The organism is Segetibacter sp. 3557_3, from assembly GCF_004354985.1.
Lineage (GTDB): Bacteria > Bacteroidota > Bacteroidia > Chitinophagales > Chitinophagaceae > Segetibacter.
In genome coordinates this window covers 230,686-281,808 of the sequence record NZ_SMSK01000006.1, presented here as the reverse complement: position 1 = coordinate 281,808, position 51,123 = coordinate 230,686, and the positions used below count along the sequence as shown (strand labels likewise).

Annotated in this window: 53 protein-coding genes (1 of these 53 only partly in view); 35 read left to right on the top strand and 18 right to left on the bottom strand. The window is 45.2% G+C overall.

Annotation, left to right across the window (positions count from 1 at the left end):
* Positions 1 to 321 precede the first annotated feature (321 nt).
* Together EXU57_RS12255 and carB are read left to right on the top strand one after the other, a co-directional pair.
* A complete protein-coding gene (locus EXU57_RS12255; RefSeq protein WP_133268497.1) occupies positions 322 to 1,095 on the top strand; it encodes an OBAP family protein in 774 nt (257 codons plus the stop codon).
* Between the two features lie 153 nt (positions 1,096 to 1,248).
* Entirely contained in the window at positions 1,249 to 2,889 is a 1,641-nt protein-coding gene (carB, locus tag EXU57_RS12250; RefSeq protein ID WP_133268496.1) for a carbamoyl-phosphate synthase large subunit, read from the top strand.
* A gap of 99 nt (positions 2,890 to 2,988) precedes the next feature.
* On the opposite strand, the gene EXU57_RS12245 is transcribed toward carB, so the two are convergent.
* The gene (locus tag EXU57_RS12245) at positions 2,989 to 3,240 is read right to left on the bottom strand and encodes a hypothetical protein (protein ID WP_133268495.1); all 252 of its coding nucleotides are present in this window, start codon (positions 3,238 to 3,240) and stop codon (positions 2,989 to 2,991) included.
* 167 nt (positions 3,241 to 3,407) lie between these two features.
* Here EXU57_RS12245 and recO point away from each other — a divergent pair, with 167 nt between their 5' ends.
* Positions 3,408 to 4,145, top strand: coding sequence for a DNA repair protein RecO (recO, locus tag EXU57_RS12240; protein WP_133268494.1), 738 nt, complete (start codon positions 3,408 to 3,410; stop codon positions 4,143 to 4,145).
* A 151-nt stretch (positions 4,146 to 4,296) separates the two neighbouring features.
* Here the strand turns inward: recO and EXU57_RS12235 are convergent, their stop codons facing one another.
* The gene (locus EXU57_RS12235; RefSeq protein ID WP_133268493.1) at positions 4,297 to 4,725 is read right to left on the bottom strand and encodes a DUF695 domain-containing protein; all 429 of its coding nucleotides are present in this window, start codon (positions 4,723 to 4,725) and stop codon (positions 4,297 to 4,299) included.
* A gap of 8 nt (positions 4,726 to 4,733) precedes the next feature.
* Positions 4,734 to 5,924: an amidohydrolase family protein gene (locus tag EXU57_RS12230; protein WP_133268492.1), complete on the bottom strand. Its 1,191-nt coding sequence runs from the start codon at positions 5,922 to 5,924 to the stop codon at positions 4,734 to 4,736.
* Positions 5,925 to 6,116: 192 nt separating this feature from the next.
* On the opposite strand from EXU57_RS12230, the gene prfA reads away from it, so the two are divergent.
* On the top strand, positions 6,117 to 7,184 hold the full coding sequence (gene prfA / locus EXU57_RS12225; protein WP_133268491.1) for a peptide chain release factor 1: 1,068 nt from the start codon (positions 6,117 to 6,119) through the stop codon (positions 7,182 to 7,184).
* Between the two features lie 69 nt (positions 7,185 to 7,253).
* The gene (locus tag EXU57_RS12220) at positions 7,254 to 7,745 is read left to right on the top strand and encodes a DUF937 domain-containing protein (protein ID WP_133268490.1); all 492 of its coding nucleotides are present in this window, start codon (positions 7,254 to 7,256) and stop codon (positions 7,743 to 7,745) included.
* Between the two features lie 66 nt (positions 7,746 to 7,811).
* Here the strand turns inward: EXU57_RS12220 and serS are convergent, their stop codons facing one another.
* Complete coding sequence (gene serS, locus EXU57_RS12215) at positions 7,812 to 9,086, bottom strand: serine--tRNA ligase (RefSeq protein ID WP_133268489.1); 1,275 nt, start codon at positions 9,084 to 9,086, stop codon at positions 7,812 to 7,814.
* A 222-nt stretch (positions 9,087 to 9,308) separates the two neighbouring features.
* A complete protein-coding gene (locus tag EXU57_RS12210; protein WP_133268488.1) occupies positions 9,309 to 9,713 on the bottom strand; it encodes a RidA family protein in 405 nt (134 codons plus the stop codon).
* 74 nt (positions 9,714 to 9,787) lie between these two features.
* Here EXU57_RS12210 and EXU57_RS12205 point away from each other — a divergent pair, with 74 nt between their 5' ends.
* From EXU57_RS12205 to EXU57_RS12190, 4 genes are all read left to right on the top strand, one after another.
* On the top strand, positions 9,788 to 10,399 hold the full coding sequence (locus tag EXU57_RS12205) for a 3-hydroxyacyl-CoA dehydrogenase family protein (RefSeq protein ID WP_133268487.1): 612 nt from the start codon (positions 9,788 to 9,790) through the stop codon (positions 10,397 to 10,399).
* 8 nt (positions 10,400 to 10,407) lie between these two features.
* The gene (gene tsaB, locus EXU57_RS12200) at positions 10,408 to 11,094 is read left to right on the top strand and encodes a tRNA (adenosine(37)-N6)-threonylcarbamoyltransferase complex dimerization subunit type 1 TsaB (protein WP_133268486.1); all 687 of its coding nucleotides are present in this window, start codon (positions 10,408 to 10,410) and stop codon (positions 11,092 to 11,094) included.
* Between the two features lie 101 nt (positions 11,095 to 11,195).
* Positions 11,196 to 11,537, top strand: coding sequence for an ArsR/SmtB family transcription factor (locus EXU57_RS12195; protein WP_133268485.1), 342 nt, complete (start codon positions 11,196 to 11,198; stop codon positions 11,535 to 11,537).
* A 128-nt stretch (positions 11,538 to 11,665) separates the two neighbouring features.
* Positions 11,666 to 13,069, top strand: coding sequence for an MBL fold metallo-hydrolase (locus EXU57_RS12190; RefSeq protein WP_133268484.1), 1,404 nt, complete (start codon positions 11,666 to 11,668; stop codon positions 13,067 to 13,069).
* Positions 13,070 to 13,145: 76 nt separating this feature from the next.
* On the opposite strand, the gene EXU57_RS12185 is transcribed toward EXU57_RS12190, so the two are convergent.
* A complete protein-coding gene (locus EXU57_RS12185) occupies positions 13,146 to 14,018 on the bottom strand; it encodes a lysophospholipid acyltransferase family protein (protein WP_133268483.1) in 873 nt (290 codons plus the stop codon).
* Positions 14,019 to 14,132: 114 nt separating this feature from the next.
* Positions 14,133 to 15,728: an L-aspartate oxidase gene (nadB, locus tag EXU57_RS12180; protein ID WP_133268482.1), complete on the bottom strand. Its 1,596-nt coding sequence runs from the start codon at positions 15,726 to 15,728 to the stop codon at positions 14,133 to 14,135.
* Positions 15,729 to 16,126: 398 nt separating this feature from the next.
* Between nadB and EXU57_RS12175 the strand changes: the two genes are divergently transcribed.
* A complete protein-coding gene (locus tag EXU57_RS12175) occupies positions 16,127 to 16,393 on the top strand; it encodes a hypothetical protein (RefSeq protein ID WP_133268481.1) in 267 nt (88 codons plus the stop codon).
* 53 nt (positions 16,394 to 16,446) lie between these two features.
* A complete protein-coding gene (locus tag EXU57_RS12170) occupies positions 16,447 to 18,297 on the top strand; it encodes a hypothetical protein (protein ID WP_133268480.1) in 1,851 nt (616 codons plus the stop codon).
* A gap of 131 nt (positions 18,298 to 18,428) precedes the next feature.
* Here the strand turns inward: EXU57_RS12170 and ispG are convergent, their stop codons facing one another.
* From ispG to kbl, 5 genes are all read right to left on the bottom strand, one after another.
* Positions 18,429 to 20,573, bottom strand: a complete 2,145-nt coding sequence (ispG, locus tag EXU57_RS12165; protein ID WP_207955470.1) for a (E)-4-hydroxy-3-methylbut-2-enyl-diphosphate synthase — start codon at positions 20,571 to 20,573, stop codon at positions 18,429 to 18,431.
* 257 nt (positions 20,574 to 20,830) lie between these two features.
* The gene (locus EXU57_RS12160) at positions 20,831 to 21,466 is read right to left on the bottom strand and encodes a tetratricopeptide repeat protein (RefSeq protein WP_133268478.1); all 636 of its coding nucleotides are present in this window, start codon (positions 21,464 to 21,466) and stop codon (positions 20,831 to 20,833) included.
* Positions 21,457 to 22,455, bottom strand: a complete 999-nt coding sequence (locus tag EXU57_RS12155; protein WP_133268477.1) for a VWA domain-containing protein — start codon at positions 22,453 to 22,455, stop codon at positions 21,457 to 21,459. Before EXU57_RS12155 ends, EXU57_RS12160 begins: the two co-directional genes overlap by 10 nt.
* Positions 22,456 to 22,561: 106 nt before the next feature.
* A complete protein-coding gene (locus EXU57_RS12150) occupies positions 22,562 to 23,383 on the bottom strand; it encodes a class D beta-lactamase (RefSeq protein WP_133268476.1) in 822 nt (273 codons plus the stop codon).
* A gap of 267 nt (positions 23,384 to 23,650) precedes the next feature.
* The gene (gene kbl, locus EXU57_RS12145; protein ID WP_133268475.1) at positions 23,651 to 24,868 is read right to left on the bottom strand and encodes a glycine C-acetyltransferase; all 1,218 of its coding nucleotides are present in this window, start codon (positions 24,866 to 24,868) and stop codon (positions 23,651 to 23,653) included.
* 191 nt (positions 24,869 to 25,059) lie between these two features.
* On the opposite strand from kbl, the gene EXU57_RS12140 reads away from it, so the two are divergent.
* The 4 genes from EXU57_RS12140 to EXU57_RS12125 all read left to right on the top strand — a co-directional run bounded on the left by EXU57_RS12140 (position 25,060) and on the right by EXU57_RS12125 (position 27,851).
* Complete coding sequence (locus tag EXU57_RS12140; RefSeq protein ID WP_133268474.1) at positions 25,060 to 25,266, top strand: hypothetical protein; 207 nt, start codon at positions 25,060 to 25,062, stop codon at positions 25,264 to 25,266.
* A gap of 85 nt (positions 25,267 to 25,351) precedes the next feature.
* On the top strand, positions 25,352 to 25,837 hold the full coding sequence (locus tag EXU57_RS12135) for an RNA polymerase sigma factor (RefSeq protein ID WP_133268473.1): 486 nt from the start codon (positions 25,352 to 25,354) through the stop codon (positions 25,835 to 25,837).
* Between the two features lie 55 nt (positions 25,838 to 25,892).
* Entirely contained in the window at positions 25,893 to 26,981 is a 1,089-nt protein-coding gene (locus EXU57_RS12130; RefSeq protein ID WP_133268472.1) for an anti-sigma factor family protein, read from the top strand.
* A 24-nt stretch (positions 26,982 to 27,005) separates the two neighbouring features.
* Complete coding sequence (locus EXU57_RS12125; protein WP_133268471.1) at positions 27,006 to 27,851, top strand: outer membrane beta-barrel protein; 846 nt, start codon at positions 27,006 to 27,008, stop codon at positions 27,849 to 27,851.
* Between the two features lie 15 nt (positions 27,852 to 27,866).
* On the opposite strand, the gene EXU57_RS25105 is transcribed toward EXU57_RS12125, so the two are convergent.
* Positions 27,867 to 28,028 (bottom strand): hypothetical protein, encoded by a 162-nt coding sequence (locus tag EXU57_RS25105; protein WP_165958120.1) that lies wholly within the window; start codon positions 28,026 to 28,028, stop codon positions 27,867 to 27,869.
* A 133-nt stretch (positions 28,029 to 28,161) separates the two neighbouring features.
* On the opposite strand from EXU57_RS25105, the gene EXU57_RS12120 reads away from it, so the two are divergent.
* From EXU57_RS12120 to EXU57_RS25375, 5 genes are all read left to right on the top strand, one after another.
* Positions 28,162 to 28,677, top strand: a complete 516-nt coding sequence (locus EXU57_RS12120; RefSeq protein WP_133268470.1) for a murein L,D-transpeptidase family protein — start codon at positions 28,162 to 28,164, stop codon at positions 28,675 to 28,677.
* Positions 28,678 to 28,868: 191 nt separating this feature from the next.
* The gene (locus EXU57_RS12115) at positions 28,869 to 29,777 is read left to right on the top strand and encodes an LD-carboxypeptidase (RefSeq protein ID WP_133268469.1); all 909 of its coding nucleotides are present in this window, start codon (positions 28,869 to 28,871) and stop codon (positions 29,775 to 29,777) included.
* A gap of 118 nt (positions 29,778 to 29,895) precedes the next feature.
* Entirely contained in the window at positions 29,896 to 30,609 is a 714-nt protein-coding gene (locus EXU57_RS12110; protein WP_133268468.1) for a class I SAM-dependent methyltransferase, read from the top strand.
* Positions 30,610 to 30,991: 382 nt separating this feature from the next.
* Positions 30,992 to 31,534 (top strand): YMGG-like glycine zipper-containing protein, encoded by a 543-nt coding sequence (locus EXU57_RS12105; protein ID WP_207955469.1) that lies wholly within the window; start codon positions 30,992 to 30,994, stop codon positions 31,532 to 31,534.
* Positions 31,535 to 31,741: 207 nt separating this feature from the next.
* Complete coding sequence (locus EXU57_RS25375; protein ID WP_207955468.1) at positions 31,742 to 33,022, top strand: hypothetical protein; 1,281 nt, start codon at positions 31,742 to 31,744, stop codon at positions 33,020 to 33,022.
* 107 nt (positions 33,023 to 33,129) lie between these two features.
* On the opposite strand, the gene EXU57_RS12095 is transcribed toward EXU57_RS25375, so the two are convergent.
* The 4 genes from EXU57_RS12095 to EXU57_RS12080 form a co-directional block, all read right to left on the bottom strand.
* On the bottom strand, positions 33,130 to 33,345 hold the full coding sequence (locus EXU57_RS12095) for a hypothetical protein (RefSeq protein ID WP_133268466.1): 216 nt from the start codon (positions 33,343 to 33,345) through the stop codon (positions 33,130 to 33,132).
* A 64-nt stretch (positions 33,346 to 33,409) separates the two neighbouring features.
* Positions 33,410 to 33,778, bottom strand: a complete 369-nt coding sequence (locus tag EXU57_RS12090) for a hypothetical protein (RefSeq protein ID WP_133268465.1) — start codon at positions 33,776 to 33,778, stop codon at positions 33,410 to 33,412.
* Positions 33,779 to 33,788: 10 nt separating this feature from the next.
* Positions 33,789 to 34,364, bottom strand: coding sequence for an RNA polymerase sigma factor (locus EXU57_RS12085; RefSeq protein WP_133268464.1), 576 nt, complete (start codon positions 34,362 to 34,364; stop codon positions 33,789 to 33,791).
* Between the two features lie 271 nt (positions 34,365 to 34,635).
* Positions 34,636 to 35,748, bottom strand: a complete 1,113-nt coding sequence (locus tag EXU57_RS12080) for a metallophosphoesterase (RefSeq protein ID WP_133268463.1) — start codon at positions 35,746 to 35,748, stop codon at positions 34,636 to 34,638.
* 305 nt (positions 35,749 to 36,053) lie between these two features.
* Here EXU57_RS12080 and atpB point away from each other — a divergent pair, with 305 nt between their 5' ends.
* The 14 genes from atpB (at position 36,054) to EXU57_RS12010 (ending at position 49,301) form a co-directional block, all read left to right on the top strand.
* Positions 36,054 to 37,157 (top strand): F0F1 ATP synthase subunit A, encoded by a 1,104-nt coding sequence (gene atpB, locus EXU57_RS12075; RefSeq protein WP_243745583.1) that lies wholly within the window; start codon positions 36,054 to 36,056, stop codon positions 37,155 to 37,157.
* 29 nt (positions 37,158 to 37,186) lie between these two features.
* Positions 37,187 to 37,456: an ATP synthase F0 subunit C gene (atpE, locus tag EXU57_RS12070; RefSeq protein WP_165958119.1), complete on the top strand. Its 270-nt coding sequence runs from the start codon at positions 37,187 to 37,189 to the stop codon at positions 37,454 to 37,456.
* A 137-nt stretch (positions 37,457 to 37,593) separates the two neighbouring features.
* Complete coding sequence (gene atpF, locus EXU57_RS12065; protein WP_133268461.1) at positions 37,594 to 38,088, top strand: F0F1 ATP synthase subunit B; 495 nt, start codon at positions 37,594 to 37,596, stop codon at positions 38,086 to 38,088.
* Between the two features lie 43 nt (positions 38,089 to 38,131).
* The gene (atpH, locus tag EXU57_RS12060) at positions 38,132 to 38,695 is read left to right on the top strand and encodes an ATP synthase F1 subunit delta (protein WP_133268460.1); all 564 of its coding nucleotides are present in this window, start codon (positions 38,132 to 38,134) and stop codon (positions 38,693 to 38,695) included.
* 230 nt (positions 38,696 to 38,925) lie between these two features.
* The gene (atpA, locus tag EXU57_RS12055; RefSeq protein WP_133268459.1) at positions 38,926 to 40,503 is read left to right on the top strand and encodes a F0F1 ATP synthase subunit alpha; all 1,578 of its coding nucleotides are present in this window, start codon (positions 38,926 to 38,928) and stop codon (positions 40,501 to 40,503) included.
* 188 nt (positions 40,504 to 40,691) lie between these two features.
* Positions 40,692 to 42,122 carry a sialate O-acetylesterase gene (locus EXU57_RS12050; RefSeq protein ID WP_133268458.1) on the top strand — a complete coding sequence of 477 codons (1,431 nt, stop codon included), beginning with the start codon at positions 40,692 to 40,694 and terminating at the stop codon, positions 42,120 to 42,122.
* A 222-nt stretch (positions 42,123 to 42,344) separates the two neighbouring features.
* Complete coding sequence (locus tag EXU57_RS12045) at positions 42,345 to 44,558, top strand: TonB-dependent receptor (protein ID WP_133268457.1); 2,214 nt, start codon at positions 42,345 to 42,347, stop codon at positions 44,556 to 44,558.
* A gap of 140 nt (positions 44,559 to 44,698) precedes the next feature.
* Entirely contained in the window at positions 44,699 to 45,016 is a 318-nt protein-coding gene (locus EXU57_RS12040) for a 2TM domain-containing protein (RefSeq protein WP_133268456.1), read from the top strand.
* A 201-nt stretch (positions 45,017 to 45,217) separates the two neighbouring features.
* A complete protein-coding gene (locus tag EXU57_RS12035; RefSeq protein ID WP_133268455.1) occupies positions 45,218 to 45,856 on the top strand; it encodes a hypothetical protein in 639 nt (212 codons plus the stop codon).
* 63 nt (positions 45,857 to 45,919) lie between these two features.
* Positions 45,920 to 46,528 carry a hypothetical protein gene (locus EXU57_RS12030; protein ID WP_133268454.1) on the top strand — a complete coding sequence of 203 codons (609 nt, stop codon included), beginning with the start codon at positions 45,920 to 45,922 and terminating at the stop codon, positions 46,526 to 46,528.
* Positions 46,512 to 47,132: a hypothetical protein gene (locus EXU57_RS12025; RefSeq protein WP_133268453.1), complete on the top strand. Its 621-nt coding sequence runs from the start codon at positions 46,512 to 46,514 to the stop codon at positions 47,130 to 47,132. The genes EXU57_RS12030 and EXU57_RS12025 overlap by 17 nt, the downstream gene beginning before the upstream one ends.
* Positions 47,132 to 47,422 carry a winged helix-turn-helix domain-containing protein gene (locus EXU57_RS12020; protein WP_133268452.1) on the top strand — a complete coding sequence of 97 codons (291 nt, stop codon included), beginning with the start codon at positions 47,132 to 47,134 and terminating at the stop codon, positions 47,420 to 47,422. Before EXU57_RS12025 ends, EXU57_RS12020 begins: the two co-directional genes overlap by 1 nt.
* Before the next feature lie 376 nt (positions 47,423 to 47,798).
* Positions 47,799 to 48,446 (top strand): porin family protein, encoded by a 648-nt coding sequence (locus EXU57_RS12015; RefSeq protein ID WP_133268451.1) that lies wholly within the window; start codon positions 47,799 to 47,801, stop codon positions 48,444 to 48,446.
* A 180-nt stretch (positions 48,447 to 48,626) separates the two neighbouring features.
* Positions 48,627 to 49,301, top strand: a complete 675-nt coding sequence (locus EXU57_RS12010) for an OmpA family protein (protein WP_133268450.1) — start codon at positions 48,627 to 48,629, stop codon at positions 49,299 to 49,301.
* 102 nt (positions 49,302 to 49,403) lie between these two features.
* On the opposite strand, the gene EXU57_RS12005 is transcribed toward EXU57_RS12010, so the two are convergent.
* Positions 49,404 to 49,568 carry a DUF1328 domain-containing protein gene (locus EXU57_RS12005; RefSeq protein ID WP_133268449.1) on the bottom strand — a complete coding sequence of 55 codons (165 nt, stop codon included), beginning with the start codon at positions 49,566 to 49,568 and terminating at the stop codon, positions 49,404 to 49,406.
* Between the two features lie 781 nt (positions 49,569 to 50,349).
* On the opposite strand from EXU57_RS12005, the gene rpoN reads away from it, so the two are divergent.
* A protein-coding gene (rpoN, locus tag EXU57_RS12000; RefSeq protein ID WP_133268448.1) for an RNA polymerase factor sigma-54 crosses the window boundary here: on the top strand, positions 50,350 to 51,123 show its 5' portion. 648 nt of this gene lie beyond the right edge of the window; the window shows 774 of its 1,422 coding nt (coding positions 1-774); its start codon is at positions 50,350 to 50,352; its stop codon lies beyond the right edge, outside the window.

The window sequence follows — 51,123 nt, the reverse complement described above, 5'->3', positions numbered from 1 at the left end:
TGGTTGGTTATCCACACAAAATTGTGGATTGTTAAAAGAAAAAAGTAGCAAAAAAGAAAATAGTAATAATAGTATTAATATGTCTGACGACATATCAATACAAATCTAAAGGACACAACGGCCGTCGCCATGGAAATATACTGTCGGCAGCAAAAAAAACGATAACACCAACAGGGATCTGGAGTGGGAAAAAAGCATCTGCAGCTTATACCTGCGGTACATATTGGCATTTCAATTTCTTGTAAAAAACACTTTAATCCTCGTAGTGGGGATTGACGGGATGGCCCTCTTTTTTAGTCTACCATGGTAAACCAATCGCTCATGAAACAGCAGCTCTTTTTGCTTACGCTTACTATAATTTTCACGGCCTGTGGCGGCAATAACACACCTTCTTATGTAGAAACACCGGGAGATGATAAATCGGGTAAAGACAAGATGTTGAACACCGGAGCTGATTTACTGCAGGATAAAACCCCGCTTAAAAAGTTCACCGCTTATCTTGATGGCTTTCACTTTTACAACGGTAACATCAATGCCCAAATGGAGGCACACCATTATGTAAACCAGCTGAGTGAAGATGTATACCAGGCAATCATTTTTGATGGCAATGGTGAAAGTGCAAAACTGATGGGGGTGGAATACATTATTACACCAAAGCTTTTTGCAGGGCTGTCGGAAGAAGAAAAGAAGCTGTGGCACTCACATCATTTTGAGGTTAAGTCGGGAACCCTGATTGCACCCGGCATTCCAAAAGTGGCGGAACACGAACTCATGGAAAAGTTGGTGACGACATATGGCAAAACGATCCACACCTGGCATACCGACCAGCAAAGGTCGCTGCCAATAGGCTCGCCTATGATCATGATGGGATCAACAAAAGATGGCCAGATTAAACCTGCACTTATAGCAGAGCGGGACAAGCGCTTTAAGGTTTCAACGGCCGAAAAGCGGAAGGAACGCGAAGACATTCCGATGCCGGCTGTTGACCCCCTGGCAAATGCCTGGGAGAAGGGCGAGTTGCGCCAATTTGTGGTTACCAATAAACCCGATAGCGCTATGCACAAACATATGGGCAGCCCGCCAAAAAAAGACTAGCAGGGTTGATAACGACTATGCGTAGGTGTGGCAATCCCGGGTTTTAAACGCAAAGGTATCCTGTTCAGGTTGCGGCATACCACGTTGTCTGAGCCAAAAAAAGGGCGCCAAATTCTGTAGTCCGCGTACATTTGCGAAAATCTTCAAAGACTAATGCCGAAAGACAATTCGATCAAATCCGTTCTGATTATCGGGTCCGGGCCCATCATCATTGGCCAGGCTTGTGAATTTGATTATTCCGGATCACAGGCTGCGCGCAGCCTTCGTGAAGAAGGAATAGAAGTGATCCTGATTAATAGCAATCCTGCCACCATTATGACTGACCCCATGATGGCCGATAAGGTGTACCTGTTACCGCTTAATGTAGACAGCATTGAAAAGATCCTTGAAGAAAATAATATTGATGCGGTATTGCCCACCATGGGTGGACAAACTGCTTTAAACCTTTGTAAAGAAGCTGATGAACTGGGTATTTGGGAAAAATACAACTGCAGGCTGATTGGCGTTGACGTAGCGGCAATTGATACCGCCGAGGATCGTGAGAAGTTCAGGCAACTTATGGTTCGCATTGGGATCAAAGTTGCTCCCAGCCGGGTTGCCAACAGCTTTCTTGAGGGTAAGGAATTTGCCCAGGAAATTGGCTTTCCACTGGTAATTCGCCCATCGTTTACGCTTGGCGGAACAGGCGGCGGTTTTGTACACAGCAAGGACCAGTTGGATGAGGCACTCGATCGCGGGCTTACTGCCTCACCCATGCATGAAGTTTTGGTGGAGAAGGCGGTATTAGGATGGAAAGAATATGAGCTTGAACTACTGCGCGATCAAAACGACAACGTTGTTATTATTTGTACCGTAGAGAACCTCGACCCGATGGGTATCCATACCGGGGATAGCATTACTGTTGCCCCTGCGATGACGCTTAGCGATACTGCTTTCCAGGATATGCGTAATAAGGCTATACTTATGATGCGCAGCCTGGGCAACTTCTCCGGTGGTTGTAACGTGCAGTTTGCCATGAACCCCGAAACAGAAGACCTGATAGCGGTCGAGATAAACCCAAGGGTGAGCCGTTCATCGGCGCTAGCAAGTAAGGCAACGGGTTATCCTATCGCAAAAGTTGCGGCCAAACTCGCAATTGGTTATTCGCTCGACGAGCTTAAAAATCAAATCACGCAAACCACATCGGCGTATTTCGAACCTGCGCTTGACTATGTGATTGTAAAGGTGCCGCGTTGGAACTTCGATAAATTTAAAGGCGCAAACGACACACTTGGATTACAAATGAAGAGTGTTGGAGAGGTAATGGCAATTGGCAGAAGTTTTACCGAAGCCATACAGAAGGCTTGCCAGAGCCTGGAGAATGAAGCCGTGGGACTAGGTTATTATGGCAAAAGCCTGATGAAAACCGACGAGTTGGTTGAATACATCAAGACACCTAAATGGGATCGGATTTTTAGAATAAAAGACGCCCTGATGCAGGGTGTTACCGTTAAAACCATTTCGCAGGCCACCGGTATCGATCGCTGGTTCCTCTACCAGATCCAAAAGATCTGCGATATTGAAAAAGACATCAATACTTACACCATTGAAACCTTACCTGCCGACTTGCTAAAGGAAGCAAAGAAAAATGGCTTTGGCGACGAGCAGATTGCACGCATAATGCGGAACTGTACACAGGACCAGGTTTATGAAAAGCGCAAGGCTCTTGGAATTGTGCGGTCATACAAGATGGTAGATACCTGTAGCGCGGAGTTCGAGGCAAAAACCCCCTACTTCTACAGCACTTTCGAATAAATATTATTGTAAATCTATACAAGGGCCGCAGACATCTGACGGCCCTTTTGCTTGCAATAAGGTTACTCCATCATTGCGTATACACCTGTCAACCAGGCTTTACACTTCCCAAATAATCTGCGGCTTGTTTAAGTAATTTGGATCAAGGTTACAGTTGGCAAGCCGGTGCATCGCATTATCAAAAACAAGAATACAGGCGCGTTCGCCCTCGTACCACGCGGAAAGGTAATCCGGAACAATAAACTGTTCAAGGCTTTCTACCAGGCTGTCTGCTGTAGGTTTATGCCTTTTAAATGGGGCCAGGAGCTTTGCAAAGTGGCCAGTTGCATTCCTGAAGATACCGGTTAGCATGATGGTTTATTTAGGTGCAAAGTGCAACGGATTCCTGGTTGAACATTACGTATAATTACGGGTTATTATCTCTAACGCATTAATCCTGTTAGGCAACCGTACGACTGGCTTTTACCGGCACGGCTACCTGGCAGCTTTAGTGATACATTTGCTGTTGCTACTTTCACATGACGCATAAAACCCGGGGCATTATATTAAGAACGATTCGCTATGGAGATACCAGCGTTATCGCTACCGCGTATACGGAGCTGTTTGGCATTCAAACCTATATTGTAAAAGGCATCCGGCAACAAACGAAGAAGGCATCTTCAAAAGCCATATACTTTCAGCCTGCAGCCATACTTGAGATGGTGGTGTACAGGAATGAATTTAAAAACCTGAATTTTATTAAAGAATACCAGTGGGGCTACCTATACGAAAACGTGTTGTTCGACGTGGTTAAGAATACTGTTGCTATGTACATCGTTGAAATGATGCAGCATTGTCTTAAACAGCCGGAAGCAAACCCCGACATGTTTTACCTCGTGCAGGATACACTGGTTCAACTGGATAAGGGAAACCAGGCATTTACAGGAATGCTTCCCTTGTATTTCACCCTCCATCTCGGCGGCGAACTTGGCTTTCGCATCCAAGGTGAATATAGTGCCCAAACTCCTGTAGCCGATCTGATGGAGGGACAGTTTATCAGCGAAAAACCCGAGCACCCGTATTATCTCGACGGAAAGGCGGCGATGATCACTTCTCAACTACTTAACCTCAATTTCTACAACGATCTTGAGCAGTTTCAAATCACCCGGCAAATCAAGCGCGAACTTATGGTTGCCTACCAGAACTATATTGCCCTGCACGTCCAGGATTTTGGGGTCATCAAAAGCCTCCCTATCCTGCAGGAAATTCTTGGCTAAATTTTTTTGGTGACCAGCGGATGTTCTTTGATCAGCATCGTTGCCACGCTCGCTTGTACGGCAGTGCTTCTCGCAGCAGTTCGCCTAAGCCTGCAAGAGCGTCATTAACCGGGAATGGACTGGCACTGTTGTAAACGGAAGATTACTCATACTATCGACTGCTGCTGGGCAAAACCGTTTTATATTGTTTCCATTCGGCATCTTCCGAGGCAAATATTTCTACCGGTAACTCCGGTGTCGACTGCAGAACAGCGTTGATGCGTTTTGCGGTTTCTTCAAGATTAGAGGAGTACCAATAAAGCACCTTTTGATTGTTGCCCAGGTATACCATCGTCAACATCGCCTGCTCATCTTTCTCCAAAACACCCAGCAAATCCTGTTCTGCCTCTTCCATCTGCAGCATCTGCGCAGCCTGTGGCATCATGGTTTCATCCACCGCGGTATACTTCCAAACAATGTCGAAGCGGTGATTATACCTTTTGGCATTAATAAACGATTGCATAGTTTCCCGTATCCTGATCAGGTAAGGATGCCCATTGATCAAACCTTCCATTCCAAGCCAGCTTTCACCTGTTTCCATAACTAAATTTAAAGCATTCGTTTAACAGCAGTTGTTGTTGTTAGTTCATTTCGATCCACATTGGTAATCTGCAGAATGCCGGGCCGCTTTCCTGTTTCAAAACTTCCCAATACATCCGACATTCCCAGGGCACGGGCACCATTTTCAGTTGCCCACCCAAGCATTTCTTCCAGCGGAATATGGGGGAAGGATGTCTGCAAACTCTTCAGTTCGTCGAGCATGCTCAGGCTCCAATTGCTTGCAAGGCTATCGGTTCCTACAACAACCTGCGCACCCTGCGACCTTAGTGCGTCAACAGGAGGTATCTTTTCTTCGATGTACTTGTTGGCGTTGATACATAGACACCAATATAAGTCCTGTTGTTGGCTTCGGGCATGATCCATGGCAAAAACAACATCGGCTTCCGAAGTAAAAGTATTGTGTACCAGCAAAAGCGTTGCCGCGTCCCTAAGCTTTGGCAGGTAGGATTGCAGGCTTGTTTTACCCGTTGGCTTATGAAAGCTGTTGTCGATTTTCATCAGGTTGTACATGCGAAGAAAATCACCCGTTCCTTCCTGGAAAAAGGCGTTTTCTCCACTGGTCTCCTGGTTGTGTATGGTAACAGTTTTGCTGGCGAAATAGGGGGTTATTGCATGCCAGAGTGCATCGGAAACTGAGTACGGTGCATGTGGAACAATGGAGCTTCTGCTTAGTTGCAGGTTTGCCCTGGTAAATGCCTTCAGGTTATCGAGTGCCCTGTGGAAGCGCGTGTCTGCAACCGTGGGTAACCAGCCACTTGCCTCAATAAAGTTGTAGTAGCGTATTCGTTGTTGGGTTTTCTGCCCAATCGTAAGTACATTATTACAGATGTCTCCTACGGCTACAATGCCGGAAGCGATCATTTCATCTTCAGCTTTGCCGATTGCCTCCAGTATCTCTCCATCAGGAAAATGGCGTTGGGTAACCACTTTAAAAACAAAATCAACAAGCCCGGTATGCGCTGGTATAAGGCCACGCATATGGCTCAACTCAAGGTGGCAATGGCAATTAACAAAGCCGGGGCAGAGTATGCCGTTTAAGCTTTCCACGTTGTCACCTGCATCCGGGTATGGTACAATTTCTACAATGGTACCGGATTCATCAGCAATCAGCACCTGTTGGTCACCCAGCAATTTTGAACCCGTAAACAGCTGGTCGGCAAGCCACTTTCTTAACGCCATAGTCCTCAAAAGTATGAAAGCAAAGCTTATACAATGGTGTGGGAAACACTTAACTTTGCCGCCGTTCTTTAAATGCCCGCACTGTTAAACACTCCTGTAAACCGGTCATTAACCAGGCCCTGGTTTTGGTGGATACGATCTGTACCAGTGGTTGCTGCAGGCACTTAAAAGCAGCTCAAAAAACATTGAATTGTGATAGACAAACTCGAAAATATAAAAGGCCGGTTCGAACAGGTCGGACTTGCGCTTACGAATCCTGAGATCATCGGCAACCAACAGGAATTTCAAAAGCTCAGTAAGGAATACCGGAGCCTTGAGAACATTGTTAAGCCTTTCGAGGAGTACAAGAGAGTGCTTTCGGATTATGAGTTTGGCAGGGAAGCACTAAACAGCAACGATGAAGATATGCGGGAACTGGCAAAAATGGAACTGCCGGAACTCGAAGCAAAGAAAGAGCGGCTCGAAAAGGAACTTACGAAATTGCTCATCCCCAAAGATCCGCAGGACGATAAAAATGCAATCGTTGAAATCAGGGCGGGAACCGGCGGCGACGAAGCAAGCCTTTTTGCGGGCGACCTGTTGAACATGTACCTGCGCTATTGCAGTAAACGAGGCTGGAAAACGGCAGTAGTTAGCGAAAACGAAGGTACTGTAGGTGGTTATAAGGAGGTGATTGTCGAGGTGCAGGGAGATGATGTTTACGGAACCCTCAAATTTGAAAGTGGTGTTCATCGGGTGCAACGTGTACCCAACACGGAAACACAGGGAAGGGTACATACCTCTGCGGCAACTGTAGCAGTTATGCCGGAAGCGGAAGAGATCGATTTTCACCTGAACGAAAGTGATGTAAAGATGGAAACTGCGCGCAGTGGCGGTGCGGGCGGGCAAAACGTAAACAAGGTTGAAACAAAAGTATTACTTACCCATATTCCTACCGGTACCGTTGTGGTTTGCCAAACAGAGCGCAGCCAGTTGGGCAACCGCGAAAAAGCGATGAACATGCTACGTTCAAGGCTTTATGAGGAACAGGTAAGAAAGCAGGAAGATGAGATCAGCCGTCACCGGAAAACGCTCGTGAGCACTGGTGACAGGAGCGCCAAGATCAGAACGTACAACTGGCCACAGGGCAGGGTTACCGACCATCGGATCGGGCTGACTTCCTATAACCTTGATGCGGTTGTAAATGGAGAGATCGATGAATTTATCGAACAGCTGCAAATGGCTGAAAACGCGGAGAAAATGGCAAACCAGGTTAGCTAAAATTGGCAATTGTTATAAAAGGCGTCTATCTTACATCGGCTTTGTTTTATCCATTTTCAAACTACAATCATGTTAGACAAACTAAAAGACCTGGTTAAGCATTATGCGGGTGAACCCATAATCAATAACTCCGATATACCCAACGAGAGAAATGAAGAAGTTGTTGAAGAAGCTTCCAGTTCGATATTCAAAGGACTGAAAGATGCGGTATCTGGTGGCAACGTATCTGATCTTACCGACTTGCTTAAAGGGGGCGACCAGGATATCAGTCAGGCTCCGCTCACCCAAAATATCCAGGGTGGTTTTATTGAAAGCCTGACCAAAAAATTTGGTCTCGACCACGGTAAAGCAAGCCAGATCGCAGCCAGCCTGATCCCGGTAGTAATGAAAAAATTTGCCAGCCGCACCAACGATCCGGCCGACAATCATTTTGACCTAACCAAGATGATCACCGGGTTTACCGGTGGAGAAAGTGCAACAGGTCCGGTAAACACTAATTTCAAGCAGGACGACACTTCTGAGGATGGACTAATTGACAAAGTAAAAGGACTGTTCAAATAAGACACTTAAACGTATAAAAAAGCCCTGGTTTTTGAACCGGGGCTTTTCTATTATGGGGGAAACCAATTAGAGGGTTATCATATCCGTGCCGAAGTAAGGTTGTAATATTTTGGGCAGCACAATGCCGTTTGCACCCTGGTTATTTTCCAGCATGCTGGCTACTATCCTGGGCAAGGCGAGTGAACTTCCGTTCAGGCTGTGGGTAAGTTGAGTTTTCCCGTCTTTATCCCTGTACCGGCATTTCAGCCGGTTGGTTTGAAAACTTTCGAAGTTTGACACGCTGCTTACTTCCAGCCAACGCGCCTGAGCGGCACTATATACCTCGAAATCGTAAGTTAAGGCACTGGTGAACCCCATATCACCGCCGCATAACCTCAAGATACGATAAGGAAGCTCAAGACTTTGCAAGAGCCGCTCAATATGGGCGACCATCTCCTCTATAACCTCGTAGCTCTTCTCCGGATGTACGATCTGTATAATTTCTACTTTTTCAAATTGGTGAAGCCGGTTCAGCCCACGAACATCTTTTCCATAGCTACCTGCTTCACGCCTGAAGCAAGGTGAATATGCCGTCATCTTAATGGGTAACTCATCTTCCTTTAAGATCGTGTCGCGGTATACGTTTGTCACCGGCACTTCAGCCGTCGGGATCATGTAAAATCCATCTTCTGTTACATGGTACATCTGCCCCTCTTTATCGGGCAACTGTCCCGTACCATATGCACTGTCGGCATTTACCATGAATGGCGGCAGGTATTCCAGGTATCCTGCTGCGGTATTATAATCTAAGAAATATTGAACAAGCGCCCTCTGAAGTCGCGCACCTTTACCGGTATAAACCGGGAAGCCGCTCCCCGTGATCTTTGTGCCAAGTTCAAAATCGATCAATTTGTACTTGTTTGTAAGCTCCCAATGTGGTACAGCCTCAGTGGTAAGGGCAGGTTTTTCGCCACCCTCTCTTACTACCTCATTGTCTTCCGGTGTTTTTCCTTTTGGAACAGTTGACGCCGGTAGGTTTGGTAAGAGCACCAGCTTATCGCGAAGCACCTTCTCGATATCCGATGCTTTTTCTTTTAAGGGCTCAACGGCCAGTTTTAGGGTTGCCACCTCCATTTTCAACTTCTCGGCACCTTCCTTATTGCCACTCTTCATCAGGTTGCCGATTTCCTTGGAGGCGCTGTTTATTTTAGCCTGGGTATTGTCTGACTCGTTTTGGATGCGTTTTCTTTCATCATCCAATAACAGTACTTCGTCAACAAGACCTGCCTCGGCAAAGTTCTTTACTGCCAAACGTTCTAACACGAGTTCGCGATTCTGCCTGATATAATTCACCTGTAACATGATCTGCGTATTTCGGCAAAGATAGCCGTTGAAGAGGTAGGCTATCCGGCCCTCAAGCTTTATAAAAAGAATGCTGTAGCAGCAGCCTGGGTCAACTCAAGCGGTTGAAACCACCAATGTCTGCAAATGCATGCATGGCCACTGAACAGCGTATTATTCTATTGTTTGTTCCTGTGATTTAGAGTTGCGGGGGAACACCACTTTTTGTCGGTTTACTTTGCGTTATGTGCCTGGCGAGACGACGGGATCCAAAACAGCGATCATACTTATTTCTACGTTGACCCCTTTTGGTAATCCTTTAACCGCAACCGTTTCCCTTGCGGGTGGGTGCGACTTGAAATGTTTTCCATAAACCTCGTTTACGGCAGTAAAGAGACTCATGTCAGTGAGAAAAATAGTGGTTTTTACCACATGTGAAAAGTCCATTCCACCTGCAAGCAGGATAGCAGAAAGATTCTTCATTACCTGAGCAGTTTCCGAGCTTACATCTCCTTCAATCAGTTGGTTGGTAGCAGGATCAAGAGCGATCTGGCCGCTGATAAAAAGCATATTTCCTGAGCGAATGGCCTGGCTATATGGCCCGATTGGTTCGGGGGCATCGAGGGTTATAATGGATTCTTTATTCATGTTTGTCGTTGAAAAACAAAATACATACAATTTCCCTCAACCAACAAACCTAATTTTGCCGCCAAATCCAGCTCATGCATGTAGTGGTAATAGCCGATGCTCTCAGCAAGAAAGAATTTGAAGCCAAGCCTTCGAACGCCCATGCAATTGATTACCGCGAGCGGCTTTCCGACGTTCCCCAAAATGCAGATGCGGTATTTATCCTTCTTCCGGAAAGTAAAACAAGTCAGGGTGTTCCTTCGTTTAGTAGCGGCACTACGGTATTTATAAATGCGGTTACGGGTACGCTGGATCACTATAAAGATCAATTTGTTCGCATAAACGCCTGGCCAGGCTTTCTTGGGCGGGACGTGTTAGAAGTAGCAGCACCCGCAGAAAAGGTAGGGCAAGCCGAGGCGGTCTTAACTGCTTTAGGTTGGAACTTTGTTGTAGTGCCCGATACACCAGGAATGATTGCTGCCCGGATAGTCGCATCAGTAATCAACGAGGCCTATTTTGCATTGGGTGAAGAGGTTAGCAGCAGGGAGGAAATTGACCAGGCTATGCGCCTTGGAACCAATTACCCGTTTGGTCCTTTCGAATGGGCTCGGAAAATAGGGCTTATCAACATTTATAATCTTTTACAGGTACTTGCGTCCGATAATCCTGCATACGAACCTGCTCCGGCTCTAATTAAAGAAATTTAAACTATAACGTGTCACTTTTGTTAAACATAGATACAGCCACCAGCTATGCGTCGGTGTGTATCTCCCGGAATGGGGAGTCGCTCGCTTTCGCTGCAAACCAGATCCAACGCGAACATGCGTCGTTTGTGCATGTGGCCATTAGCGATTTGTTGAAAACTGCCGGAATAACAATTACAGACGTGGACGCAGTTGCGGTTACATCAGGGCCGGGTAGTTATACGGGTCTGCGTGTGGGAATGAGCGCCGCTAAGGGTTTTTGTTTCGCATTGAACAAACCGTTAGTTTGTGTGAATACCCTGGAGGTAATGGCAAAGGCAGCGATAAATGCTTTCGCCATCGACACTGAAGATCATGATTTTATGTATTGCCCCATGATAGATGCAAGGCGTATGGAAGTTTTTACCGCCATATATAATAAAAATTTAGCGGTCATTTTGCAACCTTGCGCATTATTATTGAGTCAAATATCGTTTAATAACATATTACCTCGCAAGTCAGTATTGTGCACCGGCGATGGGGCAAATAAGTTTAAGAGTCTTAATCCGGATAAAAGATATGTGTTTAGAGAGGTGCAACACTCAGCGGCAGACCTGGCTAATCTGGCACATAGCTTATTTGAAAAAGGACAATTTTCTGATGCTGTATATGCCGCCCCGCAGTACTATAAGGAATTTTTCAGCACGGCTAAAGGGTAGCTTCAAAATAGTTAAGAAAATTTAATTATTTAATCATCTATTAGGTTATTACCACATGCGTTTTTATATTTACTTAATTAAGATATTAAACCCAATCTCCAATGATAACATCTTCCCAGGGAATTACCATCACTGATACATCTGAGAGTATTTCCATTCAACTCGATTTTTTACACCTCAAGAAAGCTTCGCTGATACTCAGGGCGCTCAATCATAAACTTCGTCAGCAGATGATCAAACTGCTTGATGAAAGTAAACGAATGACCGTTACGGAAATTTATGTAAAGCTTCGCCTTGAGCAATCCGTCGCTTCTCAACACCTGGCCATCCTTCGCCGGGCAGGCATTGTTAGTACACAACGAGATGGCAAGTTTATATACTATGGCGTAAATTACTCGCGTGTTGCTGAGGTTAATAAATTCGTTGAGGACCTTGTAGGATAAAGTTTAATCTTCAAATAGATAAGGATGTCTGCTCAACAGGCATCCTTTTTTATTTTCTCCCGTTTAACGGTCAATTTTACCTTTTGCTTACCGCTTGCTCATTGTATTTTTGTGTAAATTATCGCGGTATGTTCATCAAACAACTTTACACGAATTGCCTTAGTGAGTCAGCATATTATATTGAAAGTGAAGGTGAGGCAGCAGTGATTGATCCCTTACGTGATATTGATGCATATATCCAGCTTGCGAATGAACGTAAGGCCACCATCCGGTTTATCTTCGAAACCCACTTTCATGCAGATTTTGTAAGCGGTCACCTTGACCTTGCGAAAGCTACCGGTGCGCCAATCGTTTATGGTCCCGATACAAAAACTACGTTCCCCGTGCACGTAGCCACTGATGGTGAACAATTTTCCATTGGCAAGTTAAACATTACCGTACTTCATACCCCCGGCCATACCATTGAAAGTACCTGTTACCTGCTTAAAAATGAACAAGGAGCGGATTATGCCGTATTTACAGGCGATACCTTGTTTGTTGGCGATGTCGGTAGGCCCGACCTGAGTAGCGGCGACCTGTTAAAGGAGGAGCTTGCCAGTATGATGTACGATAGCCTGCAACAGAAAATACTTCCGCTGGCTGACAACGTTATTGTTTACCCGGCTCATGGCCCGGGCAGCAGTTGTGGCAAAAACCTTGGCAGCGAAACGTATAGCACGATAGGTGAACAAAAGTTAACGAATTATGCCCTTCTGGCTGAGTCGAGAGAGTCGTTTATAAAAGCGGTTACCGAAGGCCTGGAAGATGCTCCCGCCTATTTTCAAAAGAACGCAGCAATTAATATGCAGGGCTACGACAGTCTTGACAACATACTTGAAAAAGGGTTGACCCCCCTGCCGGTTGCAGATTTCAAACGCATGATCGGCGGTGAAGCAACCGCTTTGGATACGAGAAACGCCGTGATATTTAGCCAGGGATTTGTTCCGGGCAGCATCAGCATAGGTCTGGAAGGCAGGTTTGCTGAATGGGCCGGTAGCCTTTTGCCGTTTGATGAGCCTCTAATCTTAGTTACTGAACCAGGCAAAGAGCGGGAAACTATTGTTCGTCTTGCAAGAGTTGGGATCTCCAATATTCACGGGTACCTGGAGGGAGGATTTGAAGCATGGGTAAACGCAGGAGAAACAATCGACATCATCATCGACGTTGAAGCCGACGAACTCGCAATGGATATACCTTTTGATCCCAACCTGGTGGTGATGGATGTTCGAAAAGAAGTTGAATTTGCGGATGGTCATGTGAAAGGCGCCGTTAATCTACCACTGGCCGACTTAAAAGATCCGGCGAGTATGGCCAACATAAATGATAACGACAACCTTTATGTGCACTGCGGAGGTGGTTACCGGAGCGTAATCGCCATCTCGCTGTTGAAAAGACAAGGAATTCATAACCTCAGAAATGTTCTGGGAGGATGGAGCAAGATAAAAGATGAGGAACGGATTGAAACGGAAAAGGATGCCTCCGTATTGAATTAGGTGTTTCTTGTGCGTTTAACAGTTTCCCCCGAGCACCCAAGAGTAGCAGCACTCGCATCCCTTTTCAAAATGAACATCAGTCGATAACGAGCTTCCGGTAAGCTTCTTTAAAGGGGTGTTTCCATCGGCGATGGCTCCATAAATAGTTAGCAGGTTTTTTCCGGATGCTTTCTTCGAGCTTTCGAACAAACTCCTTTGTAAGCTCGCCCCGGCCATATTGCTGTGGTTCTGTTGTCAACAGGCTGAAGTCAGCATGATAATACCCTCTTTTTACTTTATAGTAGTGCACCCAAACAACAGCGGTATTGTTGATCCTTGCACTTTTTTCAGGTCCCGCGACAAATGGAGTAAGTTTCCCGAAGAAATGCAGCCAAAGTCCTCCGTCCGGCGATCCCGGTGTTTGATCGGCGGCTAACCCGAGTGCGTACCTGCCTTTTGCATAGGTGTGGAAGGTTGTTTTAAACTCTCCGGCCGAAATCATGATGGTGTTGTATTTACGGCGCATCTCGAAAATGATCTTGTTTACGGCTTTATTGCTGACCGGCATATACACGCCCAGAAACGGGAACCTGGTGTATTTTGGGATCGCCCAATTGAAGTACTCAATATTGAAGAAATGACCGGAGTGGAGCTGAACATTTTGCCCGGTTTCATATATGCGATCCAGAAGGTCAAAGTTTCCGCTTACACGGTTTGAAAAATCTTTGTCAGATAGGGATAGGAACTTGATGATTTCAAAAAACGTATCAATGAAGTTGTGGTAAAAGTCTTTCGCTATCCTCGTGCGTTCCCGTTCGGTCTTTTCGGGAAAAGCAATTGCAAGGTTGCTCATAACGACTTTTCTGCGATAGCCAAGAACGTAATATATGAAGCCATATAGGCCATCGCTGAAAAAGTAAAGCACTCTCCAGGGTAGTAATGAAAGCAGGTAAAGAAAGTAATAAAGCATCTACGCAAAAAAGTTTGGCTGTAAGGTCTTTCGAATGTGGCGGATGCATTCAGCGTTCTGTGAACCGGATGTCTTCAAAAGCTCCCGATAAAAACAGGTGAACCCATCTTTAATCTATAAGATGATATTCTCAACCAACTCGCTTTTATTTGGATGATCCGTATTGTAGTGCAAACCCCTGCTTTCTTTCCTGAAATCTGCCCCTTTTACGATAAGGTAACCCACGCTTATCAGGTTCCTTAGTTCCAACAGGTAGGACGAAACCGTGGTGGTACGGTAAAGTTCTTCCGTTTCGTTAAAAAGCAGATCAAGGCGTTTCATGGCCCGTTCGAGCCGTACATCTGTTCTTACGATCCCCACGTAATCGCTCATCACTTGTTGTAGCTCCTTAAGGCTCTGTGTAATTAAGATCAGTTCCTTTGGATCGTTTGTGCCAACGTCGTTCCAGTCAGGTATACCTTCACGATAGGACAATTCGGGCACCTTCTCAACACTATCCAGGTAGCAACGATGGCCAAATACCATAGCCTCCAGCAGGCTGTTGCTTGCGAGCCGGTTGGCACCATGCAGGCCGGTACTGGCGCACTCTCCGCAGGCATATAAATTCCTGATTGAAGTTCTGCCCATGTCATCCGTTTTTATACCGCCGCAACTATAGTGGGCCGCTGGTGCAACCGGAATCATATGCTTCATTACATCGATGCCGATGCTCAGGCATTTAGCATAGATATTTGGAAAATGGTGTACAAACTTTTCCTTGTCCATATGCCGGCAGTCGAGGAAAACGTGTTCTGTACCATTTCGCTTCATCTCACTGTCGATTGCGCGGGCAACAATGTCGCGTGGTGCAAGATCCTTTCTTGGATCATAACGCTCCATGAACGCTTCGCCCTGGCGGTTTCGAAGTATTCCGCCATCGCCCCGCACCGCCTCGGTGATCAGGAAAGACGGCGATACCCCAGGCTCAAAAAGCGCGGTTGGATGAAACTGGATAAATTCCATGTTTTCTATACGGCCCTTTGCCCGGTATACCATGGCTACCCCATCGCCGGTAGCGATCGTAGGATTCGTAGTTGTGCGGTAAACCTGGCCATTACCTCCCGTTGCCAGCACGGTGACTTTCGAAATAATTTTTTCGATTTCATTTGTCTGCAGGTTGAGCACATAAACCCCGTAACATTCTATATCTGGTGTGGCTTTGGTAACAAGATACCCAAGGTGGTGTTGGGTGATAATATCGACCACGAACCAGTGATTGATGAGTTCTATGTTGTGCATACTCTGGATCTTCTGCAATAGCGCCCTTTCCATCTCCTTACCCGTAACATCTTTATGGTGTAGTATGCGATTAACGCTGTGCCCACCTTCCTTACCCAGCGAATAGTCACCATCCGGATCTTTGTCGAACTGAGCGCCCCATTCAATAATCTCCCGGATACGCTGAGGTCCTTCTTTAACCACAATTTCAACGGTGCGAAGGTTGCAAAGTCCGTCACCAGCAATCATGGTATCTTCTATATGCTTATTAAAACTGTCTGTCAGGTCATCCCAAACACCTGCTATGCCACCTTGTGCATACTTAGTATTGGTTTCATCAGACTGTGCTTTTGTTATAATGGTGACTTTATGCGCAGGCATTGACTCGGCAACTTTTAACGCATAAGTTAAGCCGGCTATGCCTGAGCCAATTACTAAGAAGTCGGTGTGCATCGTTACTGCTTGTTTTAATTACAACCTTGCTGGTATAGCTGTAAAGATATTCCTAGTTTTTACACGGCCTTGCAATATGTTACCTGCCTGAACAGTGGCTCATTAGTAATCCTGGAGAGAAAGGTATTCATATCCACTCCTTACGGCCACACTATCATCCTGGTATACACTGCGAATACGTATAACTACCTACGGGATTGCGTATCCCTACGCTTTACATCCACTGTAAGCGGGTGCTAGTTTTACAAGGCTACCAACAGCTAAAATGCCTTCTCTGCATCGGTTATAAACCCGGGTATGCCGGTGCAAACCAGCTGGGGGTAGCAGCGCATTATGGTGCTGGCGCGCACTACAACGCCGGCACGATCCACCCCTTTTTAATCCTAAAACTTATTACAATGAAGGAAATAGACGAGCTGAGCATCCCGCTCACGTTTGAAAAGCAACTCAATTCAAATGTTAATCTAACCGCCTGGCTTTTCGACCAGGACGGGCAGTTGATCCAACAATCTCCCGTTAATGAAAACCGGGCAGAGTTTAAAGGGCTGAATAAACGTAGTCCTGAGAAACTGCGATTATTGATTACTCCCGACGTTTCAGATGAAAGGCTGGAAGTACGCTCGCTTAAAGACCTGGAACGACGAAGCCCTACGAGCCGGTGCTGAAGTTTGAACAAAATCGACTTGTTCTGTTACCCATTCCAGCTAACCTCATTGATTTGTGGCAAATCAGGTTTTGCAGGGTTATCGGTAAAGTAAAAAAAGACTTTAATATCGATGGTCAGCTCGTTGTTAAGCCGTTGTGCAAAGCCCGGGTTCATATTTGCGAGGTAGATAAGGTCCTTTTCTGGCTTGACAAGATTCCGGATAATATTATCCTGCGCATACCCGATCTTATCCTGGAACCGGTAAGGGTACGACCCTTTCCCATACCACCGGATCCTGGTCCCTTCTTCAGACCCGGGCTGAACCCGATCCTGCCAGATACTCATGTACTGGCGCGAAAACTTAAGTCCCCGGCGAACGTAAGAGTCGGCAATCCGACATCGCTTAACAAGGCAATGCCCGCAATCGACCCTCAGATTAAACAACAACTGCAAACCCGTAACAGTAGCGTAATAAAGACTACGATTGCCAAAAACATCCAGTTGTTTCATCCATTCTTTTGCAATTATCCCTGGATATGGCCATGGCTATATCGTTGCGATGAGATAAAAACGGTTTATACAGACAATAACGGCCGTTTTGATACTCCCATTATCTATTGGGCAAACGGTGATAAACCAGATATCTATTTCTGGGTTGAATACCTGATTGACGGTACCTGGGCTACAATTTATAAACCCCCGATCCCTTGTTTCACTTATTGGGATTATGCATGTGGTAGCGAAATCACAATTAAAGTAACTGATCCGAGGGTGCGTGCGGGCTGCAATGAAACGATAACCGGAGAGCAGGTTTGGGTTCGTTCTATTGGAAATGTATCGCTCCGTAACATCCGCCAGGACGATGCTGATCTTTCGCCCATACAAGGAATGCCCTGGCACCGCATAGGACTCAGCAAACAGCCGGTGCACGATCTTTCGATTACCGACAACGTATCGCCGTTTGCAACCGGTTTACACTTTATCATAAAGTTCGGCAGTGGATTGCCAAATAACGGTGCACGATACTTCAGGTGGAAGGCAATCAAAATTGCTAACCCTGATCTGACTCCTTTTTTTGGTGGTACCACCCGTTACCTGAACGACGCTATTGCTAAACCTTATTATGTAGAATACCTGGATGTTTTTGGCAATCCTCAAACCACAACGAAGTTCCATACCCTTGGCCCTGTTCCCGGAACGAGTGGACTGTTCCTGATACCGCCGGCAACGCCTTTAGGTTTCCTGGGCGAAACTGATGACAGTGCTGTTTGGCAAACGGCCGATACCATCAGCGCAGCCTTTGACAGCAACGGGCTCTTTGGCGATGGTCTGTACCAATTTACCCTTGAGTTGTTTGATCAACACCAGAATAAGATTTTTCGCGAGCCAACAATCTACAAAGTGTCCCAGATCAACAATTCCGGCGCAACGGAAAATGCTACCCCGGAGTTCATTACCTGGGATATGATTAATGGCACAAATGACTTTAAGATGGTTGTTCGTGTTGATAATACCCCTGCTGAAGGTGCAATACACGACGTGCAGGTAGGCTCAAATTTCTCAGGTGCCTGTGGATTCATAAAGTACACTAATGCAAATGCCCAACAGGTGAAACTTAGCTTCCAGGCGCATCACGACAACCACTTCGCAGCTTTTAACTTTGTAACCATAAAGGGTAACAATTTTGAAAGTTGTCCTGGAGACACCGGGGGTTTTGTATTCTCTGCTACGCCCGGGTACAGCCGCACCGGGCAGGGTGAATTTGTATCAACACCTTTGTTAACCCCGGCAGCTTTGATGGGAACCTGTACGAAAAGCGCTTTTTCAGAAGGACTCTATGTAACTGCTTTACACAACAATGGGTATCACCGGATTGCTGCTTTTGATGTGTCGGATACAAACGCCTTTGCACTGGAACCGTAAAAAATGGCTCAATAAAAAGCCCTGCGGTTCAACCGCAGGGCTTTTTGTTACCTCCTAATCGGTGCAGGCGCCGGTTGCGGCGGATGAACCGTTTGGAGGGCTCGTTAGGAGAATTAACGGCACAACGTTCTTCACCCGAGTGCCATTACTTCCTGTTCGTTTGCAACCATGAAAGGTTCTACCCAGGCGTTGCTCTCTTTTAACAAGAGGATGAGTTCAGCGACTGCGATATCGCTGTCGATATTTCTCTTCACTACCTCTTTTCCCCGGTAAAGCGTAATCTTTCCAACACCACTTCCAACATAACCGAAATCAGCATCGGCCATTTCCCCAGGACCGTTTACGATACAGCCCATAATCGCGATCTTAACGCCTTTTAAATGGTTGGTTACCGACCTGATTTTGGCGGTTGTCTCTTGTAAATCAAAGAGGGTACGCCCACATGATGGACAGGAGATGTACTCCGTTTTGGATATGCGCGTGCGGGAAGCTTGCAGAATGGTGAAAGCGGTATTATTGATGAATTGTTCCGTTGATTTATTATCGCTGTATGTACGACCCGTAGCATTGGTGTTGGCGCTCTTATAAGCATCCGCGGTCATGCCCAGGCAAATTCCGTCGCCCATGCCATCGAGCAATAAGGCGCCGCATTCCGTAGCATAGTGTATCAGGTGTTCATCTGCGGTTTGCCAGTAGCTATCGCATATAATAATTGCAGGGTTTGCAATATTTCGAAGCATAAGCTCCATAAACATCCGCCGGACTGCGGTCATTGCATGTTTCTGCCTGCTGCTTAAACAGAGTACTACAGTGGGGTCGTTAGCCAGTTCATCCAAATATGTGAAATCGTTGATGGTCGTATCGTCGCTGAAGCAGTCGACCATAACAAAGTTTAGTACGGCACTTTTCAGTTCTGCCTGCACGAATCCTGCATCATCAAAAATAGGGTAGTAGGTAACTCCCGGGTCGTTTACGTTGCTGGTGCCGGTAAGGGCCTGCTGCCATGTAGCCGGATATACGATAACCCGCAGTGTGCCAGGTAGAGCAAAATTGATCAGCTGGTTACCCGTAAAAACATAATCAGCAGCGGCATCGCCTATGGCCCATTTATCGGTTGAAGCGTTGTAGGTGTAGCCGATACTGCTGAGGTGTTCCGGCCTGATTTCTCCAAGCTTACTCAGGTCAGCAATAACCACGGGTACGTGTTTACCACCGATGTTTCCAACTTCAATGGAAGACCTTCTTCGATACTCAAACGGTGAGTAGGGTACATCTTTGATGGCCGGAATGGGTGCTGCATCCAGCCGGACCGGCCCGCTGGTAACAGCAGTAGTCCCATTAGCTCTTGTTGTGTCCGCGCCGGCAGGTTGATGCTGCCAGGCAGATTGCTGTTGTGGCTCATACCGCTTCACAAGATCGCGGCATACCGGTATTTCAAATTCAGGATCTTCGGTAAGCGAGACCCGGATGGTATCACCAATACCGTCTTCGAGTAAGGTGCCGATGCCGGCTGCACTTTTTACACGCCCGTCTTCACCATCACCAGCTTCTGTAACACCAAGGTGCAGCGGGTAACATTCACTGAACTCCAGCTGCATTTGTTGAATGAGCAACCGGTAAGCCTGAACCATAACCTGTGGATTGCTGCTCTTCATGCTTAAAATAACATTGTGGTAATGCTCAGCACGCGCTATTCGTAAAAACTCCATTGCGCTTTCCACCATACCCATTGCCGTATCGCCATAACGGCTCATGATGCGGTCGCTAAGGCTGCCATGGTTGGTGCCGATCCGCATAGCGGTGCCATATTCCCGGCAGATTTTTACGAGCGGGGTAAAACGCTCCCTGATGCGGTCAATTTCTTCGTTGTATTCCGGGTCGGTGTATTCGAAAACTTCAAACTTCTTTTTATCGACATAGTTGCCGGGGTTTACCCTTACTTTCTCTACTATTCTTGCCGCAATCTCGGCAGCATTCGGGGTAAAGTGGATATCGGCAATCAGTGGGGTATTATAGCCACGTCTCCTGAGTTCGTCGCGAATGTTTTTCAGGTTTTCGGCCTCCTTTTTACTCGGTGCCGTTATTCTAACCAATTCTGCTCCTGCCTGGATACACCGGATCGATTGTTCCACCGTTGCCAGAGTATCCATGGTGTCAGTGGTTGTCATGGTTTGCAAGCGTATCGGGTTGAAGTTGCCAAGGCGTAGATCGCCAATGGTCACCTCCCTTGTTGGCAGGCGGCTGTATTCGTTGAGTGCGTTACAATAAAGCTGCATAATGTTATCTGGCTAAATGCCGGTTTGAGGCAAAATTAAAGTATTGGCAGCAGTAGTGAACCACGCATTGCGATTGCTATAAGACGGGGTGGATGCCGGGAAGGGATAAATTGTTTAAAGGCAGGCGGATAGACGTGGATACCCCGCTGGAGGTTTTGTGTATGGGTATTGCGGCGGAGTAGGAACAAATAGCCGCAGCTAAAGCTCATCTATGGTTAGCTGTCGATTGCCCCAAAGCATTCGCAGGGGCTTGTTGTTTACCAGTCTTTTTCGGGCTGCCCGCTACCCCTTACCTTGTCTTTCTGCTGTGACTGGATCTTTTTTTCTTCCTGTCGTACTGCGTTAAGCATTTGCTCCGCCTGTTTTTGGTTCAGCTTGCTCTTATTCTTTGGCTGTTCTTTTGGCTGGTTATCCTGTTTTTTATCCTTGTTCTTATCTTGCTTCGGCTGGGGCGGAGGCTGCTGTTGTCTCATTTCATTTAATGCCTTCTGGAGGTTCTCCCTTGCCTGCTCGTCGAGCGGGTTTTGCCTTAAGGACTCTTTATAGGCCTGGATGCTCTCCGCTATTTTATTCTCCCGGCTGAATACTACACCTTTGTTGTAAGCAGAGCTGGCTTTTATGTTTTTGTCGCCTGTTTCCGCGGCCGCCTCAAAAGCTTTTTGCGCCTCCTCGGGCTTGCGGCTTTTATACAGGGTGTTGCCAAGATTGTACTGGGCCTCGGCGTTTTTGCCGTTTTTTTCGATTGCTTTTTTGTACTCCGCTGCCGCGTTTTCGTAATCCTGCTTTTTATACAGCTGGTTCCCTTTTACAACATATCGCCGATCGTCCTGGGCCTGGCACAGGCACACATAACAAATACAGGTTATCGTAAGCGCCACCTTCATTATATCCATTTCATTTTTCGTTCAGGAATGATGATTTCTACCAAAAGCAAAAAAAGTGCTGCAAAAAGAAACCACTGAAAAAAAGGTGTGTAATCGCGATGCTGACCGCCACCAATGTGCTTTTTCTCCATTTGATTGATAGCAGACGCAAGGTTATTTGCTACCTCGTCGGCATTGTTGAAAAGCTGGTAACTGCCGCCGGTTTGCGTTGCAATATCCTGCAATACTTTTTCATTCAGTTTAGAGATTACCACATTGCCGCTAACATCTTTTTTAAAATCATTTGATCCCGGATCATACAGGGGGGCACCTTCAGGCGAGCCTATGCCGATGGTGTAAATGACAATGCCGTTTTCTTTCATCAGGTTGATCACCTCGGTTGCTTTTTCATCATGATCTTCACCATCGGAAATCAGCAGCACTGCTTTATATTTTTTTTCTTTCGTATCAAGCGAGGCATCACATATGCGAAGGGCATCAGACAGCTTTGTACCTTGTAAGGGCACAAGGGCAGGCGATAGATTGGAAATATACATCTTAGCGGCCGACAGGTCGGGTGTAAGCGGCATTTGCAGGTAAGCGTGCCCTGCAAAAACCACCAGGCCTAACCTGTTGTCCCCGAGTTTTTCGATGATCTTGTTCAATACCTGTTTTGCGCGCTCAAGCCTGTTGGGCTTAACATCCTGCGCAAGCATGCTATTGCTTACATCAACTGCCACCATCAGATCGATACCTCTGCGGGAACCTTCGTTTGCAGGTTGCGGCGAGCGCAGGTTTGCAGCAGCGATAATGCAAAGCAAAATGGCGGCTGTTCTCGCATAAAACTTCAGCGAGAAATGCCTGGGCGAGTAATTGCGGGTAAGCTGTTTAACCAGGTCCTCGTCGCCTATACGGTTGCGCATTTTATTCTTCCAGCGGAGTACATAAAAGAATAACAGGCATAGCGGCACAAGCAGGAAAAGGCCAAATAGTATTTCGGGATGTTGGAAGTTTGACAAGATGTTCAATTAAAAATCAGGTGGTGTGTACCCATTGTACAATCCTGCGGGTAACATCCGTTTTTTGGATAAAAATAGCCGATGATATGTAAAACAAAGGTGAAGGTTACTTTTTGCCTTTGCGAAACCCAAGTTGGTCAAGCGCTCCATTTAGCACGTTCAACCGCACCTTTACCATATCCGTGTCTGCTGGTCCCTCAACGTTAAGGGCAAAAAAGTAGGGATGTTGATTTTCGATGATCCACCCAATGACCCATCCAAGCGCGTTTCCGTTTTCGGTTTTACCCCAACCTGTTTTGTAGCTGATGGAGTAGTTGGCGTTTTTCTCCTGTTGCATAACATCTTTAACAATGCGCATGGTTCTTTTTTGAAAAGGCAGTTGGTCGAAGTACAACTTTTTAACGAGCCCGAGCTGTTCATCGGCGGTAACCTTTACCGAGTTATCCAGCCAGAAAGTATCGATTGTGTTTATAACAGCCTTGTTATAGCGTGAGCCGTATCCAAGGGTGTCGAGCCAGCGCTGCATGGTATCCTTCCCGATCCGGCGGGCTACTTCCTGGTAATACGGCACAGCGGAAACTTTAAACGCTTCTGTCATATCCAGGTTTTTGTTCCATTCGGGTATCTGGCGGGTTTTTCCATCCCAGGGAATGATCATTTTTTCATCAACGATCTTCCCGGATTCTATCCCGATTAACGAGTTCACAATTTTGAAAGTAGAGGCGGGTAAATAAGCGCTGTCTTTAAACCGGCTGAGATCGTGAACGATAAAAGAGCCCTGGCCGTTATCATAGATTCCGAAGGTTCCTTTCACCCCGTTAGCTTCGAAAATCTTTTCCAGCCTGTCGTCTACCTCCACATTATTTGGACTACAAGCCGCAAAAGCCAAAACCATCAGCAGAAAACAATACGAAAAACAACGGAGCATAAAAAGAATTTTAGGCTGCAAAGGTATATGAGATGATGGCACAAGAGCCACATCTACAGCATTCAAGCAAACGGAATTAACAGTAGCAATTGGCTACTGCAAAAGAGATTTTTGGGATCGGCAGTGAATCCCGGTGCAGCTCCGGTTGCCCGCCCGGATGAACCGGTTCGGACGGGTTGTCACTCACTTGTACCGTATCAATTCCCTTCAGCTGAATGTACAGCCACAGAAAACGAAATTCTAAAAAAAGGGTCATCACGCACAGCGTTACCCGTGGCTTTCGGCCAGCTTGCCCGTTTCTTTTAAAACGCCCAGCTGTTTGCCAACCCGGGTAAATGCCGCAATTGCAGCATCGAGGTGCTCTTGCTGGTGGGCTGCACTCAGTTGTACCCTGATCCGTGCTTTGCCGTTTGGAACAACGGGGTAAAAGAAGCCAATAACATAAATGCCTTCCTTCAATAGCCGTGAAGCAAATTCTTGTGCGATAGGAGCTTCATACAACATAATAGGCACAATGGGGTGGTCACCCGGCTTAATGTCGAAACCTGCTTCGGTCATCCTCGACCTGAAGTAGCGGGTGTTGTGCTCGAGCCTGTCGCGGAGTTCGGTTGTTTCGGTTAACATATCCAACACGGCGATAGACCCGCCAACGATGCTGGGCGCCAGTGTATTGCTAAAAAGGTAGGGTCGGCTGCGTTGACGAAGCATCTGGATTATTTCTTTCCGGCCACTGGTAAATCCACCCGATGCTCCACCGAGTGCCTTGCCGAGGGTTCCGGTAATTATATCCACCTTTCCCACAACTCCCCGGTATTCATGGGTACCACGGCCGTTTTTGCCAAGGAAGCCACTTGAATGACTTTCGTCAGTCATCACAATGGCATCATACTTTTCCGCGAGCTCGCAAATTTTATCAAGTTGCGAAATGGTGCCGTCCATGCTAAACGATCCGTCTGTTACGATAATCCGGTTACGCGAGGTTTGGGCACTAACCAGCTTATCTTCAAGATCGTTCATGTCGTTGTGCTCGTACCTGAACCTTTTTGCTTTGCAGAGCCGTATGCCGTCGATAATTGATGCATGGTTAAGTGCATCACTAATGATGGCGTCTTCATCACCAAACAGGGGTTCAAACAAGCCGCCATTGGCATCGAATGCAGCCGCGTATAGAATGGTATCTTCCGTTCCCAGGAAAGCGGAAAGTTTCTCTTCAAGTTGTTTATGTATGTCTTGCGTTCCGCAAATGAACCTGACACTGCTCATACCGTATCCATGCGCATCGATTGTGTCGTGTGCGGCCTGGATCACCCGCGGATGAGACGATAGACCCAGGTAGTTATTTGCACAAAAGTTTAGCACCTTTTGCCCGTTTACTTCGATCACCGCACCCTGCTCACTGGTAATGATGCGTTCTTTTTTAAACAAACCGGCGCTGTCAATCTCCTGGAGTTCGTTTGCTATCCTGCTCACAAATTTTTCATTCATATCACCCAATTTAGGTTTTAAAGTTAGGAATGTTCCCCGGTCGCCCCAATCAAAAAAATAATACCGTTCCGTTGCAGCGATTTGTCTTTTTTACGTTCTATAGCAGGGAAGGTTCGTTGTATCGGAAAATAGGTTCGTTAAAGTGTAACATTTCGTTGACTGGATCGTACTAATTGTATAAATCATTGGTTATGGAACTCGGAAAAATAAACAGGTTGGCGGTAATGATTTTCGTAGTCACCGGCACGCTAGTGTTTGTGTATGCGGCAAAAACCAAAACCGACATCAGCCTCAAGCGCTACTACCAACCAGGTGCAACTTACCACCACCGTTCTTCCACCGACTTTATCTTTATTGAGGCGATCGCAAGCAGGTTGCTAACCTCCGCCCGTAAATAGTCAGGATTTTTTTTCTTTGCAGTGTAACTTTTCACATTATGGTTCGTAACACCTACAGGCAACCAAAGCTACAACCACTGCTCAAATGACAGAGAAGCAATACAACGAGTGTGTAAATTGTTATGCAGACAATGCATACCGCTTTATATACAAAAATTTGAAACAGGAAGAGGATGCCAGGGATATCATTCAAACTGCATTTGAGAAACTGTGGCGGAACAGGGAGTCAATTGAATTCGACAAAAGCAAATCATACCTGTTTACGGTGGCTTACAACCTGATGATCGATCATATCAGAAAGCATAACAGGGTAACGCTAACTGAAGAATTCCGGGAAGACGACAAGGTTCAGCAACATACCGACCGGAGCGCTAAAAAGATACTTGATGAGGCAATCAGCAGGCTGGGTGAAACACAGCGAAGCCTGGTAATGCTGAAAGATTATGAAGGTTATAGTTACGAAGAGATTGGTAAGATTACCGGGTTAAATGAAAGCCAGGTGAAAGTTTACCTGCACAGGGCACGTTTAACGCTTCGCAATTACCTGGTTAGCCGGGAAAATGTAATGTAACAACAACTTAAATTGCCTCAACAAAAACCAGTTTAAAACAAAGAAATCAAAATACGTGGAAATCAACCGCCAGACATATGAAACCTTTCTCCTGCTCTATATTGACAATGAGCTTGAGCCAGCTGAACGTGCCGCGGTTGAAAAATTTCTGTTGCACAATCCCGACCTGCAACCGGAGCTTGAGCTGTTGCAACAGGCCGTTTTGGAAGAGCCGGCAGTCGACTTTGCGAACAAATCCACATTGTACAGGAATGCGGAAGGAATCTCATCAGCCAATTACGAAACCTATTTCCTGCTTTATGTCGATAACGAGTTAAGTGCATCCGAAGGCCAGCAGGTAGAGCAATTTGTATTACAACATCCGCATTTACAGGAGGGCTTTACATTACTTCGTCGAACCAGGCTGGAGCCAGATGTACTGGAGTTTAAAGATAAAGCCTTACTGCTTCGGGAAGAGTCGACAGAACGTCGGGTTGTTTATATGAATTGGTTCAGGATAGCTTCAGCAGCAGCTGTTTTCGGCCTGGCCGTTCTGCTCTGGTTTGCCATGTCCCCATCTGCTATTGACACAACACTTCCAATTGCTGCCGTAACAGAACGGGTAAGTCAACCCGCTACAGTGAGTCCTGATACGGTCAACCCATTATCTGGGTCTCCGGATGAGCCTTCAACGAACACTGATCCTGTTGCTTCAACCACCCGTTCAAAAGGTGTTGTTGCAGCTAAATCAATAAAGAAAAAGCCCGTTGAAGATCAGTTGATGCCGTCCAATGTTCAATTACCAACACCTGTTGCCACTAGCACCGAGTTGGCCCTGCAACCTAAATCAAATAACCTTCCCCAACGCGGCCCTGTGATTGCTCAGGCTGAGCACCCGGCCGACCATACTGCCGACGCTATTGCCTATACATCAGCGCCCACCAATACTTCCAACGATGCAACCTTGCGTGTTCAACATGCTGCTTACCGTGAAAGCGATGAGCAGGAGGAAGAACAAACGCTCTACATCGGTGCCGCAGGCATTAACCGCAACAAGCTTCGCGGACTGCTTAAGAAAGCAAGTAATCTTTTCGAAAGAAAGCTAAAAAGAGACGACGATGGCAATAGTGTACAGGTTGCCAACTTCGAGATAAAAACCAATTAGATATCAGCTAAAAATTTACCCAGCATGACACGGATGACAATGTTAAGTGCAGCCTTACTGGTTGCCATGGCAGGCCTTGCCCAAAAAGATACGACTACCACCACCGGATCAGACACCATCAGGATTGGAGGAATGATCATAATCAAGAAAAAAGGATCCGGCGATAACGGAACCAACCAGAACAAAACAGTGACCATACAACGCAAGTCCAAAAAGCCTTCGAATGTTAGCACGAACTATGGAATTCTTGATATTGGATTTGCCAATGTAAGAGATGAAACCGTATATGGAAGTGCAGAAGCGAATGGCTACCTGAGAACAACAAGACCAGGTGAACCCGATTTTACCAGTGATGATCTGAAACTCAAAACCGGCAAAACCAGTAATATCAACTTCTGGCTGTTTATGCAACGCTTAAACATCACGAAAGGCGTTTTGAATTTAAAGTACGGTCTGGGTGTTGAGATGTTCAACTTCCGGTACGAGAACAACATCAGCTATCATAGAAACCCTTCTTATATCTTCCGCGACAGCATTGCTTTTTCTAAAAACAAACTTTATGTTGGCTATGCTTCAGTGCCCTTTATGTTAAACGTAAACACCCGCCCCGGCAAAAAAGGTGGCCTAAGCTTCAGCGCCGGTGTAACTGCAGGTTACCTGATTGGCAGCAGGAATAAACAGATCAGTGGCGAAAGAGGAAAAGACAAGTTGAAAGGTGATTTTGATCTTGAGAAATTTCGCCTGGCGTATATCGGAGAACTCGGACTCGGCCCGGTGCGGTTATTTGGTTCTTACAGCACCACAGCCCTACACGAAAAGGGACTTAAACAGTATCCATATAGTTTTGGTATTCGCCTGAGCAATTGGTAGAACCAGGCAAACAAATCAATAAAGCAAGCGCTCCCGATGTGGAGCGTTTTGTTTTTCCAGCACCACCATTCCCGTGCTTGTAACCGGGTGTAGGTAAACCGTGTGCTTCATCGACCATGTACTGCGGAGCCAGGCAGTGAAATTTCCGGCGATGCTTACATCTCTGTGATGTTCCATATTCGTCTTTAAAGTAGCACTTTATGCAGGCTCGCAGCTGCTGCATCCATTTGCATAAATATTTGTGAATGTAACAGGGCGTAATAATCTTCGTGCTATTTTGCCGTTACTTCTTTAAAAAGCAACCTGAAAAATGAACCGAATCGCAGTCCTGATAGTGATGGTAGCCGTCTTTGTTGTGAATACATCCTTTTATGCAAACAGTAAGGGCGGTTTCTACGTAGTGATCGACAAAAGTGATTATGAGCTGATGGTTTACGATGCGGAAGGTTGGCTTAGTACATACCCGATTGTTTTTGGCAACGATGACCTGGGCGACAAGATGGTCCAGGGCGATCGCAAAACACCTGAAGGCACTTTTACCATCACCCACAAAAAACCACATGCAAAGTGGAACCGGTACATGGGGATCGACTATCCAAATGCAGAAAGTATTGAACGATTTAATAATCGGAAAGCAAGGGGCATCATCCCGATGAATGCTAAAATAGGTGGTGACATTGGCATTCACGGTACCTGGCCGCATGAAGATTATGCCATCGACCAATACCAGAACTGGACACTTGGCTGTATCAGTTTAAAAAATGAACACGTTGAGCAACTATACCGCATGCTTGGGGTAGGAACTAAAGTGGTCATAAAACGGTAGGGTTCCCGGCAAATACATAGCTCCACTTAATCATTCATCTTACAGCTACTTGCGCAAGTAACGAACATCCTCCAGGTTAACTTCCATGTCAATTGCCCGTGCTGCACAGTCTTCGGGCAACCCCTGACTAAAATCCGGGAATATCCACGTCTGCCGGCATCCCGCTAAACAAATTTCTGTATCATTGTTTGATGGCAATTATACCCCCCTTTTTACAAGCAGGTAGCTGTATAGGCGTACTGTGCCCTGCCGGATTTATGCCGCTTGATAAAGCTCAAACCTGCCTTGATGTGCTGCAGCAATGGGGCTACAGGGTTAAAGCAGGTGAAACATTGGGCAAGCAGTTCAACTATTTCTCAGGAACGGATGACGAACGGCTGCAAGATCTGCAGCAAATGTTAGACGACCCGGAGGTTGATGCGATCTTGTGCGCACGTGGAGGATATGGTCTTAGCCGGATCATTGACCGGATCGACTTTAGCCGTTTCGTTGAAAGGCCAAAGTGGCTGATCGGGTTTAGCGATATTACGGTTCTGCACGCTCATGTTTATCGCCGGTTTGGGATCGCCAGTCTTCATGCCCCCATGGCAGCAGCTTTCAACAACAATGAGTCCGAAAATCAATACGTGCAATCACTAAGGAGCAGTCTTGCAGGGATCAAAGAAGATTACCAGGGCAATTCCCATCCGTTAAACAGGGTTGGCTCTGCTAAAGGTGAATTGGTCGGTGGCAACTTATCGTTACTGGCTCATTTAATCGGCACACCCTCCGAGATCAAAACCAAGGGACGAATTTTGTTTCTTGAAGACGTAGGTGAATACATCTATAATGTCGACCGCATGTTTTACCAGCTAAAGCGAAGTGGCAAGCTCGATAAGCTGGCAGCACTGATCATTGGCGGATTTACCGATATGAAAGATACGACGGTGCCCTTTGGCATGCGGGTATATGACCTCATATCCCATGTTGTGAAAGAATATGACTACCCGGTTGTATTTGGGTTTCCGGTGAGTCATAGCCGGGAAAACTATGCACTTAAAATCGGTGCTACCTACAAACTAAAGGTGAGTAAAGAAAAGATCCGGTTAAAACAAAAGTAATCACCCCGTATGGTCTTGAAGCGTGTATTTCAATGTACATCAACCAACGTTTATACCTCAATCCTCTTGCAATCAGCCGGCAAAATTTTTCGGTGGAATATTTTGCTTTCTTTGCGCCATGAAATTGTTTCTCATCAGGTTTCTGAAGTCCTTCTTCATTAAGTTACAACTACACCGCATATTCGAACCTTTTTCCGGTTTCTTCCTGAATATGGCTTATATGACGAAGTTTTCGCGCTGGGCATATGAGAACAAAAATGTAGCATACAATGATTTCTGGGGTAAATGGGACTATACCAAACGTTCCGGCATGTACCAATGGGTCATTGAGCAGGAGCTGTTAACCGGGCCCATCAATTACCTCGAGTTTGGGGTTGCTGCTGGTCACTCCTTCGACTGGTGGATGACAAAGAATACCCACCCCGATGCTCGATTTTATGGCTTTGATACCTTTGACGGCTTACCGGAAGACTGGGGTCCTTTCAAAAAAGGCGCCTTCAGTAACAATAATCAGCTTCCTGTTTTGAAAGACGGCAGGGGTAAATTTTATAAGGGCTTATTCCAGCAGACGGTTCCTGGTTTCTTAGCTGAACTCGACAATAATCGCAGGAACGTTATCATGATGGATGCTGATTTATTCTCTGCTACTTTGTATGCGTTAACTATGCTTGCGCCTTATCTGAAAAAAGACGACATCATCTTTTTCGACGAGTTTGTTGTGCCTACCCATGAGTTTAAGGCCTATTCAGACTTCATTCAATCACATTATACCCGACTGAAACTGATCGCAGCAGCAAACAACTACTACTTCGTTGCCTTTAAGGTCGACTAACAACCAGCAGAAAAATTGGTTTGAACACTGGAGAGGGTGTCGGGTGCTCGCCCTGGCCATTTATGCCTGATTCAAAGTAACAAGAACCCGATATAGACCTGTAAACCACTAAGGCTCCCGGGTTTATCGGTTAGCGCGCAGGTTTTCAGCCGGTGCAGCCTAACCAAAGGAGCGTTTAATCTCTGCATTCCGCTTAGCAAGTGCTAAAAAATCGTTTAAAGATCCGGCAGGTTGTTAAAAGTAATTACCCCAACCCCTTCAAAATCAAGGTACTAGGATCATTTTCTTTAACAATCCGGAGGTTTCTGGCATGTTTTTCAATAAAGACCAGGTGAACTAAAACACGGATCACCAGACAGTTATTCACCTTAAAATGAAATTTATGAAAAAGATCCTTAGTGCCTTTGCTATGTTATCGGTGTTTGCAGCCTGTAACAATTCTAACCCTAACGAAGGGGCGAACAATATGGCGAACCGCCCAAACTCCATTAGCACGCCTGCAACCGACAGGGCTTCATACATCGAAACGGAAGCAATAAATGATGATGATTTTGCTGAGCGCAGAACTTCAGGGAGCTTCACCGATGAAGGTAAAGTTATTCGTTACGAAGTTTATAAACCAACCGCTGAACCTAAAGCCCCGGTAAAACGATCAACAGGTTCAACGGCCTCAAAAAATACCACCGTCCGCAATAAACCAGTAAGCTCAAGCGGACCGGTTTCTGCCCCTGTTGCACAAACCAAACGCAAGAAAGGTTGGAGCAGTGCCGCTAAAGGAACTGCAATCGGTGCCGGATCTGGTGCAATCCTTGGTGCGGTAATAAGTAAGAAGAAAGGAAAGGGCGCCATCATCGGCGGTGTTATAGGTGCCGGCGCAGGTTATGCAATTGGCCGTGCAAAAGATAAAAAGACTGGCCGTTATTAGCAGGTCTTAAAAAAGTCTTTCAGGGTTGCCCATAAAACGGCAACCTTTTTTTACCCGCAATTTCTCCGGCAATAGTTACGGCTTTATAATGCCCCATGGTTGATCTCTGCATGTTGGCCCTAACTCAATCTTTGAATGTTAACGTACGAATACCGCCCATTGCAGCATGCGGCTCAAACTTTGCATGTTAATAACTAAATGTCTTTTATGAAAACCTTTACTCTCTTTATATTCAGCACATTGTTCTGGTTAAACTCCGGTGCCCAGTCCAGGGTGCAGCCGGCAAAAGGTAAACCGGAAACTCCGGTGAAACAAGCTGCCTCAAAAGCCAGAACCGGGCCAAGGACAGAGACCCCTTCTGCAACCAGCACCAAACCTTTAACGATAAAAGAAAAGATTGAACAAAGACTCAAGGACTCGGCCGACTTAAATGCAGACGGAAATACAACAAGCCAGTCAAGTACGGTTGTTAATGGGATACGGATACCCGCACCAGGTACAACTCCGGGGATTGCAGCGAATCAAAGCTCCGCTTCCAACACCAATCAAACCAACACCAATCAAACCAACACCAATCAAACCAACACCAATCAAACCAACACCAATCAAACCAACACCAATCAAACTAACACCAATCAAACCAACATCAATCAAGCTGGCACCAATCAACCCAACATCAATCAAACCAACACCAATCAAACTAACACCAATCAAACCAACATCAATCAAGCTGGCACCAATCAACCCAACATCAATCAAGCTGGCACAAATCCAATCAACACTAATCAAACCAATAGTAATCAAGTTAACACCAATCAAACCAATCCCAATCAATCTAACAGTAATCAAAACGCGGTGCAATCCACCTATACAAACGCCCCGGTTCTAACTGGCACTACTCTTCCCGCTACATCAGCAGGAGTAAATGGTTCAACTACCGGCAACCGGCCGGTTAGTGGCGAACAAAGTCAGTACAATACTTCCGACCTGAACCGTAACCAGATGAATGCGATTAATCAAAATCAAAATGCATCGTCGCCACAAAACAATACGGCAACCATTTTAAACCAGAACACTGTAGGCAACAACCAATGGGGCCAAAACCAGGTTGGAGAAAACCAATGGGCACCCCCACCAGCAATCATCCGTTCAGGTTTCGGGCGTGACTTTCCCGCTATTCAAAATGCAACCTGGAGCACAGATGCAAGCAAAAATTACATCGCGCGCTATAAGGTTGGCGATTGGTGGACAACCACCTCCTACAATACAGCCGGCATACGCCTCGAAACAAGAACCGAGTTCCCGGTTTCCGCGCAATATCCCAGTCCGGTAATTATGTATCGTGAGCGGGTAAATACGCCTTTGGAGTTTTCGCGTATTTCACGGATTGAACGTCAGGGAAAAAATACACTGTTCGAACTCCGGTTAAACAACGGAAGGGTTGTTTATGTAAATAATGATGGTGTAGAAGTACCCTTTGAACAATAACCAATAGGGCAGGAGAGGAATTCGAAATTTTGAACACAGGCTTTCTCCAGTTTAAACGCTGGTATCGTTGAGTTAACTCGTGGTTTTTAAACCCGCATAAGTAACAACTAATCTTCCAGCTCCTTGCAATAATAGCCTGCTTGTTCAAGCACGCGTTCAATTGTCAGTGGAATAACATCAAGCGCTTCTATCCTTAAGATCCGGTCTTTGTCTTGCAAGTCAACGTTCCATTTTCTGATGCCGGCGATAGTGTCAAGATGCGGGGTAACTAAATTGATATGACGCTTATGCCGGATGTTCGTTCGAAAAACAAGGATGTTCATAGCAGTGGGTTTGAGTTTTGGACTAAACAGCGGGAGCGTTGTGTTTCCAGAACGCATTATTTTATTACAGTTCAGACGATCCTGTTGTGGTTTGGGCCTGTGTTTCGGGCCGGGTACTCCACCTGCTACACCTGTTCCGCCAGTCTTGTTTAAACTTTTGTTGTTCCTCCGGTGTCATCATCTGCCATTTGTCTTTTAATTGTTGGCTCCACCTTCCCCGGTTACCCCAGCCACGACCTTTAAAGCCCGAAAAAAGAATCTTTGATAACACAAATATTCCAAGCGCCTGTCCAAAACTAACCGGCGATACCGGTACAACCTTAACAAGAACCCCATTCCATAAGCTCATTACAACAAAGCTTAGCAGAAGTATAGCTGCAAGCGCTACCAAAATAAATCCGGCAACTTTTCTCCTCCAAAATGATTGCTTCATTTTCCTCGATTTAATAATTTAATAATTCATCTTTCAAAACGCGGAGCCGCTCCCTAAGGTGTAATACTGCATAACGTTTACGCGAGATCAGGGTATTTACCGTTTCACCACACTGCGCAGCAAGTACCTTAAATGGAACCCCGTCAAGTTCATTTAGTATGAATACATCACGTTGTTCAGCAGGAAGTTCCTGTAACGCCTGGTCCAACACATCCCAAAACATCGACCTCAGGTATTCCGTTTCCGGATTTTCCGCATCAAAAAATAGTTCTGTCCAGTTTAGTTGATCTTCATCACCCCGTTCGGGGTACAGGTCTTCAAGTAATTCCGGATGTTTCCGCCGGTACTCATCCGTTATTTTATTTCTTGCTACCCTAAAGAGCCATCCGCTTACCTGCCCTATCGGTTGAGCACTACCAATAAACTGGTAAAAAACATCCTGGAGAATATCCTCGGCATCTTCCTCGCTTTCCACCCGCTGCCTGATAAAGCCAAAAAGCCGTTTGCTATAAGTTGCAATTACTTCAGCAATGTTTGTTTTGGGCGCTAACAACGGTTCGTTCGATATCGTAAGGGCTCGGGGCATCTAATACAAAGGCAGACGGATGACAAAAGATAATATTTTAAAATTGTCGCTTTTATTTTTAGCGGAAGTTTCCGACTCAGGCCAGGGCTGACCGGGCGGCGAGAAGATTTTTTTTGTACTTAGCATTGGTCCATGGGGCGACATCGTTGTGTCACTCACTTTTACGGTTGGTTCAATATTCAACAGGCTTTTACAACCCACAAAGAACTACTGCCCGATGAATATTACTCTCGAAGATGCTAATGGCGATATAGACATTTGTTATAAGGAGCTATGCTATAGCCGAGGCTGCCACAACCTGTTGAATAAGGCTTTCCAAAGCCAGCTCTTCCAGGATAACCCGCTTTGGCAACGCCTCAGTGTATTCCCATTTTACCAGCCGGATATATCCGTCAGCGATCTCTATACCCGTAACATCGCCATCGCTAAAGCAACAACAGCCGGTATTGAAGTACGTTTGTTTGTAGGCCGTAAAATCAGGCATGGTTTCGCCGCTGATCTTTTTTAATTTAATCAACTGTTCATATTCACTCACGGCGGCTGCATTACCCGAAGCCCTTGCCATGCCAAGCTTTTTATAGAGTCTTTCCAGAAAGGTAAGCGACTCAAACACCGGTTGATGAGTGTGGCCGGTAATTAGTACAAGACCGTCTTGCGAGGCAGCCCACTCATACATCAACTTGTTATGGGTGGTTTTCAAATGGTCGTCGTATGCAGGGGTATTTGGGTTTAAGCCGAGATAAGACTGAAGAGGAGCCCAGATATTGGCAACAAACCACTTGCTAAACAGATTTCCATCACTCAGGGTGTCACCCTGGTGCCCATGTGTTAAAAAAAACTGTAACGGTTGATTGCTAACTGCTGCCTGTAGTATCACTCCTTCATAAATAGGCACCTTCTTTCCAAAGATCTTTTCCAGTTCAAACCCTGCTAATGGATCATTATCCCAATAAAGGTCGTGGTTGCCAAATACTTTTATATAGGCGTTCTTCTCAAAAAAAGCCTTTTCAGCTTCAAAAGCATTTACGTTAGCCTTTTTTACCGCCACAAGCGAGTTTTCCCAAAGCTCCTCGCAGTCCCCCAGGTTAATGTAAGTATAGTCCCGCTCCAAATAATACCTCATTGCCGCGAGATAGTTCTTTTCTGCCCCTGCAAAATCATCCGCGCCGTTTCCTGCGCCTTTGTGCTGGTCCGAAAAAATGATGAAGCGCCCGCTTTCTGCCTCGAATGACAGGATCAACCCCTTTTCGCCGGGATTTGTAATCAGGTGCTCATGCAGGTCGGACAGCGCTTTATGAACCCTGAGCTTGTCGGGCCTGGAACTATACCGGTTTGCCAGCCACATCACCGGCCGCAGCAACACCCTTCGCAGGATTCGTTTCATGAAACATGAAGATAAGAAAGGTTTGAAAAGGGGTTGTTCCGCCTGTATTCAGTACACCGGCATACCTGAATGGTGTGCATGAAAGTATTAAGGTCACCGAAAAAGCGAGTTAAGAGGTGCGCACGTTCCTCAAATCACAATCAAAAATATGCGGAATGAAAAGGATAAATGGCATGGTTTTATTTTCAATTTTACCCATTTGCAGTCGCTTTTTTTGCTGCTTACCCTTATCTTTGCGCAAAATTAGGATAGGTATGGTAGTCAGGAGCGTCAAATCTTTATTGGTAGCGGTTTTCAGCCTTTCTATGATTTTATTTTCTAATGTGGTTACAGCGCAACATGAGAATCAAAATCACCAATCGCCCGCCACGCATGCTAACGAAAATGGCGGTGAAGAAAAGATAGACGCAGCTAAGGTAATTATGGAACATATCATGGATAACCATGAGTTTCATATCGCAGATGTAAGCGGCCATCCTATTTCACTTCCCCTTCCCATCATATTGTATTCTCCTCAACGTGGCTTTGATGCTTTTATGTCTTCGAAGTTTGAGCATGGGCATGCTCAGTACCGCGGCTACAAAATGGAGCACGACCACATTATGCCGGTTAAAGCCGACGGAACCGTTGATGAGTCGGTTCAGGTTTACGACTTTTCTCTTACCCGAAATGTTGTGCAGATGTTTATTGCTGTACTGCTGCTGGTTGTGCTTATGCTGAATATTGCAAAAAAATACCGGAAAAACGGGAGTAATGTGGCTCCTTCAGGTTTCCAAAACGCGATTGAGCCGGTAATTACTTTCGTGAGGGATGAGGTAGGAAAGCCAAATCTGGGGCACAAGTACGAAAAGTATATGCCTTACCTGCTAACCATTTTCTTTTTTATCCTTATTAATAATCTGGTAGGTCTTATACCTGGGTCCGCTAACGTAACCGGTAATATTTCTTTCACCCTTGTTCTTGCTTTTATATCGATGATCGTAATACTTTTTAGTACAAACGGTCATTTCTGGGGTCATATATTCTGGCCTCCCGGGGTTCCGATTTTTGTAAAAGTGATATTAATACCGGTTGAATTTGCGGGTGTGTTTATTAAGCCCATTGCATTGATGATACGTCTTTTCGCAAACATGGTGGCCGGGCACATTGTAATCATTTGTTTTATCTCGCTCATCTTTATTTTCGGAGCAATGAGTAAGGTTGCAGGTATCGGATTTTCCCCGGTGTCACTGGCTTTTACGGTGTTTATTTACTTCATCGAGATATTGGTTGCCTTTATCCAGGCGTTCATCTTTACCAATCTTACTGCTGTGTTTATTGGCCAGGCATTCGAAACAGGCCATGGACATGATGAGCACGCTGATCCGCATCCTGCGCACGACAACAAGGAAAAAGAATTCGCTTTATAGATTTTTTCATCATAACAAAAACAAACAGTATGTCTTTAATGACTATTTTTTTGCAGGCTGCTAACGAAGGTGTTGCCAATTTTTCAATGTCACACCTTGGTGGTGCAATCGGTGCAGGTTTGGCCGCGATCGGTGCAGGTATTGGTATCGGTCAGATTGGTAAAGGTGCTGTAGAAAGCATTGCGCGTCAACCGGAAGCCAGCAACGACATCCGTGCAAACATGATCCTGACTGCTGCGTTTGTAGAGGGTGTTGCCCTTTTCGCAGTAATCGCAGGTATCCTTGCTGTTTTGAAATAAGGTTCTTATTTCCCAACAGGCACAAACTGATTACTGTATCTTAAGCACAGGGCGGCGGATACAGTAATTCTTTTCTCAAGTAACAGTACAAGTCGAAAGAGAATACCTTTTGACTTCTCATAAAATCCCGAATTGATATGCAACTTTTATTACCCGGGCTGGGTTTGATCGTTTGGACATTGCTTGCTTTTTTGATTGTATTTTTTATTCTCCGGAAGTTTGCCTGGAAACCTATTTTAGCTTCCCTTAAGGAAAGGGAAACCGGCATTGCAACATCAATTGCGAGCGCTGAGCAGATGAAGATCGAAATGGCGCAGATCCGCAACGAAAACGAGGTGCTGCTTGCATCGGCGAGGGATGAGCGGGCTAGGATTATTAAAGAAGCAAAGGTTGCTTCAGACAAGATGATCAGCGATGCAAAAGAAAAAGCAAGGGTTGAATTTGATCGCATAGTTGCTGACGCACAGGGTGCCATACAACAACAAAAAAATGCTGCACTTACCGATGTTAAAAACCAGATTGGAAAGCTTGTGATCGAGGTTTCGGAAAAGGTTTTGCGTCGTGAACTGGCAAATTCCAATGAACAGGAAGGATACATCAACCAGCTGGCTGAAACGGTAAAACTCAATTAATCCTGCAAGGGATGTTAATTAGCGCAACATATAAAATTCTCAAATGCTTAATCCACGTTTAGCCGGCAGGTACGCAAAAAGCCTTCTTGATCTTGCAAGAGAAAGAGACCAGGTGGCGGCTGTGTACAACGACATGAAATACCTGCAGGGGGTGTGTAAACAAAGCCCGGAGTTTGTACAAATGATTAAAAGTCCTGTAATTTCAATTGAAAAGAAGGCCAAAATATTAGAAGCACTATTAAAAGAAAAGATTACCGGGGTTACTTATCTTTTTACGCAATTGCTGGTAAGCAAGAACCGTGAGTTTTATCTGCCCGAAATTGTTGAAGCATTTATTGATCAGTATAACGCACTAAATGGCATTCACAAAGTTAAGCTGACCACCGCTGTGCCGGTTAGTGAATCGGTTAAGAAGTCCCTGGTGGAAAGACTGATCCGTGAAACTGATATCGAACACATAGAACTGGAGTCGAAGGTGCGGGAAGAATTGATCGGCGGCTTTATCCTGGAGTTTGACAATAACCTTGTTGATGCCAGCATAGCGCGTGACCTCAGGGATGTGAAGGCGCAGTTTGACAAGAATTTTTACTTACAGCAAATCCGATAGGTTTGCCGTTCACAACGTTCTTTATTTCCGGATTATTATAGCTTTGCAAGCGCCGTTCGATGGCGTTATGCTTCGCCGCCATTAGCAATGCCGTACAAGCGAGCGTGGCAAGAATGATCAGTATAGATGATGTGCTGGTCACAAAAGAAAAAAAGCTTCCCTTTGCTTTCTGTTGAAAAGGGTATTTCTAACATCTTTGCCTGAGTAGCGGCAAAGGCTAAAATCTGTATATGGTTGAAATTAAGCCAGATGAAATATCAGCGATATTGAGGCAACAGCTGAGTAATTTTAATGCCTCGGCCGACCTGGAGGAGGTTGGTACCGTATTGCAGGTGGGCGATGGAATTGCCCGCATTTACGGGTTAAACAATGTTCGTAGTGGTGAGCTGGTAGAATTTGAAAGCGGGGTGAGGGCGATTGCACTTAACCTTGAAGAAGACAACGTAGGTGTGGTATTGATGGGCGAACAGGAGAATGTAAAAGAAGGATCTACCGTACGTCGTACGGGGAAGATTGCATCGATAAGGGTTGGTGATGGAATGAGCGGTCGTGTTATCAACATGCTTGGCGAACCCATCGATGGCAAGGGGCCGATTTCGGGTGAATTGTATGAGATGCCACTTGAGCGCAAAGCGCCCGGGGTTATCTTTAGAGAGCCTGTAAAAGAGCCATTGCAAACTGGTATTAAGGCCATTGACGCAATGATCCCAATTGGCCGTGGACAGCGTGAGCTTGTAATTGGTGACCGCCAGACTGGTAAATCAGCTATCTGTGTTGATACAATCATTAACCAGAAAGAGTTTTACGAAGCGGGTAAACCTGTTTATTGTATCTACGTTGCCATCGGGCAAAAGGCAAGTACAATCGCTGGTATCATGAAGGTACTTGAAGAAAATGGTGCGATGGCTTATACAACCATTGTTGCCGCCTCTGCAAGTGATCCTGCTCCTCAACAGTTCTATGCGCCATTTGCCGGTGCTGCACTGGGTGAATTCTTCAGGGATACTGGTCGTCCTGCATTGATTATTTATGATGATCTTTCGAAGCAGGCAGTTGCGTATCGCGAAGTTTCTCTTTTGCTTAGAAGACCACCCGGACGTGAGGCTTATCCAGGTGACGTTTTCTACCTGCACAGCCGTTTGCTTGAAAGGGCAGCGAAGGTTATTTCTAAAGATGAAATTGCCCGCAAGATGAATGACCTGCCGGAGAGCATTCGCCACATTGTTAAAGGTGGAGGTTCGCTTACAGCGCTTCCGATCATTGAAACACAGGCTGGTGACGTTTCGGCCTATATTCCTACCAACGTGATCTCGATCACCGATGGCCAGATCTTTCTTGAAGGTAACCTGTTTAACGCCGGTATCAGACCTGCAATTAACGTGGGTATCTCTGTAAGCCGTGTAGGTGGTAACGCACAGATCAAATCGATGAAAAAGGTGTCTGGTACATTGAAACTTGACCAGGCACTGTATCGTGAGCTTGAGGCCTTCTCTAAATTTGGTGGAGACCTCGATGCTGCTACCAAAGCGGTTCTCGATAAGGGATCACGTAACGTAGAGGTGTTGAAGCAACTTCAGTATTCGCCAATGTCGGTTGAGAAACAAGTTGCCATTATTTACCTGGGTACACAAGGATTGTTAACTGCTGTTCCGGTAAAACGTGTAAAGGAATTTGAAAACGATTTCCTTAACGAAATGGAAACGCAATTACCTGAGGTACTTGCAGAATTTAAAAAAGGTAATCTGCCTGAAGAAGGATTGGCAAAGATGGTTAAGATGGCCAAAAACCTGATCGGCGGTTATAAGTAATATTTAGTTGTTTACAATTGTAGCGGCTTCGAATGTTCGGAGCCGCTTTTTTTTGCCCATGATTTCCGGTTATTGGATTTGAAATAGGTTGAGGAGCAGTGCTTTGCACAATTTTTTAGGTCGATGATCCTTACTTAAAATAAAGTACGTTCCCTTAACGTTATGCCATCTTAAAACCCCAATATCGAATGAGAAATCTTTACGTTTTTGCGTGCTCATTTCTTTTAAGCTGTGTTTCTTTAGTAGCAACTGCACAAAGCAATACCATCGTCCCCTTTTACATGGTGCTTGGGCAATCCAACACCGGCTGGTGCCCCGCCGGGAGTATGACCACCGCAGATGCCGCCCAATATAAAGGGCTGATACCCCAAACAGAAATTTGGAATCCCGGGCATGGTGCTTTTTCAGCGGTGATTGAGCCGCTAAACGTAGGACTTAATACCATGTGCGAGAATTATGCAGACAACTCGCAGTTTGGTCCCGAGGCTTCGCTAATGAAACAGCTTCATTCCAGAAACCCGCGTAAACGACTGGTGTTTAAACAAGGCCAGGGTGGAACTACGCTTGCGGGTGACTGGCGGCCAACATTGCCGGGTCAGTACGAGTGGCAGGCAGGAGGAAGATGGCAACAGTTTACCCAGTGGCTTGAGCTCGCCGTTAACCAGGCAAACCAAAAAGGTTATAAACTTGACCTCAAGGGAATCATATGGATGCAAGGTGAAGATGATGCGAAAACAGTCGCTGATGCCAATGCCTATGCTGTAAACCTTACCAGGTTTTTCGTTTCGATTGAAAACGTGTGGAACAAGGTTGTCGCGACCTACCAGTTCCCGCAATCGGGATACAAAAAGGTAATTGGCCGGATCTATGCCCCGGTTGGCTACCCCTATCGCGATTCTGTACGGGCTGCGCAGGCGAGGTATTGCGCTAATCCGGCCAACAATGCGATATTGATAGATTGCGATTCTTATCCCTTGCAGGACTGGGTACATTATAGTGCAACGGGACAGGTCATGTTTGGGGTTGACATTTTCAATGCTGCCGGTTTTGAACAGGATGCACAAACACTGCCCATTACGCTTGGCTCATTAAAGGCATTTACACAAACAAATAAGATTGTGCTGGAGTGGAAGGCAGACAATGAGGCCGATGTTAAAAGCTACGAGGTGGAGAGATCGGCTGACGGAATTACATTTAGCACTGTTGGAAGTAAGCAGCCACTGAATAGTTTGCAGGCGGTAAAGTATACCTGGTTGGATGATAACCCATATGAGGGCACAAACTTCTACCGGCTCAGGAGCACCAGCTACAACGGTAAACTAGCGTTTACACCGATCATCAGGATAAGCACACTCAAGGCAGCTGCCGGATATAACGTGTATCCAAATCCCATTGTGGGCGGTAACGTTAATATCCAATTCAGTAATAAGCCGAAGGGCAATTACACCGTGAACCTGCTTACTACCAGCGGGCAGGTTGTACTGGCAAAAACCATCAATCACCAGGGCGGCAATGCAACACAAACTGTAGTTGCTGCAGGTATTCTTCCAAAAGGGCATTATACCGTTGAATTGGTAGCGCCGGACAATAGCAGGCAAACACTCAGAATTCTTCAATAGAAGGCACAAAAGCCGGTTTACGATATCTGCGGGTTAAAGGCATTCGGCTAATGCCTGCGTTATACGACCGGCAGCAAATACCGGTAAGCGGCTTAAAGCTGTACAACAGCAATAGAAAAGGGGGGACGTCAATCGGCGTCCCCTTTTCTTTTGTAAAAATATTTACAACATAGTTTGGTTTATAAAATAAACCAGTCTATGTTTGTTGAACAATTAGCACAGATGAAAAATATTCTTGTTTTCCTGGTCATGATTTTCTCCTTCAATCTCGCAGGAGCCCAGGTTAAAATTTCGGGCAACGTAAGGGATGCTAAAGGAAGAGGGGTAGCTGGTGCAAGCATTGCCATAAAGAATAGTTATGATGGCGCAACAACCGACTCTTTGGGACAATTTAGTTTTCGCACTACTGAAATGGGGGAACAGGTATTGGAAGTCAGCAGTGTTGGCTTTCATACTATCGCACAAAAAATTACTATTGCCACCGACCTGGGGGGATTGCGGATCACTGTAAAAGAGAAGCTCGATGAGCTAAAAGCAGTAATGGTAACTGCGGGCACCTTTGAAGCCGGTGATCGTAAACGTGCCACAACGGTGTTGAGCACGCTTGATGTACTTACTACAGGCGGCGCTAACGCCGACATAACCGCGGCAGTAAGAACATTACCGGGGGCACAGCAGATAGGCGACCAGGAAGGGCTATTTGTACGTGGCGGAGCAGGTTATGAAACAAAGCAGTACATAGATGGTACCGTAGTTAACAATCCATATTATACAAGTGTACCGGATGTTGCACAACGCGGGCGGTTTGGTCCTGCGCTGTTTAAAGGCACCGTTTTCAGTACAGGCGGCTATTCGGCCCTGTATGGCCAGGCCTTGTCTTCTGCGTTGATTTTAGAGTCGATCGACTTGCCTGATCAGAGCACAGCCAATGCATCGATTACGCCAATTTTTGTGGGTGCCGGTTACCAGAAACTAGAGAAGAATAAGAAAGTAAGCTGGGGTGCCAACTATGGCTATACCAACCTTACTGCATACTTTGAAGTTGTAAAACAGAAAATCGATTACTTCAAGGTTCCGCAATTTCATACTGCCGATTTCAATTACCGGTTTAAAACAAAAAACGGTGGGATGGTTAAGTACTATACCACGTTTAGCAGCAACAAACTTGGTATCAGGCGCCCTGATATTGACAGCAGTTTTCTGAAAGATGCTTTTGCATTGCAGAGTACAAACTGGTACAACAACCTAAGCTGGAAAGAAAGCCTTGGAAACGGATGGAGATTAAACGCCGGAGCAAGCTACAGCACCAATTTAGATAATATCAGTAATGAATTACAGGATAAATTAAATCAACCCAAAACCTACGACCAGCAATGGTTAAAAGACAAAAATTTCAGCGGGCGGACCCGACAGGATCTATCACAATTAAAAACCGTATTTGAAAAGAAACTCAGGGGTATAAGTTCCCTCAGGTTTGGGGGCGAATATTGGTATGCTTATACGCACAGCAATTTCAACAATAAAAGTAAAGAGCTTACTGACCACTTCACGGCAACTTTTGCCGAAACGGATATTTACCTAACCAACAACCTGGCTGCTAAGATTGGGGTAAGGGGTGAATATTCTTCTGTGATCGACAAATTCAATGTTGCACCCAGGTTGTCGCTGGCGTACAAAACAGGAAAAGATGCGCAGGCCTCTGTGGCTTACGGTACTTTTTACCAAAAGCCCGAAAACCTTCAGCTTGTTCAGACAACAGCGCTTGGTTATACCCGGGCAACCCATTACATAGCAAACTACCAAAAAGCAAACAAGTACTATACGTTTAGGTTGGAAGGCTTTTATAAAAAGTACCACGACCTCGTTAAAACATCGCCGGTATATAACAATGACGGCGAAGGCTATGCAAAGGGTGTTGAATTATTCTGGCGCGACAAAAAAACGATTAAGGGCCTTGACTATTGGATCAGTTATTCCTACCTCGATACAAAACGAGATTACCTGAATTACCCGGGAAAACTCCAGCCAAATTTCGCTGCCGATCACACAACTTCCCTGGTGTTAAAAAGATGGGTAAGCAAAATTTCAACCGGGTTTAATTTCACTTATTCGTATGCGACTGGGCGACCATATTATAACCTGCGCTTAGACAACACCTCTATGAAATACCGGATTGCTGACCAGGGTGAAACAATTGATTACCACAATCTCGGATTTAGTTTCAACTACGTTACGAGGATAGCCGGATCGTATGCGGTATTGGTTGGTTCAGCTACAAACGTTTTAGGAAGTAAACAAGTGTTTGGATATAACTATTCGCACGATGGCAAAGCCAAAGAGCCAATTACACCACCAGCAAACCGTTTTTTGTTTATCGGATTATTTCTTAGCTGGGGTGTAGATCGTACCCAGGATGCTATCAATAATAATCTTTAAAACGTCTTTGATCAAACACATTTAAAGACAGTTTATTATATCGGACCATAATTAGCATAATTCTTTTTTAAATAAGGCTAACAGCATTCAGAACCGGTTGAAAGCAATCAATAATTTATTCAAAATAAAAAAATACTATTATGGAAACGCAATACAAGCAAAATGATAACCCGAACAGTTCTAGTGTTCACGACCATAACGATGCAAGGCTCTGGCAACTTGCTCGGAGAAGAGCGTCATTTAAATGGAACCTTAGAAGTTACGTTATCTTAAATGTCCTGTTTGTTATTGTGTGGTACTTTTCTTCCGGACCTGGTTCTTATTACTGGCCCATCTGGCCGATGTTGGGTTGGGGAATTGGTCTGGCTTCCCATTATTTTTCTGCGTACCATGAGGGCCGCTTTAATACAATTGAAAAGGAATATGATAAGTTGAAACAAGCCGACGAGAAACAGTAATGACCTGGAGAAGCTAATGTGGGCCAGTTTAGCCTTCCATAATGCTAACACTGTTTTGTTTTGCCTAATTAATAGTTGATCTTCAAAATATCTTAATTGCTGCCGGTTAATTCAACAGCTATATTCCATTCCTCGCTACTCAAATACTTATTTTAAAGTAATAATCAATAATTAAATAATCAATCTAAATAAATAATAGCCATGAAACAAATTCTTGTAATGACGATACTATTATGTGTATCTGTTATGTCGTACGCTCAAAATGATAAATATCAAAAAGCTATGGAAAAAACAATAGCTGCGTTTGACACCTGTAAAACAGCCGAAGATTACCAGCAGGTATCTGCTGCATTCGAGCGGATAGGAGATGCCGAAAAAACGCAATGGTTACCGTACTATTATGCGGCACTTGCTATGGAGTTTAAAGGGTTTACGGATCAAAAAGGCGATAAAGACGAAATAGCAAATAGGGCAGAAGCGCTGATCGCAAAAGCTGAAGCTATTGAGCCGAAAAATTCGGAATTGTTTCTTTTAAAGAATATGTCGGCAACACTTCATATGCTTGTTGACCCAATGAACCGTTGGCAACAATATGGCGCAGTTGCCAGGCAGGCATTGGGTACGGCTAAGGCGATCGATGCACAAAATCCCAGGGTGTACCTGATGGAGGGTGAAAGCCTGATGAATACGCCTGCCCAATTTGGTGGTGGTAAGGATAAAGCCCGCCAAAGCCTTGAGAAGTCAGTTGAACTCTTCAAGGCCTTTAAGCCTGTTACGCCCCTGCACCCCGTTTGGGGACAAAAACGTGCTGAACGGATGTTGGCTGCCGCTTCAAAATAATGTGCATAAATGATTTGCAGGGGCAGCATCGCCTCTGCTATTTTTACTTAGAAAGAGAAGCATATGGATGATCACGAAAAAGCAATCACTCCAAACGAAAGTTTGAAGCTGATTGAAGAAATGATAAACCGCGCAAGGAACAACTTTGGCGATAACGGCCACCTATACCTGCTATGGGGGTGGGTAATCGCCTTGTGCAGTTTAGGCCATTTTGTGATGTGGCACTTTCGACTGGTAGCTCATCCGGAAATGATATGGATGGTTACCTGGGCTACGATGATTTACCAGGCAGTGTATTTGAGAAAAAGAAAGAAGGCAAGCCGGGTAAAAACTTATTCAGATGATATATTAGGCTATGTTTGGTTGGTGTTTGTGGTTTGTCTTGCCTTAACAGCATTTGTATTGATACAATATAAAGAGAGGCAGGCATTGTATTCCATGTTCCTGGTGTTGTATGGGGTGCCAACCTTTCTTTCAGGTAAAGTCCTTAAGGTAAGGGAGTTAACTATCGGTGGAGTTTTTTGTTGGGTGCTTGCCATTGCTTCCACATTTATCATCGTCAAATTCCAGCTTTTGTTAATCATGTTGTCGGTTATCGTTGCCTGGATCGTTCCTGGTTACGCGATGAAAGCAAAATACAATAAACAAAAATTATATGGAGAAGGGGAGTGAGATGAGCGGCCAGCAGAGTTTGCTGATCATACAACAGATGATTGAGACCGCCAAGCAGGAGCAAAAAGACGACGGCAAAGCGTGGATCATCTGGGGGTGGATGCTTTTCTTTGCATCCCTTACTACGATTTTAAACCAACATTTCAGGTGGGGCGGCACCTTCCTTTTCTGGAATATTTTTGGGATAGTATCTTTGCTACTCGCCTTCATTAGCATCGGGAAACGCCTGTTTGTCAAGCGGCAACACAAAGTGAAGACTTATACAAGGGATCTCTTCAATAAATTGAATATAGGTTTCTTTATCTCATTGATGTTCATCATCGCAGGTATAAACCTGGGCATAAGCCCGATGATCGGCTTTCCATTACTGATGAACCTTTATGCTTTTTGGGTGCTTATCTATGGAGCAGTTCTCAATTTCAAGCCTTCATATGTGGGCGCAATCATCACCTGGATACTTGCATTTGGCTGCCTGTTTGTACATAGGTTTGAACTGCTTATGGTATTCCATGGTACTGCCGTTCTTTTTGGCTATATCATCCCCGGGCATATTGCCAACCGGGAATTTAGAAAGTTGCAGAGCAGACCACCAAATCAGGTATAGTGTTTAAAGAGCTGGATCCCATATTACATTCTCAACTTCGCCTGGCCGTTATGAGCCTGCTCATAAGCGTTAAGGAAGCAGAGTTTACCTTCATCAAGGAGAAAACGAACGCTACTGCAGGAAACCTAAGTGTTCAGGTGCAGAAGCTGAAGGAAGCGGGTTACATTGAAGTGGTTAAACAATTCAAAGACAATTATCCTTTAACAACTTGCCAGATAACCAAGAAAGGTATCGAGGCTTTTGAAAACTATGTAAAAGCCTTACAAGGTTATTTAAATACAGATAACTAACTACTAAATGTTTGTTTGCTTAAAGCCGGCTTACCCCGGCTTTTTTTATGCCTCATCAACACGGATTGGCGGGTTTAACCTTCATGTCATGACTTACTGCCGATATCAGGTTTTTCGACGATCACCTTCGTTTAAAAGCAAGGCCCTATTTACGAACATGACCAGGAATGTTTTTGTGTTTTAGATGCATTATAGTGCAGCAACTTAGAATACTTGCTGCGTTTGAGTCATAGAAATGTAAGCCAATTCTGGAATCAAGGAAAGTTGTGGATATAACAGCGGTTTCAAAAATCCGGGGGCCTTTTCTTCAAACCAAAAACGACAACCTGTTTGTTGATGGCACCAATTTTGCCAATTGGATGAAAAATCAAAAGTTATGAAAAAAGGATTGTTAGTCGCAGGACTTGTTTTGAGTACAATAACAGTATTTGCGCAGCAAAGGCAAAACACGTCACTGGGAATTAACGCTGGTTTCGGACATGCGTGGATTAAAAATTATGGCGATAATAAGTATATGCCAGCTGGTAATGTAGGATTATCGTTCATTTACAGTACAAAGTCCAGTTTTGGTTTTGGCGCTGATTTAAAGTATTCCATCGAGGGTAGCAAAACTGAAGGAACAACAGCGAATGTTATGGTAACCAATACATCTAAACTTGACTACCTCAGACTTCCATTGAAAGCAATGTATTTCTTTGGAACCCCTGGTAACAGGGTCCGTCCCAAGATTTCAGTTGGCCCTTCATTTGGTTACCTGATTGGCGGTGAGCGTGAAATTAAAACAGTAGCGGGTGGCAATACTTCTGCTACAGCTGTGGATGCAAAAGACCTGTACGAAAGGTTCGACATCGGTTTACATGCAGGGGCTGGTATCAACTACCGTCTTGTGAAAAATACCTGGTTTATGGCAGATGTCAATTACTATAATGGTTTCAGAAATATCAATAAATTGGGTGGACCGAAGTTTAACAACAATAACATTGGTATAAACGTAGGTGTTAACTGGGGCCTCGGAACTTACTAATCATCTTATAAGCCAGATATCATCATATACCCCGGATTAGCCGGGGTTTATTTTAGTGTATGGCTTGGTTAATACTCGATGCAATTGCTGGTGATAACAGCACAATAATTCCCGGCAATTAGTAACGAAGTAATAGCATGCTCACAAGGGCATGATTGTATAATTGTAAATGGTTTAATTATGAAAAAGACAAGTGTTTTGAATTTGTTTGTGATGGTTTTATTGCTAAGCTTAGGTGTATCGGCTTGCAAAACATTAAACAAGGGTCAAAAAGGAGTATTGATTGGTGCCGGCGCAGGTGGCGCGGTAGGTGCCGGAGTTGGTAAAGCTGCAGGAAATACCGCGTTAGGTGCTATCATTGGTGCCGCAGTTGGTGGAGCAACCGGTGGGGTTATTGGACGCCAGATGGATAAAGAAGCAAAGGAGATTGAGAAGATATCCGGTGCAGAAGTAAAGCGGGTTGGTGAAGGGATAAATGTGACCTTTAAGGCGGGCGTTTTGTTTGGAGTTGATAAGGCTGATCTGACCTCTTCAGCCCAAAGCAAGGTAAAAGAACTTGCACAAGTTTTAAATAAGTATCCGGATACTTATGTATTGGTCGAGGGCCATACAGATGATACCGGTTCAGACGATCATAACATGCAGCTCTCTGAAAGGCGGGCAAAAGAAGTTGTTGCTTATCTAAGGCAACAGGGACTTTCCTCAGATCGGCTCAAGACAGCATGGTACGGCAAGTCGCAGCCAAAGGTTTCAAATGCAACGGAGTCGGGAAGAGCGGAAAACAGGAGGGTAGAATTTGCGATATACGCTACGGAAAAGCTTGTAGAAAAAGCAAAGAGCGACAAAGCTTTGTAATCACTCTGGTTACCAGTAAAAGAACGTTCTAAAACGAACAGTCCTATAAATAAAAAGAGGCTGCCTTATAATTGAGGCAGCCTCTTTTTTTACGTGTATTAGTTAGTCAATTGTTTTCCGTCCGCCAATCAACGACAGCAGGAACAATACGATAAAGATAAAAAACAGGATTTTCGCGATGCCAGCTGCACTGGAGGCTATTCCACCGAAACCAAATACTGCGGCAATTATCGCAATGATCAGGAATGTGATTGTCCAACGTAACATAGTAATGAGTTTTAGTGATGAATAATTTGTGATGTTTCTACTACTAACGTAATAATAATCATACCAATAATAGCCGGCTCTCCTTGTTAACAGACCGCTTAAAAGCAACTGTGCTCTTTGTTCCCGTCATAGTTGTGTGCGTTTAATTTCACGACCATCCAGATCTGGTACAAGAATTTTAATAAAGCAAACACCTGGCAAAAAACACAGGAAAATGGATGTTACCGAAAGCAATACGACACTTTGTAGAATACATGATACAAAGCTGTTTTCCCGGAATACAGTTTAAATTAGAGGATCTTTTTCTTCTATACAATTCCAGCGCATCAAACGTTCTTATCGAAACTATACGAAAGCTATTCACCTGATTCTCGTCTGCCATGACCCTTGAACGATGCTTTGCATCTATTGGACTTCTACACCTGTTCCAGGCAGTGTATTCGGGGAATAGTCTCCCAATCTTCTCCAACTCAACAAACTACCAGGATACCAAATAGCTGCTACTGCTTTCATCCACAAGCTTTCAGTTGGTTTCAGGGCAGAAGATCTTTTCGCATGCCGTCTAGTACTCGTCTCCTTTAGAAAAGCAGTATATTGTGGAAGTTTATCTACACAAGCCTGTAAATCAATCCGGTTAAAAGGCGTAAATCAAATTAAACTGAGCAAAAAATAATGATAAGTGTATGATTGTTAATTATTTAGAACATTTAAGAGTATTTGAGCACTTTGGTGCTATGTTGGCTTTGTAACGGTGTGAACAATAATCCCAAAACATTCTGATATGCTTACCCAAATCCAAACGCAAAGGCAACAGCTTAAGATCCTTCCGCAGCAGATTCAAATGCTGAATATATTTCACCTGAATGTTTTAGAGCTTGATCAGAGAATATCTGATGAACTGGATGAAAATCCCCTACTGGAACAAAATAATGAAGAGGAGAACATTGATGTAGAGAAGTTCTCGAAGGAAGCAGTACAGGACTTCCAGGATTGGGAAGAGCACGGTTATGATGACATACCTAACTATAAGCTTGAATACGAAAACTATTTTAACAACGATGCGGTTCCGAATATACCCATTAAAGCTTATACTGATTTCCGTGAAACTTTAAAGAACCAGATACGATACGCAAACCTATCCGACCGGCAACTACAATTAGCCGATTATATCATTGATTGTCTTAATGGCAACGGTCTTCTTGCTCAAGACCTGGATAATATGGCTGACGACCTTTCCTTTAAACAAGGAATGATCGTTGAAGTGGCTGAGCTTGAAGTTGTACTAAAAGAAGTTCAACGACTCGAACCGGTGGGTATTGGCGCACAAAACACCCGTGAGTGCCTGTTGCTTCAATTATACCACTTCGATAAGAAAGGGCCTGATGTTAAAAAAGCCATTACGCTTCTCGAAAATCATTATTCTGATCTTTCCCATCGCAATATGGAAAAGATTATGGATGCCCTCGATATAGAAGAAGATGAGCTAAAGATCATCCTTAAGCTTCTTGCATCACTAAAAATGAAGCCCATTTCTGAAGCGGAAGGTTCTCAGCCC

Bases quoted from the DNA above. Each gene is read 5' to 3' on its own strand.
- EXU57_RS12255 (WP_133268497.1), top strand. From the start codon at position 322: ATGAAACAGCAGCTCTTTTTGCTTACGCTTACTATAATTTTCACGGCC.
- carB (WP_133268496.1), top strand. From the start codon at position 1,249: ATGCCGAAAGACAATTCGATCAAATCCGTTCTGATTATCGGGTCCGGG.
- EXU57_RS12245 (WP_133268495.1), bottom strand. From the start codon at position 3,240: ATGCTAACCGGTATCTTCAGGAATGCAACTGGCCACTTTGCAAAGCTC.
- recO (WP_133268494.1), top strand. From the start codon at position 3,408: ATGACGCATAAAACCCGGGGCATTATATTAAGAACGATTCGCTATGGA.
- EXU57_RS12235 (WP_133268493.1), bottom strand. From the start codon at position 4,725: ATGGAAACAGGTGAAAGCTGGCTTGGAATGGAAGGTTTGATCAATGGG.
- EXU57_RS12230 (WP_133268492.1), bottom strand. From the start codon at position 5,924: ATGGCGTTAAGAAAGTGGCTTGCCGACCAGCTGTTTACGGGTTCAAAA.
- EXU57_RS12220 (WP_133268490.1), top strand. From the start codon at position 7,254: ATGTTAGACAAACTAAAAGACCTGGTTAAGCATTATGCGGGTGAACCC.
- serS (WP_133268489.1), bottom strand. From the start codon at position 9,086: ATGTTACAGGTGAATTATATCAGGCAGAATCGCGAACTCGTGTTAGAA.
- EXU57_RS12210 (WP_133268488.1), bottom strand. From the start codon at position 9,713: ATGAATAAAGAATCCATTATAACCCTCGATGCCCCCGAACCAATCGGG.
- EXU57_RS12205 (WP_133268487.1), top strand. From the start codon at position 9,788: ATGCATGTAGTGGTAATAGCCGATGCTCTCAGCAAGAAAGAATTTGAA.
- EXU57_RS12195 (WP_133268485.1), top strand. From the start codon at position 11,196: ATGATAACATCTTCCCAGGGAATTACCATCACTGATACATCTGAGAGT.
- EXU57_RS12190 (WP_133268484.1), top strand. From the start codon at position 11,666: ATGTTCATCAAACAACTTTACACGAATTGCCTTAGTGAGTCAGCATAT.
- EXU57_RS12185 (WP_133268483.1), bottom strand. From the start codon at position 14,018: ATGCTTTATTACTTTCTTTACCTGCTTTCATTACTACCCTGGAGAGTG.
- nadB (WP_133268482.1), bottom strand. From the start codon at position 15,728: ATGCACACCGACTTCTTAGTAATTGGCTCAGGCATAGCCGGCTTAACT.
- EXU57_RS12175 (WP_133268481.1), top strand. From the start codon at position 16,127: ATGAAGGAAATAGACGAGCTGAGCATCCCGCTCACGTTTGAAAAGCAA.
- ispG (WP_207955470.1), bottom strand. From the start codon at position 20,573: ATGCAGCTTTATTGTAACGCACTCAACGAATACAGCCGCCTGCCAACA.
- EXU57_RS12160 (WP_133268478.1), bottom strand. From the start codon at position 21,466: ATGGATATAATGAAGGTGGCGCTTACGATAACCTGTATTTGTTATGTG.
- EXU57_RS12150 (WP_133268476.1), bottom strand. From the start codon at position 23,383: ATGCTCCGTTGTTTTTCGTATTGTTTTCTGCTGATGGTTTTGGCTTTT.
- kbl (WP_133268475.1), bottom strand. From the start codon at position 24,868: ATGAATGAAAAATTTGTGAGCAGGATAGCAAACGAACTCCAGGAGATT.
- EXU57_RS12140 (WP_133268474.1), top strand. From the start codon at position 25,060: ATGGAACTCGGAAAAATAAACAGGTTGGCGGTAATGATTTTCGTAGTC.
- EXU57_RS12135 (WP_133268473.1), top strand. From the start codon at position 25,352: ATGACAGAGAAGCAATACAACGAGTGTGTAAATTGTTATGCAGACAAT.
- EXU57_RS12125 (WP_133268471.1), top strand. From the start codon at position 27,006: ATGACACGGATGACAATGTTAAGTGCAGCCTTACTGGTTGCCATGGCA.
- EXU57_RS25105 (WP_165958120.1), bottom strand. From the start codon at position 28,028: ATGGAACATCACAGAGATGTAAGCATCGCCGGAAATTTCACTGCCTGG.
- EXU57_RS12120 (WP_133268470.1), top strand. From the start codon at position 28,162: ATGAACCGAATCGCAGTCCTGATAGTGATGGTAGCCGTCTTTGTTGTG.
- EXU57_RS12115 (WP_133268469.1), top strand. From the start codon at position 28,869: ATGGCAATTATACCCCCCTTTTTACAAGCAGGTAGCTGTATAGGCGTA.
- EXU57_RS12110 (WP_133268468.1), top strand. From the start codon at position 29,896: ATGAAATTGTTTCTCATCAGGTTTCTGAAGTCCTTCTTCATTAAGTTA.
- EXU57_RS12105 (WP_207955469.1), top strand. From the start codon at position 30,992: ATGAAAAAGATCCTTAGTGCCTTTGCTATGTTATCGGTGTTTGCAGCC.
- EXU57_RS25375 (WP_207955468.1), top strand. From the start codon at position 31,742: ATGAAAACCTTTACTCTCTTTATATTCAGCACATTGTTCTGGTTAAAC.
- EXU57_RS12095 (WP_133268466.1), bottom strand. From the start codon at position 33,345: ATGAACATCCTTGTTTTTCGAACGAACATCCGGCATAAGCGTCATATC.
- EXU57_RS12090 (WP_133268465.1), bottom strand. From the start codon at position 33,778: ATGAAGCAATCATTTTGGAGGAGAAAAGTTGCCGGATTTATTTTGGTA.
- EXU57_RS12085 (WP_133268464.1), bottom strand. From the start codon at position 34,364: ATGCCCCGAGCCCTTACGATATCGAACGAACCGTTGTTAGCGCCCAAA.
- EXU57_RS12080 (WP_133268463.1), bottom strand. From the start codon at position 35,748: ATGAAACGAATCCTGCGAAGGGTGTTGCTGCGGCCGGTGATGTGGCTG.
- atpB (WP_243745583.1), top strand. From the start codon at position 36,054: ATGATTTTATTTTCTAATGTGGTTACAGCGCAACATGAGAATCAAAAT.
- atpE (WP_165958119.1), top strand. From the start codon at position 37,187: ATGTCTTTAATGACTATTTTTTTGCAGGCTGCTAACGAAGGTGTTGCC.
- atpF (WP_133268461.1), top strand. From the start codon at position 37,594: ATGCAACTTTTATTACCCGGGCTGGGTTTGATCGTTTGGACATTGCTT.
- atpH (WP_133268460.1), top strand. From the start codon at position 38,132: ATGCTTAATCCACGTTTAGCCGGCAGGTACGCAAAAAGCCTTCTTGAT.
- atpA (WP_133268459.1), top strand. From the start codon at position 38,926: ATGGTTGAAATTAAGCCAGATGAAATATCAGCGATATTGAGGCAACAG.
- EXU57_RS12050 (WP_133268458.1), top strand. From the start codon at position 40,692: ATGAGAAATCTTTACGTTTTTGCGTGCTCATTTCTTTTAAGCTGTGTT.
- EXU57_RS12045 (WP_133268457.1), top strand. From the start codon at position 42,345: ATGAAAAATATTCTTGTTTTCCTGGTCATGATTTTCTCCTTCAATCTC.
- EXU57_RS12040 (WP_133268456.1), top strand. From the start codon at position 44,699: ATGGAAACGCAATACAAGCAAAATGATAACCCGAACAGTTCTAGTGTT.
- EXU57_RS12035 (WP_133268455.1), top strand. From the start codon at position 45,218: ATGAAACAAATTCTTGTAATGACGATACTATTATGTGTATCTGTTATG.
- EXU57_RS12030 (WP_133268454.1), top strand. From the start codon at position 45,920: ATGGATGATCACGAAAAAGCAATCACTCCAAACGAAAGTTTGAAGCTG.
- EXU57_RS12025 (WP_133268453.1), top strand. From the start codon at position 46,512: ATGGAGAAGGGGAGTGAGATGAGCGGCCAGCAGAGTTTGCTGATCATA.
- EXU57_RS12015 (WP_133268451.1), top strand. From the start codon at position 47,799: ATGAAAAAAGGATTGTTAGTCGCAGGACTTGTTTTGAGTACAATAACA.
- EXU57_RS12010 (WP_133268450.1), top strand. From the start codon at position 48,627: ATGAAAAAGACAAGTGTTTTGAATTTGTTTGTGATGGTTTTATTGCTA.
- EXU57_RS12005 (WP_133268449.1), bottom strand. From the start codon at position 49,568: ATGTTACGTTGGACAATCACATTCCTGATCATTGCGATAATTGCCGCA.